Genomic DNA, 41491 nt, shown 5'->3' with positions numbered 1-41491 from the left:
TCACCAACGCGGGCGCGGTCTTCGGCGCCACCCGCAAGATCGCGGTCACGGTCTCGGCGATCATCGGCCCGCTGCACGACCCGCTGCGCCTGGCCGAGGACATCGCCGTGCTCGACCTCCTCAGCGGCGGCCGGCTCGTCACGGTCGCGGGCATCGGCTACCGGCCCGAGGAGTACGCCCTCTTCGACGTCGACTACAAGCGCCGCGGCGCCCTCCAGGACGAGTTGCTGGAGACCCTGCTGAAGGCATGGACCGGCGAGGACTTCGAGTACCGCGGCCGTACGGTACGGGTCACTCCGCGGCCCTTCTCGGAGCCGCACCCCCTCCTGCTGGTGGGCGGCTCCTCGAAGGCGGCGGCCCGGCGCGCGGCGCGGCTCGGTCTGCCGTTCTTCCCCAGCGCGCACCTGCCGGAGATCGAGGCGTACTACAAGGAGCGGCTCGTCGAGTACGGCACCGAGGGCTGGACCATGATGCCCGCGGCCGTGACCCCGCTGCTGCACCTCGCCGAGGACCCGGACCGCGCCTGGGCCGAGCACGGCCGGCACTTTCTGCACGAGGCCAGGACGTACGCCTCCTGGCAGTCCTCCGACATCCGCTCGGCGGTGAAGTCCGCGGCCACGACGGTGGAGGAGCTGCGTGCCGAGGGCGTCTACCGGATCGTGACACCGGAGGAGTGCCTGGCGCTGGGCCTCGACAGCTACGTACTGCATCCGCTGTCCGGCGGGATGTCCGTCGACGAGGGGTGGCGCAGCATGCACCTGTTCTGCGAAAACGTGCTGCCCCGGCTCAAGGCCCTGTAGGCCACGGAACCGGGGCGGCACACCCTCTTATGTGTACGGGGGGAGGGGCGGCGGGGGTTTGAGCCCCTCCCCCCGGGCCGGTGGGGCGGTGTCGGCCCGACGGGCCCACGGGCCGGCCCTGGTTAGCCCATTTCTTCCAGGGTCTTGCCCTTGGTCTCCTTGACGAACTTGAGGACGAAGGGGATGGAGAGCGCGGCGAAGACCGTGTAGATCACGTAGGTCGCGGACAGGTTCCAGTCGGCCAGCGACGGGAAGCTCGCGGTGATGGCCCAGTTGGCGATCCACTGCGCGGCGGCGGCCACGCCCAGGGCGGCGGCGCGGAGCTTGTTGGGGAACATCTCGCCGAGGAAGACCCACACCACCACACCCCACGACAGGGCGAAGAAGAGGACGAAGACGTGGGCGGCGATGAGCGCGACCCAGCCCTGGGTGGCGGGCAGTTTGCCGTCGACGAGGTCGTAGGAGAAGGCCCAGGCCTCCAGGCCGAGGCCGATGACCATGCCGACCGAGCCGATGAGGGCCAGCGGGCGGCGGCCGATCCGGTCGACGAAGATCATGGCGATCACGGTGCCGACGATGTTGATGATCGACGTGGTGAAGGAGTACAGGAAGGAGTCGGTCGGGTCCACGCCCACCGACTGCCACAGCGTGGAGGAGTAGTAGAACGCCACGTTGATACCGACGAACTGCTGGAACACCGAGAGCCCGATACCGATCCACACGATCGGCTTGAAGAAGAAGCTGCCGCCCAGCAGGTCCCGGAAGTTCGACTTGTGCTCGCTGCGCATGGCCTGCTCGATCTCGGCGACACGGGCGTCGAGGTCGATGTGGTCGCCCTCGACCTCGCGCAGCACCTCACGGGCGCGCGCGTCGCGGCCCGCGGAGATCAAGAAGCGCGGGGACTCGGGGATGGCGAAGGACAGCAGGCCGTACAGGACGGCCGGGATGACCATCACCCCGAGCATGACCTGCCAGGCCTCCAGGCCCATCACGTTGCCGCGCTGGTCGCCGTCGGCCGCGTTGAGGATGCCCCAGTTGACGAGCTGCGAGATGGCGATGCCGATCACGATCGCGGCCTGCTGGAAGGAGCCGAGCCGGCCGCGGTAGGCGGCCGGGGAGACCTCGGCGATGTAGGCCGGGCCGATGACCGAGGCCATACCGATCGCGAACCCGCCGATCACCCGCCAGAACGCCAGGTCGTACAGGGCGAAGGGCAGGGCGGAACCGACCGCGCTGACGGTGAACAGCACCGCCGAGATCTGCATGCAGCGGATCCGGCCGATCCGGTCCGCGATCCGGCCCGCGGTCGCCGCGCCGATCGCACAGCCGATCAGGGCGATGGCGATGACCTGGGCCAGGGCAGCGGAACCGACCTCGTACCGGTCACGGATGGCCTCGACCGCACCGTTGATCACGGCACTGTCGTAGCCGAAGAGGAATCCACCCATCGCGGCAGCCGCCGCGATGAAGATGACATGCCCCAGATGCTCGGGGTGAGCCGCTCGGGCTCCGGACTTGGGTGACTGCGGCGCTGTGCTGGTCACGTGTAACTCCTCGGGCCACCGGCCTCACTGCCGGGGGTGGGGGCGAGCCCTTCCGGACGGTGTCTCCAGTGGCGCACACGTTTACGCCACCCACCACCTGAAGGTAAAAGCAACGAAGCAGAGACTATGCCTTCAAGTTTCGAAGTCAACAGGGGGTCCGGTATGGACTTGGCGACGAGAAACCACTCAATGTGACGGAGTAGTGTTCAAGACTTGAAGAGATAAGGACTGCGTAGCTACGAATACCCCGTAAGCGGCGCGGGGAACGCCGCAACCGCCACGGGTCGCGTACGGCTGCTCCCGGGCGGGCGGGACGACGGATACCGCCGTTCGGGCGAGGGTCAGCGCAGTCGCTGGCTGATGACCTTCGACACTCCGTCGCCCTGCATGGAGACGCCGTACAGCGCGTCGGCGACCTCCATCGTCCGCTTCTGGTGCGTGATGACGATCAGCTGCGAGGCCTCCTGCAGCTCCCGCATGATCCCGATCAGCCGCTGCAGATTGGTGTCGTCGAGCGCCGCCTCGACCTCGTCCATCACGTAGAACGGGCTGGGGCGGGCCTTGAAGATCGACACGAGCATCGCGACGGCGGTCAGCGACCGCTCGCCGCCGGAGAGCAGCGAGAGCCGCTTGACCTTCTTGCCCGGCGGCCTCGCCTCGACGTCGACGCCCGTGGTGAGCATGTTGTCGGGATCGGTCAGGATCAGCCGTCCGTCGCCGCCCGGGAACAGCCGCCCGAAGACCCCTTCGAACTCCCGTGCCGTGTCCCGGAACGCCTCGGTGAAGACCTGCTCGACCCGCTCGTCGACCTCCTTCACCACCTGGAGAAGATCGATACGCGTCTTCTTCAGGTCCTCCAGCTGCTCGCTGAGGAACTTGTGGCGTTCCTCCAACGCGGCGAACTCCTCCAGCGCGAGCGGGTTGACCTTCCCGAGCTGCTGGTAGGCCCGCTCGGCCGCCTTGAGCCGCTTCTCCTGCTCGGACCGGTGGAAGGGGCGGGGCTGGTTGCGCGGATGCTCCGGGTCGTCCGGCAGCTCCTCGCCCTCGGCGGGCAGGGAGGGCGGGACGAGCTGGGTGGGCCCGAAGTCCGCGACCAGGCCCGCCGGTTCGACGCCCAGCTCCTCCAGCGCCTTCGCCTCCAACTGCTCGATCCGCAGCCGCTTCTCGGCCCCGAGCACCTCGCCGCGGTGCACCGAGTCCGTGAGCTTGTCCAGCTCGGCCTTGAGGTCGCGGCCCTGGCTGCGGGCGCCGACGAGGTCCTGCTCACGGCGCGCCTTGGCGCTCTCCGCGGCTGTGCGCTCCTCGTCAGCCCGGCCGAGGGAGACCTCGACGTGGGCGAGGAGCTGCCGTGCGCCGGAGGCGACCGCCCCGGCGACCGCGGCCTCGTGCCGCAGGCGCGCCCGGCGCTGTTCGGCCCGGGCCCGTGCCTCGCGTTCGGTGCGCGCGGCCCGGTCGAGCGAGTCGGCCCGCCCGGCGAGCCCCTTGACCCGCTCCTCGTGCGTACGCACCTGGAGCCGGGCCTCCATCTCGGTCTGCCGCGCGTTGGCACCGTCGGCCGCGAGCCGGTCCCGTACGGAGGTGTCGGGTTCCTCCTCGACCGGCATCTCCTCGGCGACGACGAGCCGTTCGGCCAGCTCCTCCGCCTCCTCCACGGCCCGGTCGAGCGCTTCCTGCGCACGTGCCGCCGCGGCGGTGCTCCGCTCGGCCTCACCCACGGCACCCCGCGCCTGCCCGGCCAGCCGGCCGAGCTGCTGGGCGACCTGGGACCTCTCCCGCTCCCCCGCGCGCCGCCGCTCGCCCAACTCCTCCACGCGCGCGCTTCGTTCCTTGCGCAGCTCGGTGGCGCGGTGCTGTGCGGCGCTCAGCTCCTCGCACAGCACGGCGAGCTCCGCCAGCTCCGTCGTGGCCTCGTCCACCGACGCCTGCACTTCGAGCAGACTGGGCGCCCCGGCGGAACCGCCCTGCGCGAAGTGCGCCCCGAGCAGATCCCCCTCGGCGGTCACGGCGGTCAGCTCGGGCCGCGCGTAGACGAGATCCTCGGCGTCCTCCAGGGTGTCCACCACGACGATCCCCCGCAGCAGCCGCCGCACGGCGGGCATCAACTCGGCCGACGCCCGCACAAGATCGGCCGCGAACGGCGCCCCACCGGGAGGGGCCGGGGTGTGCCCGTCCCCGGCACGGGCGGGGTCGCCGAGGCGGGCGGGGTCGCCGGGGCGGGCCACGACATGCCCGCCACCTCCGCCGTCGGCACCGGCCGGGGCGCCGGAACCGGCTGGGTCGCCGGAACCGGTTGGGTCGCCAGGACCGCCAGGACCGGTAGAACCGACGGACCCAACGGACCCAACAAGACCACTGGACCCGGCGGAGCCCGGACCCGCGAGGTGCCGGTCCTGCCCGTCGGTCGTCAGGCCCTGACGGCCGGTCGTCGGGTCCTCCCCGTCGGCCGTCGGCCCCTGCCCGCCGGTTGTCGGGTCCTCCCCGCCGGTCGTCGGGGCCTGGCCGCCGGTCGTCGGGTTCTCCCCGCCGGCCGTCGGCCCCTGCCCGCCGGTCGTCGGGGAGACCCCGTCGGTCGTGGGAGCCCCCGGCCCCGACGTGGGCGTCGGCTCCGGGGCACCCGCCAGCAGCAGCGCCGCGCGGCCCGCGTCCTGTTTGCGGAGCAGGCGGATCGCTTCGGCGGCCGAGGCGGGCGTGGTCACCGCGATCGCGTCCGCCGCCGCGCCGAAGGCCGCCGCCAGCGCGACCTCGTGGCCCGGGGCGACCGTGAGCAGTTCGGCGGCGGGGCCGAGCAGACCCGCCAGCCGGTCCTTCGCCGCGAGCAGCGCCCCCGTACCGTCCTTGCGGCGCAGGCCGAGCGCGAGCGCGTCACGCCGTGCCTGCGTGGCCGCGCGCCCGCGCTCGGCGGAGGTGGCCGCCTCACGCGCCGCGGTCAGCGCGGACTCGGCGTCGGCGAGGGCCCTTCTGGCCGCCTCGTGCCGCGCGGCGAGTTCCTCGTCACCCGCGTCCAGCCCGTCGACCTCCGCCTTGAGCTGCTCGTACTCCTCCTGGGCGGCGACCGCGCGGTCCTGCGCCCCGTCGCGGGCAGCGGCGAGCCGGTCGATCTCGGACTGGGCGGAGGCGGCCCGCGAACGGGCCGCGTTGACCTGACCGCTCAGCCGGGCCAGCCCCTCGCGGCGGTCGGCGATGGCCCGGGCCACGTCCTTCAGGCGCCGCTCCTCCACCGCCAGTTCACGCTCCAGGTCGGCCCGGTGGGCGACCGTGTCCTCCAGGGCGTACTCGGCCGCTTCCAGGGCCGCTTCGAGCTCGGCCTCCTGCTCACGTACCCGCGCGGCCTCGCGCTCCATGTCCTCGGGGTCGCGTCCGCGCCGCTCCTCCGGCGGCTGGGCGGTGGCGCTCGTCACCCGGGCGTCCGCCAGCGAGACCGTGCCGCGCACCCGCTCGGCCAGCTGCGACAGCTCGTACCAGGTCTGCTGGGCGCGCTGCAGCCGCGGCGCGAGCCGCCGCACCTCGTCCTCCAGCACCGCCTCGCGCTGGAGGGCCTTCCGCAACTCGGCCTCGGCGGCCTCCTTGCGCTCCTTGAGCGCGGCCTCGTCGGCGACCTCGGCCTGCAGCGCCCCCCGCAGCCGTACGAGATCGTCGGCGAGCAGCCTCAGCCGGGCGTCCCGCAGGTCGGCCTGGATGACGGCGGCCCGGCGGGCGACGGCGGCCTGCCGGCCGAGGGGCTTCAACTGCCGCCGCAGTTCGTCCGTGAGGTCCTGCACACGCGCGAGGTTGGCCTGCATCGCGTCCAGCTTCCGCAGCGCCTTCTCCTTGCGCTTGCGGTGCTTGAGGACGCCCGCGGCCTCCTCGATGAAGGCACGGCGGCCCATCGGATCGGCGTGCAGGACGGAGTCGAGCTGGCCCTGCCCGACGATGACGTGCATCTCACGGCCGATACCGGAGTCGGACAACAGCTCCTGGATGTCCAGCAGTCGACACGTGTCGCCGTTGATCTGGTACTCGCTGCCGCCGTTGCGGAACATGATCCGCGTGATGGTGACCTCGGCGTACTCGATGGGCAGCGCACCGTCGGAGTTGTCGATCGTCAGCGAGACCTCCGCGCGGCCCAGCGGGGGCCGCCCGGTGGTGCCGGCGAAGATGACGTCCTCCATCTTGCCGCCGCGCAGCGACTTGGCGCCCTGCTCCCCCATGACCCAGCTGAGTGCGTCCACGACATTGGACTTGCCGGAGCCGTTGGGCCCCACGACGCAGGTGATACCCGGCTCGAACCGCAGCGTGGTGGCCGAGGCGAACGATTTGAACCCGCGCAGGGTCAGAGCCTTGAGGTGCACGCAGCCGGACTTTACCTTCCGGGTCGGACGTTTTGGTCGGTCTCACTCCGCGAACGCGCGGTTTCGCCCATGAACGCGCAGGGCACATCAGACGTTGAAGAGGGTGAACAGCGTGCGACGACCGACGGAGCATCCGGGGGCAAGAAAGAAGGGACGCCGAAGCGTCCCTTGCAACTCTGTTAGCGGCTGACACAGGCAGCCTGTTCACTGGTGGTGGTGAGGGTGCTCTTCAGCGATCAGGTGAGCGCAGGCTCCGCCTGGGGTACGTCGATGCTTTCGAGAAGCGAGTCGTGAGAAGCGGCAGCCGCGAGCGCGTCGTTCTCGGCCTGGATTCGTCCGAGCTCGGATTCCAGGTCCTGGACGCGCTGCTGGAGCCGTCGCATCTCGGCAATGAGTCGCGGGTCGGAGCCGCCGACGTAACCGAGAAGCGCCTTTGCCATGATGGATGGTCCTCCACACTGAGTGACCGACCGAAGCGGTGTGGGTCGTGAGGGAATCGCACCCGCGATGCTTGGCGATCTTGTGTTTCTACTGCCGCTCTTACATGCCAAACAGCTGAGGTGCGCGGGGACTTTCAGCGTCTCACCAAAAAGTTTGACGGTCAACACGATCACGCCCCGTATTGGCGGGCAACCCTCGCCGCGCGGCCGGAGAACGGCGGCGCGGCCCTGGCGGCGGGGCCCGTGGGGCGTGGAGATCATCCTTGTCGGCGGAGCCTGCCACGACCGGTGCTTTCCTGGCAACCACCTGGTGCTTTCTCTCAGGGACGGGTACCCCGCGCACGCCCCGCACTCACCTCGGAGAGGGCCGCGACCGTCGCCGCGGAGTGGATCTCATCGGATGGCGAAGCCGTCGTAGCCGCCCCGGGGCGTGTCCCAGATCTCAGTGACTCCGTCGACCCTGCCCGGCGTGTCGTCTCCCATGAGCCACTCCAGCAACCCCTGACACCCCTCCCGGGGGCCCTCCGCGACCACCTGGACCCGTCCGTCCTCCAGATTGAGAGCAAAACCACTCAGGCCGCCGATCTCCAGGGCCCTGGCTCGCGTGTACCAGCGGAAACCCACGCCCTGCACGCGCCCGCGTACCCAGACGACCAGCCTCGTATGCTCACTCATGGCTGCACGCTAACGGGCTAATTGCTCTCGGAGCACTTCCTCCTCTTGCACCATGGGGTACCGTCCCGACCCAATGAGCCTCACTCGTTCGGGTGAGGAACGTTGATCGCACGCATGAGGGAAGGCCACGAGATGGGACGCCACCGACGCTCCGCCGCCGGCCGCGCCGCCACCAGCCGCGCCACCGGGGTCACAGATACGTACGAGACGTACACGAGCGGCCACGCGACGGACGACGTGAGCCACTTCGCCGGCCTGGGCGACTACCCGAGCCTGGGCGACTACGCCACCGCGGGTGACCACCGCACCGCCGGGGACTATCTGACCGGCGGCCCCTACTCGACCGCGGGCATGTACGACTCGCCGGGCGGCATTCACGAGACGGGCGACCTGTACACGAAGAGCGACGCCTACCTCTTCACCGGGGACGAGCCCGCCGGTCACGCGCCGGGCGACTACGCCCCCGACCGCGGGGCCCGCCGAGGGGGTCAGCGCCGCCGCAGGAAGGCCGCGACGCCCGTACGCACCGGTCTGCTCGGTGTCTCGGCCGCCGTCGCGATGGGTGCCGTCGCCGTCGCCTCCGGGGTGATACCGGGCAGCGACTCCCTCTCGATCGGTGGCGGCGGTGCGGACAAGGTCCGCGCCCAGGACACCCCGACCGACGTCGAGACGCAGGGCGGCACGAGCGGCTCCGCGGACGACCGCGTGGACCCGGGCACCAGCCGTGACCTTGAGCGTTCCCCCTCCTCCCCGTCGGTCTCGCCGACGAAGGCTCCGGAGAAGGCCGCGAAGAAGCCCTCCGCCAAGCCGTCGACGAAGGCTCCGGCCGCCGAGGAGTCGAAGACGGAGAAGCCCGCCACGAGGACTCCGGCGACGAAGGCCCCCGAGACGACCCCGTCGAAGGCCGCTTCCACCCCGTCCACGGCCGAGGCCGCGGTCCTCTCGCTGGTCAACGAGGAGCGGGCCAAGGCGGGCTGCAGCCCGGTGACCGCGTCCAGCTCGCTGGCCGCGCTGGCCGAGTCCTTCAGCAAGGACATGGCCGCCCGGGAGTTCTTCGACCACACGGACCCGGACGGGGCCTCCCCCTGGGACCGGGCGGAGGAGCTCGGCATAGCGAACCTCGGCGGCGAGAACATCGCCCGCGGCCAGGCCGACGCCGACGCCGTGATGGAGGCCTGGATGAACAGCCCCGGCCACCGCGCGAACATCCTGAACTGCGACTTCAAGACCCTGGGCGTCGGCGCGCACTTCGCGTCGGGCGGCCCCTGGTGGACGCAGGACTTCGGGTACTGAGATAGTCGCAGGTCAGACGCCTAGCTTGCGCCCTGGGCCGTCTCCGGGCCGTCGTCCGCAGGATCATCGTCAGTGAAGACGTGATCAACGGCTGCCCGAGTGCGCGTCTCGCTCGACGGCATCAGGTGCGTGTACGTCCGCAGCGTGAAGCCCGGGTCATGGTGCCCGAGGTACTCGCTCAGAGCCTTGATGCTCTCCCCCGCGTCTAGGAGCACCGAGGCGTAGAAGTGCCTCAGTGCGTGCATGCCGTTGTCCCGCCCACTCTGGATATCTACGGCCCGCAGGGCTGGCCTCCACACGCGATCGTTGAAGCGATTCCGGTCGAGCGCCAGGCCCATGGAGCCAGTGAAGAGGAGCGACGCGGTGGCCGGCGGGCCGTCGAGCGTCTTCCAAGGCAGGGTGACCACCGTGGCGGGGTGCCTTTTCAGGTGGCCAGCCAGTGCGAAGGCGACGGACTCGGGCAGAGGAACGTCGCGCTCCTTGCCGCCCTTCGGCGGGGCGAACACCGCGCGGTGACGTTGCAGCAACTTGACCTGTCGGACGATGTGCACCACGCCGCCGAGGAAGTCCACATCTTCCACCGCCAGCCCGAACGCCTCACCCTGTCGTAGCCCGAGACCGGCCGCGACGTTCACGAGGGCCTGGTAGCGCTCCGGCAGCGCGGCGCGAACGGCCTTGACTTGCCCGGCAGTCCAGGGCTTGACCTTGCGAGGTTCGAGCCGAGGCGCCCGCACCGATCGAGCGCTACAGGGATTCAGGCGGATGATCCGGTCCTCTACTGCCGCAGTGAAGACCGTCGAGACGTGCGCGAAGATCCCCCGCCGGTAACCCGCCGACAACCCTCGATCTTCCAGCGTCCGCAGCCACAGACGGAGGTGCGACGGGGTGAACGAGCCCAGCGGCCGAGTACCCAGGTACGGAATCGCGTGGAGCCGGAGACGGCTCTCGACGGACTCTCGCGTCAACGGGTCAGTGATCTGTGTGGTCATCCACTCTGTGGCGTACTGCTCAAACGTGATCTTGCCCGCGTCCGGGTCGACGTAGTCGCCGCGCGACATGTCCGCCTCGACGTTGGTCAGCCACTGCTCAGCCTTGCGCTTCTGCTTGTCGGGGAAGCTCTTGGACTTCTCGGAGCCGTCCGGACCGACGTACCGGGCGCGGTACCGCAAGCCGACGCCGAAGCGGTCGGTCTTGACCTTGACCGGCTTGCCGCCCGGACCGTCCTCGGTCTTGTACCAGCGGTCTTGGATGTGTCCGGCCATCAGGCGGCCCTTTCCATGAGGGACTGGACCCAGACGCGTACGTCCTCGGGATCGAAACGGAGGTGTCGGCCGACACGGAAGCCCTGCGGGCCGGTGCCCTTTCGGCGCCACTGGTAGACCGTCTCGACAGGGACTCCGAGGAGATCCGCGAGGTCGACCGGGCTCAGGTAGCGAGCGGGCAAGGGTCGTTTCACGCCCAGACCTCCCAGTCATCTAGGTCGGGCATGTCGGCCATGGCGTCGCGTGCGATCTCGCGGTTCAGCCGGATGTCTTGGGCAATGGAGGCAGCAAGCCAGGACTCGCCGGGAGTGTGGCCCTGTCCGGCGTAGGTCCAGTGGGCAAGCACCAGCATGGAGCCCTCCGAGTCGTCAAGGTCCTCGGACAGGCCCCGCTCCCGACGTTCCTGGCGGGCGCGGTAGTCGGCCCGCACCTGGCGCAGCGCGCCCAGGGTGGTGGAGTAGCGGCGGCTCTTGGTCGAGAAGTGCCCGCGGAAGCCGAGCATGTGAGCCCAGCGCGCGAGCATCCGGTCCGGGTAGGCGTCGTCCAGGTCCCAGCACGCTTCGATCAGCCGTCGCGTGTGCGCGGGCAGCGGCAGCCGGTCGAGTTCGGCCAGCTCTCCGATCCGGCGGTCGACGGTGCCCGTGGTCTCCGCTGCCTTCGTGGCGTACTTGGCGACGTAGGAGGCAACGGCCTGTTCCGTCAGCTCCTCCTGGCCGAGCGCGCCGATCGGCTGCACATCCACTTGCGAGCCCCACCGCAGCGTGCGCTCGGGGAAGTTCCCGGCGGCCGGCACCGGCACGGACACCCGTGCGGCAGCAGCGCGAATCGCGTCGTCCAGGAGTGCGACCGTGGCCCAGGCCGGGGGCTGGGAGTCGGGCCCGTCCGGTCCGTCCAGGCGCACCACGGCGTGGAAGTGCACGGCGCCGCGCTTCTGGAACTCCGCGACCTTGCCGAAGGAGACCCGGCACACCTCCGTCATAGCCGACTGGGTCAGGCCTGCGTGAGCGGCGACCTCCCGGCGCATGTAGATCGTGAACCGGCGCCACAGATCCCCGGCGTAGTTGTTGAACAGCACCGCGCCCGCGTAGTCGTAGCGGTCCGGGGCCAGCGCCGTACCGAGCACGGGGTCATCGTCATCGTGGGAGCTCCCGCAGCGGCAGCGCCCGGAGTCCGGCCGGTTGTGCACGGGCCCGAACGAGGGCGCGGTGAGGGTGGCAAAGACCCGGGGGTGATCCCGCACGACCGACGAGACACCCTTGTTCACGTCACCCGTGATCCCAGCCCGGATCAGGTGATAGGTGTCCCCGGCGTACGTCCAGGCGCAGGACGGGCAGCGCGAGGCACGGCGGTTGCCGCACGCGACGCGGAGCGTGCCACCCGGCTCGTGCTCGGTGCTGTAGGAGTACAGGACATCGCCGGTCGCGCGGTCGTGAGTGACAGTCTGGCCCTGAAGCCGGATCGGGTGGGCGCAGCCGCCGGTACGGCGCACCTGCTCTTGCCAGCGGTCGAAGCCCGGGGAATTGGCGACCCGAAGCAGGTCGGCCAGGGTCAACGGGTCGGTACCTACAGAGGCCGCGACACCAGCCACGGCCTCAGGGGCGACGGGGAAGACCGTCACGCGGCACCACCGCTCTGGCACACCCAGCACGGGACGTAGCCCTCCTCGTACCAACCGGAGAACTCGTCGATGACCTTGTTGACCCAGAGCTTCCCGGCGTCATCACACTTCGGGCACGGACCGTCGACCACGACCGGAAGGTTCCGCGCAGCCGGGGCGACCCCAACCAGCGAGATGGACAGCGAGGCCGCCTCTTCCGCGACCCCAAGGCGCCGCACAGAAGGGAACCGCACCTTGTGACGGCGGTCGATCTCCGGGGTGGTCATGTCGCGCATCCACAGCTTGCGGTGACCGGCCAAGCGGGAAGCGCGCTGCCGGATCTCTTCACGGCCGAGCCGAGCCATACCCTGAGAGATCCAGTTCAGGACCGAAGCGTCATCGCCCCGGCGGTAGCGGTACCGAGTCGGCATGTCCGAGGCGTAGAGCGCGACCACGCGTTCCATGCCTGAGAGATCTTCGGTCAAGACGACGGGCGCGATATGCGGAGCAACCAACGTTGCAGGCATGATGGAGCTTCCCTCCGTGGGACGAAGGGGGCGGCGAAACTGCTTGGCGGTAGGTGCGTCGCCCCCGGCGAAAGACATGTACTGATTCCCACCCTGTTAGAGCAGCAGGCTCAGCTCTATAGTGTTCTAGAGCACCTCCACCGTCAAGGGGTGTTCTGAAGTGCTTTAGAACAGGAGTGAGATCATGTCTGGACCAACGTCCGCCCTACCGCCCTACCGGCGCATTGCCGCGCAGATCAAAGGGCAGATCGAGCGTGGCGAGCTGGATCCGGGCGACCGCATCCCATCTGTCCGCGACATCGTCCGCGACGAGGGTGTCTCCGTTGCCACGGCAACGCGCGTAGCGGGAGTTTTGCGGGCAGAAGGGTATGCAGAGACCATCCAGGGGATTGGGACGGTGGCGCGTATGCCCAGCAAGATCACAACTGGACCGGACCGGCTTCAGCTCCAGCGGACTACCGGGACCGGCTTCCGGCCAGGCGAACGGGTCGAGATCGTGAGTGCTGACGTGGTGCCAGCGGACGCAGAGGTGGCCGACGCCCTTGGAGTCGATGAAGGCGTCCCCGTAGTCCAGCGACGCCGACGGTACCTAGACGAAGATGGAGTGATCGCACTCTCGACGTCATGGCTGCCGGGGGAGTTGGGAGAGGCTGCCCCGGAACTCACGTCTACAGGCCCGTTGCCAAAGATGACCTTTGGTCTGATCGAAGATCGGACGGGGCGCCGAGCGGTCAAGCGACGTGACGTCGTGGCCATTCGTGCCGTGCCTGAAGACCTGGCGCCGCTCCTTGATCTCGAAGCGGGAAGCTTGGCCCTGACCATGGCCAACACCTACTGGGACCAGTACGGGCAAGTCACTGAGTTTGCTCGCGACTTCATGGGCCCGGACCGCGAGCTTGCTGCTGACTACGATCTTGAGTAGCCGAGCTGTGCCCGCGCAATAGCGGTAGCCAGTTACGGGTTTCTCTACCTCATCAAGCCCCACCCTGCGGGTGGGGAGAGGGCCCGCCCCTTCGCTGCACGCAGCATCCGGCAGACCTCAGCCGTGGCGCACGATGAGATGACAGAGCACCACAGCACCACCATGGAAGCACTCAGCTCCCACACGCTCCACCGACCACAACGGGAGCACCACAGCCCCTCGGCACATGGTCCCCGGCACACGGGACCAGGGCGGGGGGCTCTTGCCTTCGGCATCCGGTCGCGCTGGCCTCCCGGCTTCCCAGTCGCCGCTTACGGGTCTCACACCCTCCACCGGCCCGCACTGCGGGCCGGCGCAGGGCTCGGGGGCTCGGGGCTTCGCTCCTGCCTTCGGCCCGCGCGCCCCGGCCCCCGGCCCCGCGCCACCCAAGGTTGCCCCGGGGTGGCCCCGTTGCACGCGCTGGCACACCAGGGCCGATGCACCGGAACGATCCTGATTCCCCACCCATCCACGAGCACCAGGCCACACCTTGGGCGGGCACTGCCACATGTCCGGCACGCATTGATCCGCAACAGGCCCAACCGACGCTTTGAGATCAAAAAGCAGGTACGCCACGGCTGCGGTCTGCCGGATGCTGCGGGCAGCGAAGGGGCGGGATCGCACGGGGCTGGGGCGGTCGCTCCGAGACTTTAAGGTCTGCTGATCTGCGGGGCCCCTCCGAGAGCAAGAAAGGGGGCCGAGAGCCTACTTCGTACGGTGAGGGCAACTAGCCCTCTCCATTGGGTCAAGTGTAATGGCCCCCTTTCATGCTCTCGCCCCGCAGATCACCAGACCTCAAACTCTCTCCCCCGACCTGTGGGCGACAGCAGGAGAGATCGGGCATGGCCACACCGCCCGGCGTCAGGACAGACTCATCCAGGTGACACCATCTGACGTCCGTCACTCACATCAACAGCCACGGACCGAGGCAGACAGCAGCAACCCAGTACGACCATCGCCACAGGCCAGTGACCTGCATTACCTACGCCTTCGCCACTGCTACGAGAATGCCGCGTTCACAGGCAGCTCACGCTCTTCGGTGACAGATCCGACGCGGGGCACGGAAATCCAAATTTCACGGTAAACCGAGGTCCACATTATAGACTGTCGCGAGAATGCCTAAAGTCAGAGGAGACCATTTGCTTGCCGGCCCGCTCTTCCCGCTCCTCCGAGAGGCGAGAGAAGCGGTCCCAGAATTTCTCGCCAGCAACATTCTTAGCCCACTCAGGAACGAGGTCCTCTGCGGCCGAAAGGGTCAAGAGTGAGGCACCATACAGACGACACGCCCGTCGAATATGCTCATCCCGCTTGCGAACACTCTCTCCGTCGTTCGCATCCTCCCGAAAGAGTCGCTGCGCCGCCGTCAGCTCAATCCGAGCCTGCGTGAGCTGATGCCGAAGAATATAGACCTCATTAATGAAGAGGAGGTCAATATCTCGACTGGAGAGCAATTCACTTAGCGTCTCCAGGTTGCTTCCATTGCCGCCAAGAACAAAGGACACAATCTTTTTATCAACTTGTTTTACGTTGCGCAAATACTTCTCGTCCCCCTGAAGGCGACTACGAAGTATATTCATGTCGGGAATCAGCGAGGCCGCAACATTCCTGCGCACTCGACGACGTTGCGTAACACCCTCAAATACTGGAACTAGCGCGGCGAGAAATAGAAGGAAAGTGGCAATGACCAGACCCCAAGTGGCCATCACGAGTTGATCTTCCATTGATCCCCCGAAACCGATTAAAGGCAGCACTTGCTGGAATGCTACTGCTTCCTGGGTCGGTTTGCAGCGGGAATGCCCAGGAAGTTGCCGCCCTACATCCCCCTAGGTCACGGATGGCTGCCGTCGCCGAACCTGGGGGCGAAGGGGGTCGGGCAGTGGTGATTCCCGGGCCGCCTCTGGGCCGTGCGAGGGTGCTCAACGACGACCAACGCTGACAACCACCGACAGCTAAGTCGCAGGTCGCAGCGTTGATCGATTACGGGACCGCAGGTCAGAAACCCGGCCCCCCACTTCTTCGGGTACTGACCCCAGGACACCCGGAAGAGAGCACGGATGAGGGCACGGATGAGGGCACTAACTTCTGGTTAGTGCCCTCTTCTGGTGAGCACTGCCTCGGAGTACGCTCACCGGGTGGACCTCACTGATACGCCCGACCTCGCGTACGACGTGTTCTCCAGAACGTGCCCTTCCCGGGGCACCCTCGAGCACGTCACCGGCCGCTGGGGCGCGCTCACGCTGAGCGCGCTGGCAGCGCCCGAGGGATCGCTGCGCTTCAACGAACTGCGCCGGCGCGTCGACGGCGTGAGCGAGAAGATGCTCTCCCAGACCCTGCAGGCGCTGGAGCGGGACGGGCTGGTGCACCGGGACGCACAGCCGACGAACCCGCCGCGGGTGGACTACGAACTGACGCCGCTGGGCCGCGAGGTCGCCGAACGGCTGCTGGCCCTCATCCACTTCGTGGAGGGGCGCATGGACGAGGTACTGGGGGCGCGCGAGCGCTACGACGTCACACGCGGCTGTCGCTGACAGCGCGGGCAGAAATAGCTGGACCGGTTCATCCAGGGCCTGCGCCGCATCACGGTGCCGCAGCGCCGGCACGGCTCGCCCTCACGCCCGTACGCGTCGAGCGAGCGGTCGAAGTAGCCCGACTCGCCGTTCACGTTGACGTAGAGGCTGTCGAAGCTGGTGCCGCCGACGGCGAGTGCCGCGTTCATCACATCCCGTACGTGGCCGAGGAGTTCGGCCGTGCGCGGGCGCGTGAGACCGGTGGTGGGGCGCTCGTAGTGGAGTCGCGCGCGCCACAGCGCCTCGTCCGCGTAGATGTTGCCGACGCCGCTGATCAGCGACTGGTCGAGCAGGGCGCGTTTGACGGTCGTGCGCCGGCGCCGCAGCGCCTCGTGGAACGCGTCGTCGTCGAACAGCGGGTCCAGGGGGTCGCGCGCGATGTGCGCGATGACGTCGGGGAGCCCGTCGGGCGAGGTCTCGTGCAGGGAGAGGCCGCCGAAGGTGCGCTGGTCGACGAAGCGGAGTTCCGTGCCGAGGTCGTCCTCGAAACGGACGCGGATGCGCAGGTGCTTCTCGTCCGCCGCGGTGTGCGGCTGGACGAGGAGCTGGCCGCTCATGCCGAGGTGGGCGAGGACGGCGGTCCCGGAGTCGGCGAGCGGGAGCCAGAGGTATTTGCCGCGGCGCTGGACCAGGCCGACGCGGTGCCCTTCGAGGCGGGCTCCGAAGTCCTCGCCGCCCGCGAGGTGGCGGCGGACGGCGCGGGGGTGCAGGACTTGTGCGTCCGCGACGATGCGGCCGCTCACCCAGCGTTCGAGGCCTCGTCGTACGACCTCGACCTCGGGCAGTTCTGGCACGGGCTCCTCCGGAGGGGGGCGGTTCCATGGTCGGGTGCGGGTGGGTGGGGGTGATTGCGCCGTTCCCCGCGCCCCTTAAAGGCGAAAAGCGAAAGACTGCGCCGTTCCCCGCGCCCCCGAAAGGCGAAAAGCCCAAAGACTGCGCCGTTCCCCGCGCCCCCAAAAAAAGAGAAAAGACTTCGCCCGCCCCCGTTCGTCGGGGGCGGGCAAAGGCGTGGGTCAGGCTGAAGCCGGGTCGGGCGGGGGCGAGGAGGAGGCGTCGGGCGTCTCCTCCGTGACCTCGGCCGTCGGGGCTTCCGGTTCGGCGGTCGCGGCTGCCGCGGCACGTTCGTCCGCGGCGGCGCGGATGGCCCGCCAGGCGGACTCCGCGGCCTGCTGCTCCGCCTCCTTCTTGCTGCGGCCGGTGCCGGTGCCGTACGAGACGCCTCCGACGCGGGCAGCAGCAGTGAAGGTCTTCTCATGATCGGGGCCGGTCTCGGTGACCAGGTACTCGGGAACCCCGAGCCCCTCGGTCGCCGTGAGTTCCTGGAGACTGGTCTTCCAGTCCAGGCCCGCACCCAGATTCGAGGATTTCTCGATCAGGGGATCGAAGAGACGGTGGACGAGTTCGCCCGCCGCGTCCAGGCCCTGGTCGAGATAGACAGCGCCGATCACCGCTTCAAGGGTGTCGGCGAGGATGGACGCCTTGTCCCGGCCACCTGTGCCCTCTTCGCCCCGGCCGAGCCGGATGAAGGAGCCGAGGTCGAGCTCACGGCCCACCTCCGCAAGCGCACGCGAGTTGACCACCGCGGCCCGCAACTTGGCCAGCTGGCCTTCGGGCAGGTCGGGGTGGGTGGTGTACAGCGTGTCCGTGACCACGAGGCCGAGTACGGAGTCCCCGAGGAACTCCAGACGCTCGTTGGTCGGCAGACCGCCGTTCTCGTACGCGTACGAACGGTGGGTCAGTGCACGCACCAGAAGGGCGGACTCAAGTTTGTACCCGAGCCGCCCTTCCAGAAGGGTGTGGGACGAGGCTGTGTTCTCCGCCTTTTTCTTGGCGCCGACTTCCGCCTTGGCGTCGTCCGCCTTCTTGGGGCTAGACACAGTGCCTCTCACCAGCCGCTCAGACCTCGAGGACCTGGCGCTTGTTGTAGGTGCCACAAGCGGGGCACGCGATGTGCTGCAGCTTGGGCTCGTGGCAGCGCTCGCACGCAACCAGGGTGGGGACCGCAGCCTTCCACTGCGACCGGCGGTGGCGCGTGTTGCTGCGCGACATCTTCCGCTTCGGAACAGCCACGGCTACTTCTCCTGCTTCTCGTCGGCGGGCGCTGATGGAAGCGCGCCGCCGCCCAACTCGTCCTTCTCGCCATCTTCGAGTGAACCGGCGAGTCCCTGCAGTGCCGCCCAACGGATGTCGACGGCGTCATGATGGTGGTCCGGGTCGTCCGCGAGCCGGGCTCCGCACTGGGAGCACAGACCCGGGCAGTCGTCCTGGCACACCGGCTGCATCGGCAGTGCGAGCACCACCGCATCACGCAGCACGGGTTCGAGGTCGAACAAGCCGTCCTCGATGAAGAGCGTGTCCTCGTCGTCCTCGGCGTCGTCGGCCGGCTCCGCTTTCACACGGCCCCGGTCGTCGGCGTCAGGGTACGAGAACATCTCCTGGAAATCCGTGTCGAGCTGCTGCTCGACCGGCTCCAGACACCTTACGCACTCCCCCTTGGCCCGTGCATGGGCGGTGCCTGTGACAAGCACCCCTTCCATGACCGACTCAAGGCGGAGGTCGAGCCTCACCGGGGCGCCTTCCGGCACTCCGATGACTCCCTGCAGACCGAGGTCCTTGGGAGCGTCGATCTCACGGGTCAGGCGCTGCAGCGCACCGGGACGCCGCCCCAGCTCGTGTGTGTCGAACACAAGAGGGTTGCGGTGGTCGAGGCGGGCGTTCAGAGCCGTTCCTGCTTTCGATCTCGATGCTCGGGGTACTGCCCTCGGTGATTCCCGGGCAGCGGTGATCGCGGACGTGCACACGACCGAAGAGCCAGGATACTGGACCTTTCGCTCTCGGCCCAATCGGGTGCCCGCGCCCCTCCCGCGGCCCCGCCGGGGCGCGTGGCCGGTGCCTCAGCGCCCCTGTTCGTAGGCCCGCAGCTGCTCCGCGCTGATCATGGTGGTGTCGAAGAGACTGGTCTCGTCGAGCGCGTTCTCCTGCGGCTGCGGCGGCTGGGAGAGCTGGGGAGCCTGGGCGTACGTCTGCTGTCCGCTCTGGTCGTACGCGGCCTGCTGGTCGTAGCCCTGCTGCGGGTAGGCGGCGTACGGGTCGGCGTTCTGCTGGTAGCCGTACCCGTCGTGCTGCGCGTACTGCTGTTGCTGGTAGCCGTACGGGTCGGCGGGCTGCTGCTGGTAGGCGTACGCGTCCTGCTGTCCGTACTGCTGCTGGTGGGGCAGGTCCGCCGGGGGCTGGGGCCGGTCGGGGGCGCGGGTCCTGGCGGACTGCTCGGGGATCTCCGCGAGGCCGTCCAGGTACTCGGCGTCGGTGGTGTGCTGCCCGGTCGGCCCGTCCTCGCCGAAGGCGCCCAGGTCGCTCAGGTCGTCGCTGGCGATGCGGCCGTGCAGCTTCTGCCGGCCGCGGCCGACGGCGTCCAGGGTCTTGGCGAGGACGGCCTCGAAGGCGCCGAGCTTGACGTCGACGTACTGGTCGGCGTTGTGACGCAGGGTCTCGGGGTCGAGGCTGCGCTCTGGGGCGTCCTCGTCCTCGTAGCCCTGCTCGTCGGTGCCGGGTCCGGTGCCCAGCAGCTTCTCCCGGCCGCGGCCTACCGAGCCGAGGGTCTTGGTGAGGACGACCTCGAAGTTCGCGAGCTTGGAGTCGACGTACTCGTCGGCCTCGGCGCGGACCTCCTCGGCCTCCTTGCGGGCCTCGGCCAGGATCCTGTCGGCCTCGTTCTGCGAGCGGCGGGCGATCTCGGTGTCGGAGATCAGCGAGCCGCGCTCGGCGTGCGCGGACTCGACGATCCGCTCGGCCTCGAGGCGGGCCTGCTCGACCATCTGCTCGCGCCCGCCGATCAGCTCCTGGGCCTGGGCGAGAGAGCCCGGCAGTGCCTGGCGTACCTCTTCGAGCAGGGAGAGCAGTTCGGCGCGGTTGACCACGCACGAGGCCGACATGGGCATCGAGCGGGCGTTGCCGACCGCCGAGACGATCTCATCGAGCTTCTTCTGCACGTCCACCGTGTGCTCGCCACTCTCTACAGCTGTGATGGAGACGGACGGTTCGACTGTACGACCACTCCCGCCCCGCCCGACACCGGATGGCGGACTTGCTCAGTCCTTCGCGAGGCGTTCCGTGAGGGCTTCGAGGACCAGCGGCGGGACCAGGTGGGAGACGTCTCCGCCCCAGGTCGCGACCTCCTTGACCAGCGAGGAGGAGAGAAAGCTGTAGGTGGGGTTGGTCGGTACGAAGAGGGTCTCGACACCGGAGAGGCCGTTGTTCATCTGGGCCATCTGCAGTTCGTAGTCGAAGTCGCTGACCGCGCGCAGGCCCTTCACGATGGCCGGGATGTCGCGCTCCTTGCAGAAGTCGACGAGGAGGCCGTGGAAGGACTCCACCTCGACGTTCCCGAATTCCGCCGTGACCTGGCGGATCAGGTCGATGCGCTCCTCGATCTCGAAGAGGCCCTTCTTGGACTGGTTGATCATCACCGCGACGTGCACGACGTCGTACAGCTTGGACGCTCTGGCGATGATGTCGAGATGTCCGTTGGTAATCGGGTCGAACGACCCGGGACAGACGGCGCGGCGCACTTCAGATCCCTCGCTCTCCGGTCCGGTCATCGTGCGTCTTCGCACGTAGAGGCGGCGCGACCGTACCAAAACGTTCCCTCGCCGTAGCGGCGGGAGCGCAGTGCCTCAAAGCCGTCCGGCCATCGGAATTCGCCGCCTCTCGTACCGCGTTCAACGGTGACGAGCGCATCGCCCGCGAGCCAGCCCTCCGCACGGAGTGTGAGCAGGATCTCGCGAAGATCGTCATCGGTGACCGCGTACGGCGGATCGAGGAACACCAGGTCGTACGGGGCTTCGGGGGCGGCGGTACGGATGATCTGTTCCGCTTTGCCTGACCTCACCTCGGCGCCGGGCAGGCCGAGTGTCCGCACGTTGTCCCGGATCGTGCGGGCGGCGCGGGCGTCGGCGTCGACCAGCAGGGTGTGTCCGGCCCCGCGGCTCAGGGCCTCCAGGCCGACGGCGCCCGAGCCGGCGTACAGGTCGAGGACACGGTCGCCTTCGAGGGGGCCGCCGAGCAGGGACTGCCAGGTGGAGAAGAGACCCTCGCGGGCGCGGTCGGAGGTGGGCCGGGTGCCGGTGCCGGGCGGGACCGCGAGGCGGCGTCCGCCTGCTGTGCCGGCGATCACACGGGTCATGTGGGGTCCTTGGCCTTGCCGGAGGGGGTGGTCACGGGTCCAGTCTGGCAGGTGGGGGTTGGTTCGCCCGGTGGGTGGCTGCGGGTGAGTGAGGGCTGGCCGCGCCGTTCCCCGCGCCCCTGAAAGGCGAAGAGCCGGCTTCGCCGTGCTTTTCGTCTTTCAGCCCGTCTGGGGGCACCTCCCAGCGGTAGCTGGGGGAGTTTGAGGACGAGGCCGTTCAGGCCGACAAGGGGGTCTGGGGGCGCAGCCCCGGGGGACGGCGCCTTCTCAGCCCTTGTCCAGGTACTGCTCTCTCTCCTCGTCCAGGAGAGCCTGCAGAGCCGTGCGCAGCCCGGGAAGGTGCGCGAGGTCCGGGTCCGCGGCCACCACGGCCGTCGCCTCCTGCCGGGCCTCGGCGATGATCTCCTCGTCCTCGATGACCGCGAGCATCCGCAGCGACGTACGGGCCCCGGACTGGGCCTGGCCCAGGACATCGCCCTCGCGCCGCTGTTCGAGGTCGATGCGGGAGAGCTCGAAGCCGTCGAGGGTGGACGCCACCGAGGTCAGCCGCTGGCGGGCCGGGCTCGCCTCCGGCATCTCGGTGACGAGCAGGCACAGGCCCGGGGCTGAGCCACGGCCGACCCGGCCGCGCAGCTGGTGGAGCTGGGAGACGCCGAACCGGTCGGCGTCCATGATCACCATCGCGGTCGCGTTCGGTACGTTCACCCCGACCTCGATGACCGTCGTGGCGACCAGGACGTGCGTCTCCCCGGCGGCGAAGCGGCGCATGACGGCGTCCTTGTCGTCCGGGGGCATGCGGCCGTGCAGCACTTCGACATCGAGGCCCTGGAGCGGGCCCCTGGCGAGCTGGTCGGCGACTTCGAGGACGGCGAGGGGCGGGCGCTTCTCGGCCTCGTCCTCGGGTGACGGCTTCTTCTTCGCCTTCTTCGGGTCGTCGTCCTCGTCGCCGATGCGGGGGCAGACGACGTACGCCTGATGGCCGTTCGACACCTCCTCGCGCACGCGCTCCCACGCACGCGAGAGGAAGTGGGGCTTGTCCGCGGCCGGGACGACATGGCTGGCGATGGGCGAGCGCCCGGCGGGGAGCTGGTCGAGGACGGAGGTGTCCAGGTCGCCGAAGACGGTCATGGCGACCGTGCGCGGGATGGGCGTGGCGGTCATCACCAGCAGGTGCGGAGGCTGCTTGCCCTTGCCGCGCAGGGCGTCGCGCTGTTCGACGCCGAACCGGTGCTGTTCGTCCACCACGACCAGGCCCAGGTCGTGGAACTGCACCTTGTCCTCGATCAGCGCGTGCGTGCCGATGACGAGCCCGGCCTCGCCGGTGACCAGGTCGAGGAGCGCCTGGCGGCGGCCGGCCGCGCCCATGGAGCCGGTGAGCAGCACCACCTTCGTGGAGTCCTCGGCCCCGCCGAGCATGCCTCCCTCGGCCAGCTCCCCCATCATCTCGGTGATCGAGCGGTGGTGCTGCTGGGCGAGCACCTCGGTGGGGGCGAGCATCGCGGCCTGGCCGCCCGCGTCGACCACGGCGAGCATGGCGCGCAGGGCCACCATCGTCTTCCCGGATCCGACCTCTCCCTGCAGCAGCCGGTGCATCGGGTGCTCCGTGGCCAGGTCGTCGAAGATCTCCCTGGAGACCTTCTGCTGGCCCTCGGTGAGGGTGAAGGGGAGCTTGGCGTCGAAGGCGTTCAGCAGGCCGTCCTGCTTGGGTTTCCGCGCCACGGCGGGCAGTTGGGAGTCCGCGTGGCGGCGGCGGGCCAGGGCGACCTGGAGGACGAAGGCCTCGTCCCACTTGAGGCGGGCGCGGGCGTCCTCGATGTCCGCGTTGGTGTGCGGGCGGTGGATCTTGAGGAGGGCTTCGGGCAGGGAGACCAGGCCCCGGCCCTCCCGGAGTTGCTCGGGCAGCGGGTCGACGGCCTCCTGGACGCTCGGCAGCACCGTCTGCACCGCCTTGGCGATCTTCCAGGACTCCAGCTTGGCGGTGGCGGGGTAGAGCGGGATGAGTGCTCCGGCCCAGGTGTCCACGGTCTCGTCCGCGTCCTCCCCGCGCAGTGGCTCGTACGCCGGATGGGCCAGTTGGAGGCGGCGGTTGAACACGGAGACCTTGCCGGAGAACAGCGCGCGGGTGCCGGGCAGGAGGTCTTTGTGGGGCTTGTGCACGCCGTTGCCGAAGAAGACCAGCTTGAGCTGGCCGCTGCCGTCCGTGATGGTCACTTCGAGGCGCTGGCCCTTGCCGCGTGGGGCCTTGGCCGAGGCGAAGGTGAGCAGGCGGGCGTCGGCCACCTGGGCGACCACCGTCACATGCTCGTCCATGGGCAGGTCGGCGAGGTGGGTGAGCTGCCCGCGCTCCTCGTATCTGCGCGGATAGTGGTGCAGCAGGTCGCCGACGGTGTGCAGGCCGAGATGTTCGGCCATCACCTTCGCGGTGGCGGGTCCGAGCACCTTCTTCAGTGGTTCTTCGAGGGCGGGCACGAGATCCATTGCACACCACACCACTGACAATGCCCTATACGCACTGGAAATCCCCTGGTCAGACGGCCCGTTCCGGCCTTAGGATGTCCGGCTCCGGCACTGTTCGCGGTCGCCTCGTCACGGGACCGCCCGACCCCGCGCCGTCGCACGTCCCCCCACCGGCGCAGCGACGATGGACTCCCAGACCTCACAGCCGTCTCAGGCATCCCAGTCACCCCATACGTTCCAGGTCGACCTGCGCGGCCTCGTGGACCTTCTCTCCCATCACCTCTACTCCAGCCCCAAGGTCTATCTGCGCGAACTGCTGCAGAACGCCGTGGACGCGATCACCGCCCGGCGTGCCGAGCAGCCCGGTTCGCCCGCCCTGGTGCGGCTGTTCGCCGAGGACGGCACCCTGCGCGTGGAGGACTCCGGGATCGGGCTCACCGAGGAGGATGTGCACAGTCTCCTGGCGACCATCGGCCGCAGCTCCAAGCGGGCGGACGGCCTGGAGTCGGCCCGTTCGGGCTTCCTGGGCCAGTTCGGCATCGGCCTGCTCGCCTGCTTCGTGGTCGCCGAGCGCGTCCGCGTGGTCAGCCGCAGCGCGCGTACGCCCGACGCACCACCCGTGGAGTGGACGGCGACCGACGACGGCTCGTACCGCGTCCGTACGCTGCCGCCCGAGGCCCGTACCGAACCGGGCACCACCGTGTACCTGGAGGCCCGTCCGGGCGCCGCGGACTGGCTGGCCGAGGAGCGGGTGCTGTCGCTGGCCCGGGACTTCGGTTCGCTGCTGCCGTACGACGTCCGGGTGGGCGACGAGAGGGTGACGGAGCTGCCGGCGCCCTGGGACCGCTCGTATCCCGGTCCGGCCGCCCGGCGGGTCGCGCTGGCCCGGCACTGCCACGACCTGTTCGGGTTCACCCCGCTGGACTCGATCGAGCTGAACGTGCCGCTGGCCGGGATCCGCGGCGTGGCGTACGTGCTGCCGTCCGCGGTCAGCCCCGCCCAGCGCGCCGGTCACCGCGTGCACCTGAAGGGCATGCTGCTCACCGACCGGGCCGAACAGCTGCTGCCCGACTGGGCGTTCTTCGTGCGCTGCGTCCTGGACACGGACAGCCTGCGGCCCACCGCGTCGAGGGAGTCGCTGTACGAGGACGAGACCCTGGCGGGCGTACGGGAGGCGCTGGGCGAGCGGATCCGGGCCTGGCTGACGGGGCTCGCGGCCGGGGACCCGGAGCGGCTCGGCGCCTTCCTCACCGTGCACCACCTGGGCGTGAAGTCCCTGGCGCGGCACGACCGCGAGATGCTGCGCACGATGCTGCCGTGGCTGCCGTTCGAGACCACCGACGGACGGCTGTCCCTGGAGGAGTTCGCGCAGCGGCATCCGGTGGTGCACTTCACGCGGACGGTGGAGGAGTACCGGCAGGTCGCGCAGATCGCCTCCGCGCAGGGCGTGGGGGTCGTCAACGGCGGCTACACGTACGACACCGAACTGATCGAGGCCCTGCCCTCCGTGCGCCCCGGGACGGTCGTCGCGGAGCTGGACGCCGACACGGTGACCGCCCATCTGGACGCGGTCGACCCGGCGGTGGAACTGGCCCTGTCGGCCTTCCTGGGGGCCGCGCGGGCCACACTCGACCCCCTGGGATGCGATGTCGTCCTACGGGCCTTCCATCCGCTCTCCGTACCGGCCCTGCACCTGGACGACCGGGCGGCCCGCCACGAACAGGCCCGCGCGGACGCCGAGGAACAGGCCGACGACCTGTGGGCGGGCATCCTCGGCTCACTGCGCGGCAGTGCCCCGCGCGCGCGGCTGGTGCTCAACCATCTGAACCCGCTGATCCGGCGGATCGGTTCGCTCGACGACCCGGAGCTGATCGGCACCGCCACGGAGTCGCTCTACGGACAGGCCATGCTGATGGCCCAGCGTCCGCTGCGGCCCGCGGACTCGGCGCTCCTGAACCGCGCCTTCATGGGCCTCCTGGAGTGGGCCACCCACCACGACTCCCCCGAGGAGGGCCCCCGATGAGCCGGCCCCTGGACGACCACACGGACTTCGACGCGCTGCGCCGGGCGATGCAGGAGAACTACGAGCAGCCGGAGGGCCCCGCCCGCAACGCGCGCGCGGAACAACTGCTCACCGAGGCCGAGAAGCTGAACATCCCGCTCGCCGTGATCGAGGCGCTCGGCCACCAGCTGAAGGTCTACAACTACAGCTCCGAGAAGGACCGGATGTTCGTCCCCTTCGCGCGCCTGCTGCGCATGTGGGACGAACGGCCCGAGGACTTCGACGCCTACGAGACCCACTCCTTGCACTGGGTCTTCAAATGGGTCTCCTCGGGGATGCTCGGCCAGCCGCACATACCGCTCGCCTCCATCGAGAAGTGGCTCGGCGAGATGGAGCACCGCTACCGCCTCGCCGGGCACTCCGAACGGGCCGTGCGCGCCGCCGAGTTCCACGTGGCTCGGGAGGTCGGGGACCTGGGACGGGCCGAGCGCGCGTACGCGGCGTGGCTCGCCGCGGACCGGGACACCATGGCCGACTGCCACGCCTGCGAACTGCACGACCAGGGCGGCTGGCGGGCGGAACGGGGCGCGGACGCCGAGGCCCTCGATCTGTGGCGGCCGGTCCTGGAGGGCGAGTACACCTGCGCCCACGAACCGCACGCCGTCCTGGCGTCCTCGCTGCTGCCGCTGCTGCACCTCGGCCGTACGGAGGAGGCACGCGCCCACCACTTGCGCGGTTTCCGGCTGGTGCGCCCCATGGAGAGCATGCGCGGCGCGTACGCGGACCATGTGGAGTTCTGCGCGCTGAGCGGCAACGAGGCGCGTGCCCTGGAACTGCTCGCGGAGCGGCCCTCGTACTTCACGGACAGCGGGGAGCCGCGCAGCCGCATGGACTTCCTGGCCGTGGCCGCCCTGCTGGCGGACCGGCTGACCGCGCTCGGGCTCGGCACCCGGGCCGTGCCGGGGCCTGCGGGGCGCACCTGGACGGCGGCCGAACTCGCCGCCCACGCGCGCGTGGAGGCCCTTTCCCTGGCCGGGCGCTTCGACGCGCGCAACGGCACGACACGGGTGAGCGAGCGTGTCCGCCGGCGCATGGACCGGCAGCCGCTGGTGGAGCGCCTGCCCCTGGGGATACGCGCGGCGGCGCGGACCGGCGGCGTCACCGCCTTCGCCGCCGCCCCCGTGCGGCCGGCGGCGGCTCCGGTCGCCGAGGACGCGGCGGAGCTGCCCGCGCTGCTCGCCGAGGCCCGGCGGCTCTCCGCTTCGCTGCATCCGGGGTCCGTCGCGGCGTGGGCGGCGGTCGCCGAGGCCGTCGGAGAGGCCGGGGACCTCGGGGGCGGCGGGGCCGTCGGGGCCGTCGATGGCCTGGGGCTGACTTCGCGCGACCGTGCGGAGATGACCGACCACGAGGCGATGGGCCTCGGCCCGGAGGGTGTGGAGCTGTTCGCCCGCGCCGCCGGGTTGTACGAGGAGGCCGGCGACCCGGGCGAGGCGCTGGCGGCACGCGCGCGTGGCGCGTACGCGCTGGCCCTGTCCGGCCGGAGCGAGGAGGCGCTGGCCGCGGTCTCGGAGCCGTACGAGCGGGTGCTCGCGCTCTTCGCGGAGGGTGCGACCGGGCTCGGGCAGGCCGCTTCCGTGCTGGTCGGGCGCGCCCGGATCCTGTTGCGGCGGGTGCACGAGGCGGCGGGGACGAACGGGCTGAACGGTGGTTCGGGGGGCGTCCCGAAGGCCGTTGCCGCCGCCAGGACCGCCGCGCGGGCCGCCGCCAGGGAGTTGCTGGCCCTCGCGGGGCCCGGCGCCGGGGACGATCTCCTGGTCGCCTCGCGGGCCGCGGAGGCACAGGCGATGCTCGGCGAGCTGGCCGCGCTCTCCGGAAACGCGGAGCAGGCCGCCGAGCTGCTCACGGCGGCCTCGGAGGCGTTCGTGGCGGCCGGGGTGCCGTGGTTCGCGGCGGAGTACGAGGCCCGGCTGACCGGTCTCGCGCGCCAGCTGGGCGACGCCGAGGCGGCCGAGCGGGCGGCCAGGGCGGCGCTGGAGCACGGGGCGCCCTACATGGAGGCGGTCGGGCATGCCCAGCTGCACCTCCAACTGGCCGAGATACTCGGCGCCACGGGGCGGTTCGGGCCCGCGGCGGACCACGCCCTGGAGGCGTCGCACTGGGCCGACGAGGGCGGCGAGAGCGCCACGCTGGGCGCCTGGGCGCGGCATCAGCTGGGCGGCTTCCTGCTGCGCCGGGAGCGGTGGGCGGAGGCCGCGGAGGTCCTGGAGTCGGCGCTGGCGGAACTGAGCGCGGAGACGCACGGCGAGGGGGCGATCGTGCAGACCCGGTGGTGGCTCGGCGACTGCCTCACCGAGCTCGGCGAGTACCGCGAGGCCGCCGAGCACTGGCTGCGGGCCGCGGACATCGCCCGGCGGTGGCCCGAGCAGCAGGACCACGCGACGCTCGCGCACCTGGCCGCGGAGGCGCTCGGGCAGGCGGGGCTGGATCGCGAGGCGGAGCTGTCCTACGAACGCGCCGGTGAGCTGTGGGCGACCCTCGGGAACGTCCACGGGCTGGTCCGCTCCTTGCGGGCCCGTGCGTGGCTCACTGTGCGGGGGCGGGACGGCGGGGGCCCTGAGGACGCCAGGGACGCCGGGGCGTCGGAGGGCGGTGCGGGGGTCGATGGGGCGCGGGAGTTGATGGGGCGGGCCGTCGGTGTGTGCGAGGCGGGTGTGGCCGGGGCCGAGGACGAGGAGGGCGCTCGTGAGTCGCTCGTCGCCGAACTCGCGCATACGCATCGGCAGTTCGGTGATCTGGTGGCCCGGTCCGTGCCCGACGACGCCGAGGACGAGACGATCCGCGCCCTGTTCGAGGAGGCGCTGGAGCATTTCGCGCTGGCCGTGTCGGGGTTCCGCTCGCTCGGGGCGGACGCGCTCCATGACCGCACGGGGGCGCAGCTTGCCGCCGGGTGGATCGAGGCCGACCTCGACCGTCCGGGGTGGGCGGCGGGGCGGGCTCGGGAGGTGGTTTCCGCGTACGCGGATGTCGGCGCGGGTGTCGGTGTCGGTGCCGACGAGGTGGTGGCTGTTCGGGTCGCCGAGGCGGAGCGGTTGTTGCGGGCTACGGAAGGGTTTTGAGCGGCGAGGCCTGGGCGTGGGATTGCGGGTGCGGGTGCGCTGTTGCTGGTCGCGCAGTTCCCCGCGCCCCTAAAGGCAAAGGATTGCGCCGTTCCCCGCGCCCCTGAAAGCAAGGGCGGAAGATTGCGCCGTTCCCTGCGGCCCCGAAGGCAAAGACAAAAGACTGCGCCGTTCCCCGCGCCCCTGAAAGTTCCCCGCACCCCTGCGAGGGGTGGTTACTCCACTCCGATCAGGAGTAGGGCTCCCTGGTGGCCGCCTCGGTAGACCACCGTGTCCACCGCCAGGTAGGACTCGCGGACCCGCGCCTCCAAATGGTCGGCGATCGTCGTGGGGGCCTTGTCGCCCAGGACCAGGGTGACCATCTCGCCGCCAGCCGAGAGCATCCGGTTGAGGACCGACTCGGCCGTGGCCGTGACGTCGGTACCGATGACGGCCACGTCGCCGTCGATGAGACCGAGGACGTCGCCGGCCTGGCAGATGCCGGCCATGGTCCAGGACTGGCGTTCCGCGACCTCCACCTCCGCGTACCGGGTCGCGCCCGCCGCCGAGGTCATCGCGACCACGTCCTCGTCGAAGCGCCGCTCGGGCTCGTGCACGGCGAGCGCGGCGATCCCCTGCACCGCCGAGCGCGTGGGAATCAGCGCCACCCGTACGCCCTCGGTACGGGCCTGCTCGGCGGCCGCGGCGGCGGTGTGGCGCAGCTCGGCGTCGTTCGGCAGGAGGACGACCTCCAGCGCGTGGGCCCGCCGTACCGCGTCCACGAGTTCTCCGCTGGCCGGCGGCTCCCCGGGACGCGCGAGGACGGTGGTGGCCCCCGCCTCGGCGTAGAGCCGCGCGAGGCCCTCCCCGGGGACGACGGCCACGACCGCTCGCTGTGCCCTCTCCCGGACCGGCCGGACCGTGGAGCCCGTGGTGTGCGCGTCGGCGGGACCGAAGTGCGTGATCCGGATCCGGTGCGGCCGGCCGGCCTCTACGCCCGCCTCCACGGCGGCGCCCGCGTCGTCGACGTGCACGTGCACGTTCCACAGCCCGTCCCCGCCGACCACGACGAGCGAGTCCCCCAGCGCGTCGAGGCGGTCCCGCAGCCGTGCCACGGCCGTGTCGTCCGCGTCCAGGAGGTAGATCACCTCGAAGGCAGGGCCGCTCTCGTCCCGAACGGGAGCGGAACCGGGGCCTGGCCCTGGGCCGATATCGGGACCGCCGTCAGCGCACTCCGTGGGCCGGGCCTCCACGCGCGCGTGGGGCGCGAGGACCGGGACCGGCCCCACGGCGGCGGCCTCCCCGGTGAACGTCTCCACCAGCGCCCCCAGCACGGCCACCAGTCCCCGCCCGCCCGCGTCGACCACTCCGGCCCGTTCCAGGACGGCCAGCTGCCCGGGAGTCGCCGCGAGCGCCGCCCGCGCGCCCTCGTACGCGGCCCGCGCGATCACCGCGCAGTCCCCCTCCGCGCCGGAGGCCGCGTCGGCGGCGGCGGAGGCGACCGTGAGGACGGTGCCCTCGACCGGATGCGCGACGGCCTGCCTGGCCGCGTCGGCCGCGTGCCGCAGGGCGAGGCGCAGGCCGGAACCGTCGGCCGGCTCGGCGCCGGTGTCCTCGGCGAGCACCTGGGCCATGCCCCGCAGGAGCTGCGCGAGGATCGTCCCCGAGTTGCCCCGGGCCCCGATGAGCGCGCCGTGCGCCATGGCCCGTACGGCGTCGGCGAGCGTGGGCGGCTCGATCACCGGCCTGTCGGACGCGGGCTTGCCCAGCGCCGACCCGTCGGGAACCAGCCCGTCAGGCGCCGGTCCGCCAGGAACCAGCCCATCAGGCAACGCCCCGTCGGAAACCGGCTCATCAGGCACCGGTCCACCGGGGGCGGTGCCGGCGACGGACATCGCCGCGTGTGCCGCGAAGACCGCCTCGACCGCCCCGGCCGCCGACTCGACGGTCAGGTAGAGGTTGGTGCCGGTGTCCCCGTCGGCGACGGGATAGACGTTGATCGCGTCGATCTCCTCGCGCGCACGGCCGAGGGCCTCCAGCGCGAGTCCGCACCAGACCCGTACCGCGGACGCGTCCAATATCTGCGGCACCTGCGGCACCTGCGCCTCCTTGAGCAGCCGGTCCGAGCGGCCGGACCGAGCGCCGAACGTCCGACGCAGCGTAGACCCAGGTGGGGTGCCGGCCGGAAGAGGGCCGGGAGGGACCCCGCGCGGGACATGGTAGTTTCGTTGTACGGACGCAGTCGTTGTATGCTGCTCCGGTTGCCCGATCCGATCGGGCCTTCCCCCTGGCAGCGCCACTCAGATCCTACGATCCTGATCCCGGCATGCCGGGATCCACCGTAAGAGCATCTGAAGTCTTTGGAGTGACCCGTGGCTGCCAACTGCGACGTCTGTGGCAAGGGGCCGAGCTTCGGCAACAGCATCTCGCACTCGCACCGCCGTACGTCCCGTCGCTGGAACCCGAACATCCAGCGCGTCCGTACCGTGGTCAGCGGGACGCCGAAGCGCGTCAACGCTTGCACCTCGTGCATCAAGGCCGGCAAGGTCTCGCGCTGACATCTGCACAGCGCGCAGCCACTGCTGGTCCACCGCTCAAAGCCGGTCCCCCTCACGGAGGACCGGCTTTCTGCTGTTCCCGGGCCGCACGGCCGACCTACCCGGCCCGGCTACCCGGTGGCTGAGGTGAGCCGCCAGCCGTGATGGACCGGGCCGATCCCGGCCCCGAGCGAGAAGCCGGCCGCGATCGCCCCGGTGACGTACTCCTTCGCCGCCACGACCGCGTCCGGCACCGACCGCCCCTTCGCCAGTTCCGAGGCGATCGCGCTCGCGAGCGTGCATCCCGTGCCGTGCGTGTGCCGGTTGTCGAACCGGGGCGCACGCAGCCACAGCTCGTCGGAGCCGTCGGTGAGGAAGTCCACCGCGTCCCCGCTCAGGTGGCCGCCCTTGATCAGCGCCCAGTCGGGCCCGTACGACAGCACGGCCTCCGCCGCCCGCCGCATCCCGTCCTCCGACTCGACCGTCACGCCCGTGAGCTGGGCCACCTCGTCGAGGTTCGGTGTCGCCACCGTGGCCACCGGGAGCAGCCTCGTCCGTACGGAGTCCAGGGCGGACGAGGCCAGCAGGGAGTCCCCGTGCTTGGAGACGCCGACCGGGTCGACCACCGTCGGCGCGTCGGTGCCGCCGATCAACTCGGCGACGGCCTCCACGAGTTCGGCGGAGGAGAGCATGCCGGTCTTGACAGCCTGGACGCCGATGTCGTCGGCCACGCTGCGGTACTGGGCGCGCACCGCCTCCACCGGCAGCTCCCAGGCGCCCTGGACACCGAGGGAGTTCTGCGCGGTGACGGCGGTGAGCACGCTCATGCCGTGCACGCCGAGCGCGAGCATGGTCTTCAGGTCGGCCTGGATCCCGGCCCCGCCACCGGAGTCGGAACCCGCGACCGTCAGCACACGCGGCGGGGTACGGGGCGGGACACTCGGCGGAGTGCGGGCGGGGACACCCGGCGGGGTGCTCATGACTCGATGTCCCCGAAGTGGTCCCAGCCGCCCTTGCTGGTCCAGGGCGCCCCGTCGACCGTGACCTGGGGCAGCGCCGACGGGTTGAGGACCTCGCCGATCACCTTCCAGCGGGCGGGCAGCTTCACGTCCACCGGGAAGGTCGCGACGATCGCGTGGTCCTCGCCGCCGGTGAGCACCCACTGGATCGGGTCCACGCCGACGGCCTGACCGATGTCGTTCATCTGCGTGGGGATGTCGACGGCACCGGAGCGGATGTCGATGCGTACCTTGCTGGCCTCGGCGATGTGCCCGAGGTCGGCGATCAGCCCGTCGCTGACGTCCGTCATGGAGGTCGCGCCGAGACCGGCCGCCGCGGGGCCCGCGTGGTACGGCGGTTCCGGGCGCCGATGGGCCTCCACGAAGGCGCGCGGCGAGCGGAAACCGCGGGAGAGCACGGCGTGCCCGGCCGCGGACCAGCCCAGCCACCCCGTCACGGCCACCACGTCGCCGGGGCGGGCGCCGGCCCGGGTCACCGGCTCGTGGTTGCGCAGATCACCGAGCGCGGTGATCGCCACGGTGATGGTGTCGCCGCGTACGACGTCTCCGCCGACCACGGCCGCGCCCGCGACCTGGCACTCGTCGCGCAGGCCGTCCATCAGCTCGGAGGGCCAGGTGGCGGGCAGCTCGGCCGGGACGACCAGGCCGAGCAGCAGTGCGGTCGGCACCGCGCCCATGGCGGCGATGTCCGCGAGGTTCTGTGCTGCGGCCTTGCGCCCGACGTCGTACGCCGTGGACCAGTCGCGCCTGAAGTGCCGCCCCTCCAGGAGGATGTCGGTGCTCGCCACGACCCTGCGGTCGGGGGCGGCCACGACCGCCGCGTCGTCACCCGGCCCGACGCGTACCGCCGGGGTGGTGGTGAGCCGGGAAGTGAGCTCCTTGATGAGCCCGAACTCCCCCAACTCGCCCACGGTTCCCTTCACCGAGTCTCACCTGTTCCCTTCGTGCCCATGAGGCGAGTCGTCCTGTCTGTCTCTGGTGCTGTTTCCGGTGCTGCTGGTGCTGTTTCCGGTGCTGTTTCCGGTGCTGCTGGTGCTGCTTCTGGTGCTCGCGTGACTGCGTCTGTGACTACATCTGTGACCGCGTCCGTGCTGCGTGCGTCCGGTCGCGGGGCGTCCCGTACGTCGGTACCGTCGAATCGACCGTCAACCTGTGCGGTCCGTGCACCCTGGCGCGCAAGCCCCCGCCTCCGCGGGTCTCCCCGTGGCGTGCGGCGACGCGATACCGTGGCGTTCCTTTTCCCCACATGATCCTCGTGGCCGCCCTGGAGGTTCCGTGGTACAGGCGTACATCCTGATCCAGACGGAGGTCGGCAAAGCGTCGACCGTCGCCGAGACGATCAGCAAGATTTCGGGGGTGATCCAGGCCGAGGACGTGACCGGGCCGTACGACGTCATCGTGCGGGCCCAGGCCGACACGGTGGACGAGCTCGGCCGCATGGTGGTCGCGCGGGTCCAGCAAGTGGACGGCATCACGCGTACCCTGACCTGCCCGGTCGTGCACCTGTAGTCCCCGTCTACGCTGGGCCGGTGGACTTCTTCCGTCACCGGCGTGCTTCTTTGGTCGGGCTGCCCGCCCTCGTTCTGCTGATCGCTGCCACGGGCTGCTCCTCAGCAGACGACAACGCCCCGGTCGCGGTTCCCAGTCCGGGGGCGAAGGCCGCCAAGCTGTGCCAGAACCTGGACAAGTCGTTGCCACGGAAGGTGGACGGGCTCGATCGGAAGGATCCCGAGCCCCGGTCGGCGCTGACCGCGGGCTGGGGAAGCCCGGCGATCATACTGCGCTGCGGGGTGTCGCGGCCCGCGAAGATGGTCGACCCCAAGGTGGCCGACGGGAGCGATCCCGATGCGATCGGGGGCGGGGTCAACGGGGTGGGGTGGCTGATGGAGGAGCGGGACGGCGGGGTGACCCGCTTCACCTCCGCGCGGCGGGCCGTGTACGTCGAGGTGACCGTGCCGGCGGGGCGGGACACGGCTTCTGTTCTTGTCGATCTGGCCGGGGCCATCAAGGAGGCGGTTCCCGAGGGGATCGCTGATTGACGGCCCCGCCGGTTCGCGCTGCGCCGGTTCGCTGTCGGGTGCGGGTACGCCGTGGCTGAGGTTGCGCAGTTCCCCGCGCCCCTTAAGAGCAACGGCAAAGGACTGCGCCGTTCCCCGCGCCCCTTGTGGGGGTGTTAGCGCAGGCCCGTCGGGCGGTGCAGGGCCGCCTGGATCAGGCGGTCCACCAGTTCCGGGTACGGGACTCCCGTCGCTTCCCACATCTTGGGGTACATGGAGATCGGAGTGAAGCCGGGCATCGTGTTGATCTCGTTGATCACGAACTCGCCGTCCTCCGTGAGGAAGAAGTCCGCGCGGACCAGACCCTCGCAGGACGCGGCATCGAAGGCCTCGACGGCCAGGCGCCGGATCTCCGTGGTCTGCTCGGGGGTCAGCGGGGCCGGCACGATGCCGGGCGTCGAGTCGATGTACTTCGCCTCGAAGTCGTAGTACGCGTGCGACTGCACCGGCGGGATCTCGGCCGGCACGGACGCCCGGGGCCCGTCCTCGAACTCCAGGACCCCGCACTCGATCTCGCGACCGCGCAGGAGCGCCTCCACGAGGAACTTCGGGTCGTGGTGCCGGGCCGCCTCGATCGCCTCGTCGAGGCCGGACAGGTCGTCGACCTTGGTGATGCCGATCGACGACCCCGCGCGCGCGGGCTTCACGAAGAGCGGCCAGCCGTGCTCCCCCGCGAAGTCGATGATCTTCTTGCGGGCCGCCGACTCGTCCTGCTCCCACTCACGGGGACGGATCACCACGTACGGGCCGACCGGCAGCCCGAAGGAGGTGAACACCCGCTTCATGTACTCCTTGTCCTGGCCGACGGCCGAGGCGAGCACACCCGAGCCGACGTACGGGACACCGGAGAGCTCCAGCAGACCCTGCAGGGTGCCGTCCTCGCCGTACGGGCCGTGCAGCATCGGGAAGACGACGTCGACCTCGCCGAGCGCCTTGGGCACCGAGCCCGGTTCGCTGTAGACCACCTCGCGGCTGGCGGGGTCGACGGGCAGGATCACGCCGCCCTCGCTCGACTCGGCGAGTGCCTCGACGTCGGGCGTACGACGCTCGCTGATCGTCATGCGCTCCGGGTCGTCGGCCGTGAGCACCCAGCGGCCCTCCCGGGTGATCCCGATCGGCAGGACGTCGTACTTGGTCCGGTCGACGGCCCGCAGGACGGCTCCGGCAGTGACCGTGGAGATCCCGTGTTCGGAGCTGCGCCCGCCGAAGACGACGGCCACGCGCGGCTTGCGAGGCGGCTGCTCAGGGCTCTGGGGAAGGTTCTCGGTGCTCATATCGGGTTGAGGGTACCCGGTGGCAGGACCCTGAGTCAGCGGCCGGTGGCGGGGTGGCTCAGTGCCGTTCCGGCTTGGCGCTGCGCGACATCAGTTCCTTGACGGCGACGACCGGCGGCTTGCCCTCGTGGACGATCTCGACGACGGTCTCCGTGATGGGCATGTCGACTCCGTGCCGGCGCGCCAAGTCCAGTACGGACTCGCAGGACTTGACGCCCTCGGCGGTCTGCCTGGTGACCGCGATGGTCTCCTGGAGGGTCATGCCGCGGCCGAGGTTCGTGCCGAAGGTGTGGTTGCGCGAGAGCGGCGAGGAGCAGGTCGCGACGAGGTCGCCCAGGCCCGCGAGTCCGGCGAACGTCAGCGGGTCGGCGCCCATCCTGAGCCCGAGCCGGGTGGTCTCCGCCAGACCCCGGGTGATGAGGGACCCCTTGGTGTTGTCGCCGAGGCCCATGCCGTCCGCGATGCCGACGGCGAGGCCGATGACGTTCTTGACCGCGCCGCCGAGTTCGCAGCCCACCACGTCGGTGTTGGTGTACGGCCGGAAGTACGGCGTGTGGCAGGCGGTCTGGAGCCGCTGGGCCACGCCCTCGTCCGTGCACGCGACGACGGCGGCGGCGGGCATCCGGGCGGCGATCTCACGGGCCAGGTTGGGCCCGGTGACCACGGCGATCCGGTCGGCGCCGACCTTCGCGACGTCCTCGATCACCTCGCTCATCCGCATGGCGGAGCCGAGTTCGACGCCCTTCATGAGGGAGACGAGGACCGTGCCGGGCGCGAGCAGCGGCGCCCAGTCGGCCAGGTTCTCGCGCAGGGTCTGCGAGGGCACGGCGAGCACGGTGAAGTCGGCGTCGTGGGCGGCCTCGGCGGCGTCCGAGGTGGCCCGCAGGTTCTCCGGGAGTTCGATGCCCGGCAGGTAGTCGGGGTTGGTGCGGGTGGAGTTGACCGCTTCCGCGATCTCGGCGCGCCGTCCCCACAGCGTCACGTCGCACCCGGCGTCGGCGAGCACCATGCCGAAGGCGGTGCCCCACGATCCGGTCCCGAAGACGGTCGCCTTGACGGGCCTGCCGGATGTCGTCACTTGCCGTGCCTCTTTTCGTGCTCTGCCTCGGTCGTGTCCCGCACGGTTTCCCGTGCGGACTTCTCCCGCGCGGCCGGCTCGCGGCGCGCGTTCAGTTCGTCGTGCTCGTCGTGCGCTTCCTGCTCGTCCTGTTCCCGTGTCCCGCGCCGCTGCTCGATACGGACCAGGCGCGGGTCGTACCGCGTGGCCGGCGCCTTCTCGCCGCGGATCAGCTCCAGCTGCGCGGTGATCGCGGCCATGATGACCTCGGTGGCCTCCTTCAGGAGGGCGGGGGTCATCTCCTTGTCGTAGAACCGGGAGAGGTCCACGGGCGGGCCCGCCAGCACATGGTGCGTCTTGCGCGGCAGGAGGTCGGGCTTCTTCGCGTACGGGGCCAGCAGGTGGTTGGCGCCCCACTGGGCCACCGGGATCACCGGGCACCTGGTCTGCAGGGCGACCCGGGCGGCGCCCGTCTTGCCGGCCATCGGCCACAGGTCGGGGTCACGGGTGAGGGTGGCCTCGGGATAGAAGGCGACGCACTCCCCGCGCTCCACGGCGTCGATGGCGGCGCGGTAGGCGCTGAGCGCGTCGGAACTCTCGCGGTACACCGGGATCTGCCCGGTGCCCCGCATGGCCGCCCCCACGAATCCGCTCTTGAAAAGCCCGCTCTTGGCGAGAAAACGCGGAACCCGGCCGGTGTTGTACTGAAAGTGCCCGTACGCGAACGGGTCGGCGTGAGAATTGTGGTTCACCACGGTGATGAATCCGCCCTCGGCAGGAATGTTCTCCATTCCGCGCCAGTCCCGCTTGATCAGAACCACCAGCGGCGGTTTGACGAGGACCGCCGAGAAGCGGTACCAGAAGCCGATTCTGCGGCGGGACACGCGAACACCTTCCTCTTGGGCCTTGGGGGCCGCACAAGTGTCACCCCAGGCCGCCGGTCTGTCGAGAACACCGTACGCCCCGGCTTCGGCCCCGCCGCGGTGTCCGGGGGACAATGGGAGGGACAAGGGAGGGACGAGGCGCTCGTGCAATGGATCATGGTCGTACCTCTCAAAGCCCTTGCGCGGGCGAAGAGCAGGCTCTCGGACACCGCAGCCGACGGTCTGCGGTCCGGGCTCGCCCTCGCCTTCGCACAGGACACCGTGGCCGCGGCGCTGGCCTGCCCGGAGGTCGCGGATGTGGCCGTAGTCACGGGCGACGCGCTGGCCGGGCGCGAACTGGCCGCCCTGGGTGCCCGGATCGTCCCGGACGAGCCCGGGGGCGGCCTGAACGCCGCCCTGCGGCACGCGGGGGCAGTCGTACGGACTGCGAACCCGCACACTCCGCTGGCCGCGCTGAACGCCGATCTGCCCGCGCTGCGCCCTCTCGAATTGGGCCGTGTGCTCACGGCCGCCGCCGAATTCCCCCGCGCTTTCCTCGCGGATGCCGCCGGAATCGGCACCACTCTCCTGGCCGCGTCCCCGGGCCAGGAATTGCTGCCCTCTTTCGGAACGGATTCCCGCGCGCGCCATCACGCCTCGGGCGCCACGGAACTTCTCCTGAGCGGGGTGGATTCCGTACGCCAGGACGTGGACACCGGCGCGGACCTGCGCGCGGCTCTCGCGCTGGGCACGGGTCCGCGCACGGCGGCGGCGGCCCAACGCATCAGAGCGGCCTGAACACCCGAAGGGGCGCGGGGAGCGCATACGCTTTCCCCATGCAGGCGACCGCGTACACATACGACCCCGAGACCCGTTCCGGCCAGGTGCTGCTGGACGACGGCACCCCGGTCCCCTTCGACGCCCCGGCGTTCGACAAGGGCGGCCTCAGACTGCTCCGTCCGGGCCAGCGCGTACGGATCGAGGTCGAGGGCGAGGCCGGGAGCGAGGGCGGGAAGGACGGCCGCCGCATCACCCTGGTGACCCTGCAGACCTTCTGAGGCAGAGCTTTCCGAGTCTCCGAACGCCGCGCGTCTCCGCGAACGCGGCACGTCTTCGCGAACGCGGCACGTCTTCGCGAACGCCATGCGTCTTCGCGAACGCCATGCGTCTGCGCAAACGCCGCGGGCCGGGCTCCCCCGTGGGAGCCCGGCCCGGCGCGTTTATGCCCTGCGCCCCTGTTACCTGCGGGCGGTGGCCTTCTTGGCGGTGGTGGTCGTGCGGGCCGCCGACTTCTTGGCCGGCGCCTTCTTGGCCGCGGCCTTCTTCGCGGGGGCCTTCTTCGCCGCCGCCTTCTTCGCGGTGGTCTTCTTCGCCGCGGCCGAGGTCTTCTTCGCGGTCGCCGAGGTCTTCTTGGCGGTCGCCTTCTTGGCCGTGGCGGTGGTCTTCTTCGCAGCCGCCGACGTGGTCTTCTTCGCCGCGGTCGCCTTGCGGGTCGTCGCCGCGGCCGTGGTCTTCTTCGCCGCGCCCGTCGCCTTCCTGGCGGTGGTGGCCTTCTTGGCGGCGGCCTTCTTGACCGTGGCGGAAGCGCCACCGCTCAGGCTGCCCTTGGGGGCCTTCTTGACCGCGACGTCGTTCTTCGGGAGCTTCTTCGAGCCGCTCACCAGGTCCTTGAAGCCCTGGCCCGCGCGGAAACGGGGCACGGAGGTCTTCTTGACCCGAACGCGCTCTCCGGTCTGCGGGTTGCGGGCGTAACGGGCCGGACGGTCCACCTTCTCGAAGGAACCGAAGCCGGTGACCGAGACCCGGTCCCCGCCGACAACTGCACGCACCACGGCGTCCAGTACGGCGTCGACCGCGTCAGCGGCCTGCTGACGCCCGCCGACCTTGTCGGCAATCGCTTCTACGAGCTGCGCCTTGTTCACGTCTTCCCCTTCGGAGACATTGCCAGAACGAAAGTGTTCAAGCTTTTTCGCACGTTAGGCAGATATATACCGCAAATCAAACACGAAACGGGCTAATCACCCTTGTGCCGCAACGAACTGGGGCGTCGCCCAAGTTCCTCAGCGTTCCTCTTCGGGGATTCGGCCCTCGTCGAGGTCCGTCGTGAACCTCTCCAGACGCCTTGTCGCATCGGCGAGATCGTGTTTGGCCACGGCCGTAATGACCAGCAGCTTCCGGGTCAGCGCCATCCGTACGCCCTCCGGGACTTGCAGTGCGCGCACCGATGCGTGCGCTTCCTTGAGTTGGGACGCGACTGCCGCATAGAGGTCGAGTTGGCCGTCGTGTTCCATGCACAGATTGTGCCATCTGGGGCGAGTTGTCGCCTGCGCAGGGGGTAACTACCGCCTCCCGGCGGCCTCCCGCACACCTCCCCACAAGGCTCTACCGGGGTTCGGCTACCCCATCAAAGGCCCTCCAAACAAGGGTAGTTGAGGCCAATCACAAAGGCCGAAACACCCCTTCCGGAGGCAGACACGGATGTACCCCCAACCGTCCACGATTGGGGGTACAGAGGCTTGTTGGCCGACTGGGATCAGCCGTGCGGTCCGGCTCCGGTCAGACCTGCACGGTCCGCGGCTTGTAGGAGGGCCGCCCGGCCTCGTACGTGGAGATGTCCGCCTCGTTCTGCAGGGTGATGGAGATGTCGTCCAGCCCGTTCAGCAGCCGCCAGCGGGCGTTCTCGTCGAGTTCGAAGGCGGCCGTGACGCCCTCGGCGCGCACCTCACGGGCCTCCAGGTCGACCGTGATCTCGGCCTCGGGGTCCTTCTCGGTGAGCTCCCAGAGCGCGTCCACGATCGCCTGCTCCAGAACCACGGTGAGCAGGCCGTTCTTGAGAGAGTTGCCGCGGAAGATGTCCGCGAAGCGCGACGAGATCACCGTCTTGAAGCCGTAGTTCTGCAGGGCCCACACGGCGTGTTCGCGCGAGGAGCCCGTACCGAAGTCGGGGCCCGCGACCAGGACCGTGGAGCCCGCGCGCTCGGGCTGGTTGAGGATGAAGGACGAGTCCTTGCGCCAGGCCTCGAAGAGCCCGTCCTCGAAGCCGTCCCTGGTCACCTTCTTGAGCCAGTGGGCGGGGATGATCTGGTCGGTGTCCACGTTGCTGCGGCGCAGCGGGACCGCCCGGCCGGTGTGCTTGGTGAATGCTTCCATGGCTATCGGACTCCAGCGGGGGTGCGGACGTCGGCGTCGGACAGGTCGGCGGGGGACGCCAGATGGCCCAGTACGGCCGTGGCGGCGGCGACCTGCGGCGACACCAGGTGCGTACGGCCGCCCTTGCCCTGCCTGCCCTCGAAGTTGCGGTTGGAGGTGGACGCGGAGCGCTCGCCGGGGGCCAGCTGGTCGGGGTTCATGCCCAGACACATCGAGCAGCCCGCGTGCCGCCATTCGGCGCCGGCCTCCTTGAAGACCAGGTCGAGGCCCTCGGAGACGGCCTGCAGACCGACGCGCGCGGAGCCGGGGACGACCAGCATGCGTACGCCGTCGGCGACTTTGCGGCCCCCGACGATCTCCGCGGCGGCGCGCAGGTCCTCGATCCGGCCGTTGGTGCACGAACCTACGAAGACGGTGTCGACCTTGATGTCCCGCAGCGGCTGTCCGGCGGTCAACCCCATGTACTCCAGGGCCTTTTCGGCGGCGTACCGCTCCGAAGCGTCTTCGTACGAAGCGGGGTCGGGGACGGCCGCCGAAAGCGGTGCTCCCTGGCCGGGGTTGGTGCCCCAGGTGACGAACGGCGCGAGGGAGGCGGCGTCGATGACGACCTCCGCGTCGAATTCCGCGTCGTCGTCCGACTTCAGGGTCTTCCAGTACGCGACGGCGGCGTCCCAGTCCTCGCCCGTGGGCGCGTGGGCGCGGCCCTCGATGTACGCGAAGGTGGTCTCGTCCGGGGCGATCATGCCCGCGCGGGCGCCGGCCTCGATCGACATGTTGCAGATGGTCATACGGGCCTCCATCGAG

The 41491-nt window shown here is 70.3% G+C and carries 38 protein-coding genes (1 of these 38 only partly in view); 11 read left to right on the top strand and 27 right to left on the bottom strand.

Features of this window, described 5'->3' with window-relative positions; genetic code table 11:
• Positions 1–800, top strand: an 800-nt coding sequence (locus K3769_RS18170; RefSeq protein WP_267027456.1) for an LLM class flavin-dependent oxidoreductase, incomplete at its 5' end; no start/stop codon positions are given.
• A gap of 122 nt (positions 801–922) precedes the next feature.
• Here the strand turns inward: K3769_RS18170 and K3769_RS18165 are convergent.
• From K3769_RS18165 to K3769_RS18150, 4 genes are all read right to left on the bottom strand, one after another.
• Entirely contained in the window at positions 923–2344 is a 1422-nt protein-coding gene (locus K3769_RS18165) for a sugar porter family MFS transporter (protein ID WP_267027455.1), read from the bottom strand.
• 341 nt (positions 2345–2685) lie between these two features.
• The gene (locus tag K3769_RS18160; RefSeq protein WP_267027454.1) at positions 2686–6672 is read right to left on the bottom strand and encodes an AAA family ATPase; all 3987 of its coding nucleotides are present in this window, start codon (positions 6670–6672) and stop codon (positions 2686–2688) included.
• Positions 6673–6908: 236 nt separating this feature from the next.
• On the bottom strand, positions 6909–7112 hold the full coding sequence (locus K3769_RS18155) for a hypothetical protein (RefSeq protein ID WP_107021972.1): 204 nt from the start codon (positions 7110–7112) through the stop codon (positions 6909–6911).
• A gap of 393 nt (positions 7113–7505) precedes the next feature.
• Positions 7506–7787: an acylphosphatase gene (locus K3769_RS18150; protein WP_267027453.1), complete on the bottom strand. Its 282-nt coding sequence runs from the start codon at positions 7785–7787 to the stop codon at positions 7506–7508.
• 132 nt (positions 7788–7919) lie between these two features.
• Here K3769_RS18150 and K3769_RS18145 point away from each other — a divergent pair, with 132 nt between their 5' ends.
• Complete coding sequence (locus K3769_RS18145; protein WP_267027452.1) at positions 7920–9080, top strand: CAP domain-containing protein; 1161 nt, start codon at positions 7920–7922, stop codon at positions 9078–9080.
• 20 nt (positions 9081–9100) lie between these two features.
• On the opposite strand, the gene K3769_RS18140 is transcribed toward K3769_RS18145, so the two are convergent.
• Genes K3769_RS18140 through K3769_RS18125 form a run of 4 tightly spaced genes read right to left on the bottom strand, consistent with a single transcriptional unit; the run spans position 9101 to position 12466 of the window.
• A complete protein-coding gene (locus K3769_RS18140; RefSeq protein ID WP_267027451.1) occupies positions 9101–10342 on the bottom strand; it encodes a tyrosine-type recombinase/integrase in 1242 nt (413 codons plus the stop codon).
• On the bottom strand, positions 10342–10536 hold the full coding sequence (locus K3769_RS18135) for a helix-turn-helix domain-containing protein (RefSeq protein WP_267027450.1): 195 nt from the start codon (positions 10534–10536) through the stop codon (positions 10342–10344). Before K3769_RS18135 ends, K3769_RS18140 begins: the two co-directional genes overlap by 1 nt.
• Positions 10533–11930: a replication initiator protein RepSA gene (gene repSA / locus K3769_RS18130; RefSeq protein WP_267031429.1), complete on the bottom strand. Its 1398-nt coding sequence runs from the start codon at positions 11928–11930 to the stop codon at positions 10533–10535. The genes K3769_RS18135 and repSA overlap by 4 nt, the downstream gene beginning before the upstream one ends.
• Before the next feature lie 26 nt (positions 11931–11956).
• The gene (locus K3769_RS18125) at positions 11957–12466 is read right to left on the bottom strand and encodes a hypothetical protein (RefSeq protein WP_267027449.1); all 510 of its coding nucleotides are present in this window, start codon (positions 12464–12466) and stop codon (positions 11957–11959) included.
• A gap of 184 nt (positions 12467–12650) precedes the next feature.
• On the opposite strand from K3769_RS18125, the gene K3769_RS18120 reads away from it, so the two are divergent.
• Entirely contained in the window at positions 12651–13388 is a 738-nt protein-coding gene (locus tag K3769_RS18120) for a GntR family transcriptional regulator (protein ID WP_267027448.1), read from the top strand.
• A gap of 1136 nt (positions 13389–14524) precedes the next feature.
• Here the strand turns inward: K3769_RS18120 and K3769_RS18115 are convergent.
• Positions 14525–15148, bottom strand: a complete 624-nt coding sequence (locus tag K3769_RS18115; protein WP_267027447.1) for a hypothetical protein — start codon at positions 15146–15148, stop codon at positions 14525–14527.
• 411 nt (positions 15149–15559) lie between these two features.
• Between K3769_RS18115 and K3769_RS18110 the strand changes: the two genes are divergently transcribed.
• Positions 15560–15955 (top strand): winged helix-turn-helix transcriptional regulator, encoded by a 396-nt coding sequence (locus K3769_RS18110; protein WP_267027446.1) that lies wholly within the window; start codon positions 15560–15562, stop codon positions 15953–15955.
• On the opposite strand, the gene mutM is transcribed toward K3769_RS18110, so the two are convergent.
• The 8 genes from mutM to recG all read right to left on the bottom strand — a co-directional run bounded on the left by mutM (position 15928) and on the right by recG (position 23654).
• Positions 15928–16788, bottom strand: coding sequence for a bifunctional DNA-formamidopyrimidine glycosylase/DNA-(apurinic or apyrimidinic site) lyase (gene mutM, locus K3769_RS18105; RefSeq protein WP_267027445.1), 861 nt, complete (start codon positions 16786–16788; stop codon positions 15928–15930). The two genes, K3769_RS18110 and mutM, sit on opposite strands and share 28 nt — an antisense overlap.
• A gap of 219 nt (positions 16789–17007) precedes the next feature.
• Entirely contained in the window at positions 17008–17883 is an 876-nt protein-coding gene (gene rnc, locus K3769_RS18100) for a ribonuclease III (protein ID WP_267027444.1), read from the bottom strand.
• A gap of 7 nt (positions 17884–17890) precedes the next feature.
• The gene (gene rpmF / locus K3769_RS18095; RefSeq protein ID WP_006139588.1) at positions 17891–18064 is read right to left on the bottom strand and encodes a 50S ribosomal protein L32; all 174 of its coding nucleotides are present in this window, start codon (positions 18062–18064) and stop codon (positions 17891–17893) included.
• A 2-nt stretch (positions 18065–18066) separates the two neighbouring features.
• Positions 18067–18714 carry a YceD family protein gene (locus K3769_RS18090; protein WP_267031428.1) on the bottom strand — a complete coding sequence of 216 codons (648 nt, stop codon included), beginning with the start codon at positions 18712–18714 and terminating at the stop codon, positions 18067–18069.
• Positions 18715–18888: 174 nt separating this feature from the next.
• Complete coding sequence (locus K3769_RS18085; RefSeq protein WP_267027443.1) at positions 18889–19989, bottom strand: F0F1 ATP synthase subunit B; 1101 nt, start codon at positions 19987–19989, stop codon at positions 18889–18891.
• Positions 19990–20082: 93 nt separating this feature from the next.
• Positions 20083–20562, bottom strand: coding sequence for a pantetheine-phosphate adenylyltransferase (coaD, locus tag K3769_RS18080; RefSeq protein ID WP_267031427.1), 480 nt, complete (start codon positions 20560–20562; stop codon positions 20083–20085).
• A gap of 26 nt (positions 20563–20588) precedes the next feature.
• Entirely contained in the window at positions 20589–21176 is a 588-nt protein-coding gene (gene rsmD, locus K3769_RS18075) for a 16S rRNA (guanine(966)-N(2))-methyltransferase RsmD (RefSeq protein ID WP_267027442.1), read from the bottom strand.
• A gap of 267 nt (positions 21177–21443) precedes the next feature.
• Positions 21444–23654, bottom strand: a complete 2211-nt coding sequence (recG, locus tag K3769_RS18070) for an ATP-dependent DNA helicase RecG (RefSeq protein WP_267027441.1) — start codon at positions 23652–23654, stop codon at positions 21444–21446.
• Positions 23655–23817: 163 nt separating this feature from the next.
• Here recG and K3769_RS18065 point away from each other — a divergent pair, with 163 nt between their 5' ends.
• Positions 23818–25656, top strand: coding sequence for an HSP90 family protein (locus K3769_RS18065; RefSeq protein WP_267027440.1), 1839 nt, complete (start codon positions 23818–23820; stop codon positions 25654–25656).
• Positions 25653–28751 (top strand): tetratricopeptide repeat protein, encoded by a 3099-nt coding sequence (locus tag K3769_RS18060; RefSeq protein WP_267027439.1) that lies wholly within the window; start codon positions 25653–25655, stop codon positions 28749–28751. The genes K3769_RS18065 and K3769_RS18060 overlap by 4 nt, the downstream gene beginning before the upstream one ends.
• Before the next feature lie 215 nt (positions 28752–28966).
• On the opposite strand, the gene K3769_RS18055 is transcribed toward K3769_RS18060, so the two are convergent.
• Complete coding sequence (locus K3769_RS18055) at positions 28967–30829, bottom strand: DAK2 domain-containing protein (RefSeq protein ID WP_267027438.1); 1863 nt, start codon at positions 30827–30829, stop codon at positions 28967–28969.
• A gap of 273 nt (positions 30830–31102) precedes the next feature.
• On the opposite strand from K3769_RS18055, the gene rpmB reads away from it, so the two are divergent.
• A complete protein-coding gene (gene rpmB, locus K3769_RS18050; protein ID WP_107021922.1) occupies positions 31103–31288 on the top strand; it encodes a 50S ribosomal protein L28 in 186 nt (61 codons plus the stop codon).
• 110 nt (positions 31289–31398) lie between these two features.
• On the opposite strand, the gene thiD is transcribed toward rpmB, so the two are convergent.
• Positions 31399–32247, bottom strand: a complete 849-nt coding sequence (gene thiD, locus K3769_RS18045; protein WP_267027437.1) for a bifunctional hydroxymethylpyrimidine kinase/phosphomethylpyrimidine kinase — start codon at positions 32245–32247, stop codon at positions 31399–31401.
• Entirely contained in the window at positions 32244–33209 is a 966-nt protein-coding gene (locus tag K3769_RS18040) for a thiamine-phosphate kinase (RefSeq protein ID WP_267027436.1), read from the bottom strand. The genes thiD and K3769_RS18040 overlap by 4 nt, the downstream gene beginning before the upstream one ends.
• 352 nt (positions 33210–33561) lie before the next feature.
• Here K3769_RS18040 and K3769_RS18035 point away from each other — a divergent pair, with 352 nt between their 5' ends.
• Both K3769_RS18035 and K3769_RS18030 read left to right on the top strand, forming a co-directional pair.
• Positions 33562–33795, top strand: a complete 234-nt coding sequence (locus tag K3769_RS18035) for an Lrp/AsnC ligand binding domain-containing protein (protein ID WP_107021925.1) — start codon at positions 33562–33564, stop codon at positions 33793–33795.
• 20 nt (positions 33796–33815) lie between these two features.
• Positions 33816–34325, top strand: a complete 510-nt coding sequence (locus K3769_RS18030) for a DUF3515 domain-containing protein (RefSeq protein ID WP_267027435.1) — start codon at positions 33816–33818, stop codon at positions 34323–34325.
• 134 nt (positions 34326–34459) lie between these two features.
• Here K3769_RS18030 and K3769_RS18025 read toward each other — a convergent pair whose 3' ends face one another.
• Genes K3769_RS18025 through K3769_RS18015 form a run of 3 tightly spaced genes read right to left on the bottom strand, consistent with a single transcriptional unit; the run spans position 34460 to position 37558 of the window.
• Positions 34460–35617, bottom strand: coding sequence for a D-alanine--D-alanine ligase family protein (locus K3769_RS18025; RefSeq protein ID WP_267027434.1), 1158 nt, complete (start codon positions 35615–35617; stop codon positions 34460–34462).
• 58 nt (positions 35618–35675) lie between these two features.
• Positions 35676–36695 (bottom strand): NAD(P)H-dependent glycerol-3-phosphate dehydrogenase, encoded by a 1020-nt coding sequence (locus K3769_RS18020; protein WP_267027433.1) that lies wholly within the window; start codon positions 36693–36695, stop codon positions 35676–35678.
• A complete protein-coding gene (locus K3769_RS18015) occupies positions 36692–37558 on the bottom strand; it encodes a lysophospholipid acyltransferase family protein (protein WP_267027432.1) in 867 nt (288 codons plus the stop codon). The genes K3769_RS18020 and K3769_RS18015 overlap by 4 nt, the downstream gene beginning before the upstream one ends.
• A 144-nt stretch (positions 37559–37702) precedes the next feature.
• On the opposite strand from K3769_RS18015, the gene cofC reads away from it, so the two are divergent.
• Together cofC and K3769_RS18005 are read left to right on the top strand one after the other, a co-directional pair.
• Entirely contained in the window at positions 37703–38335 is a 633-nt protein-coding gene (gene cofC / locus K3769_RS18010; protein WP_267027431.1) for a 2-phospho-L-lactate guanylyltransferase, read from the top strand.
• A 38-nt stretch (positions 38336–38373) separates the two neighbouring features.
• Positions 38374–38595, top strand: a complete 222-nt coding sequence (locus K3769_RS18005; protein WP_267027430.1) for a hypothetical protein — start codon at positions 38374–38376, stop codon at positions 38593–38595.
• Positions 38596–38775: 180 nt separating this feature from the next.
• Here the strand turns inward: K3769_RS18005 and K3769_RS18000 are convergent, their stop codons facing one another.
• From K3769_RS18000 to leuC, 4 genes are all read right to left on the bottom strand, one after another.
• On the bottom strand, positions 38776–39459 hold the full coding sequence (locus K3769_RS18000) for an HU family DNA-binding protein (protein WP_267027429.1): 684 nt from the start codon (positions 39457–39459) through the stop codon (positions 38776–38778).
• 138 nt (positions 39460–39597) lie between these two features.
• Complete coding sequence (locus K3769_RS17995) at positions 39598–39828, bottom strand: SCO5555 family protein (RefSeq protein WP_267027428.1); 231 nt, start codon at positions 39826–39828, stop codon at positions 39598–39600.
• A 265-nt stretch (positions 39829–40093) separates the two neighbouring features.
• Complete coding sequence (leuD, locus tag K3769_RS17990) at positions 40094–40687, bottom strand: 3-isopropylmalate dehydratase small subunit (protein ID WP_267027427.1); 594 nt, start codon at positions 40685–40687, stop codon at positions 40094–40096.
• Positions 40688–40689: 2 nt separating this feature from the next.
• A protein-coding gene (gene leuC / locus K3769_RS17985; RefSeq protein ID WP_267027426.1) for a 3-isopropylmalate dehydratase large subunit crosses the window boundary here: on the bottom strand, positions 40690–41491 show its 3' portion. 632 nt of this gene lie beyond the right edge of the window; only the last 802 of its 1434 coding nucleotides appear in the window; its start codon lies off the right edge, out of view — the gene reads right to left on this strand; it ends in the stop codon at positions 40690–40692.

This window comes from Streptomyces ortus (assembly GCF_026341275.1).
GTDB classification, from domain to species: domain Bacteria; phylum Actinomycetota; class Actinomycetes; order Streptomycetales; family Streptomycetaceae; genus Streptomyces; species Streptomyces ortus.
Note: the sequence above shows the minus strand (reverse complement) of the source record. Positions and strands in the feature narration are given on the sequence as shown.

Bases quoted from the DNA above. Each gene is read 5' to 3' on its own strand.
- K3769_RS18155 (WP_107021972.1), bottom strand. From the start codon at position 7,112: ATGGCAAAGGCGCTTCTCGGTTACGTCGGCGGCTCCGACCCGCGACTC.
- K3769_RS18150 (WP_267027453.1), bottom strand. From the start codon at position 7,787: ATGAGTGAGCATACGAGGCTGGTCGTCTGGGTACGCGGGCGCGTGCAG.
- K3769_RS18145 (WP_267027452.1), top strand. From the start codon at position 7,920: ATGGGACGCCACCGACGCTCCGCCGCCGGCCGCGCCGCCACCAGCCGC.
- K3769_RS18140 (WP_267027451.1), bottom strand. From the start codon at position 10,342: ATGGCCGGACACATCCAAGACCGCTGGTACAAGACCGAGGACGGTCCG.
- K3769_RS18125 (WP_267027449.1), bottom strand. From the start codon at position 12,466: ATGCCTGCAACGTTGGTTGCTCCGCATATCGCGCCCGTCGTCTTGACC.
- K3769_RS18120 (WP_267027448.1), top strand. From the start codon at position 12,651: ATGTCTGGACCAACGTCCGCCCTACCGCCCTACCGGCGCATTGCCGCG.
- K3769_RS18115 (WP_267027447.1), bottom strand. From the start codon at position 15,148: ATGGAAGATCAACTCGTGATGGCCACTTGGGGTCTGGTCATTGCCACT.
- rsmD (WP_267027442.1), bottom strand. From the start codon at position 21,176: ATGACCCGTGTGATCGCCGGCACAGCAGGCGGACGCCGCCTCGCGGTC.
- recG (WP_267027441.1), bottom strand. From the start codon at position 23,654: ATGGATCTCGTGCCCGCCCTCGAAGAACCACTGAAGAAGGTGCTCGGA.
- K3769_RS18065 (WP_267027440.1), top strand. From the start codon at position 23,818: ATGGACTCCCAGACCTCACAGCCGTCTCAGGCATCCCAGTCACCCCAT.
- K3769_RS18060 (WP_267027439.1), top strand. From the start codon at position 25,653: ATGAGCCGGCCCCTGGACGACCACACGGACTTCGACGCGCTGCGCCGG.
- thiD (WP_267027437.1), bottom strand. From the start codon at position 32,247: ATGAGCACCCCGCCGGGTGTCCCCGCCCGCACTCCGCCGAGTGTCCCG.
- K3769_RS18025 (WP_267027434.1), bottom strand. From the start codon at position 35,617: ATGAGCACCGAGAACCTTCCCCAGAGCCCTGAGCAGCCGCCTCGCAAG.
- K3769_RS18005 (WP_267027430.1), top strand. From the start codon at position 38,374: ATGCAGGCGACCGCGTACACATACGACCCCGAGACCCGTTCCGGCCAG.
- K3769_RS17995 (WP_267027428.1), bottom strand. From the start codon at position 39,828: ATGGAACACGACGGCCAACTCGACCTCTATGCGGCAGTCGCGTCCCAA.
- leuD (WP_267027427.1), bottom strand. From the start codon at position 40,687: ATGGAAGCATTCACCAAGCACACCGGCCGGGCGGTCCCGCTGCGCCGC.